This is a genomic window from Massilia sp. MS-15 (assembly GCF_020176695.1).
Classification (GTDB): domain Bacteria; phylum Pseudomonadota; class Gammaproteobacteria; order Burkholderiales; family Burkholderiaceae_D; genus Telluria; species Telluria hydrophila.
This window is the reverse complement of sequence record NZ_JAIWIA010000032.1, coordinates 1-40,447: the sequence shown is the minus strand read 5'-3', so window position 1 is coordinate 40,447 and position 40,447 is coordinate 1. Positions and strand designations below refer to the sequence as shown.

Annotated in this window: 38 protein-coding genes and 2 tRNA genes; 18 read left to right on the top strand and 22 right to left on the bottom strand. The window is 66.0% G+C overall.

Annotated features, from left to right (window positions below; all coding sequences use genetic code 11):
* Nucleotides 1–174: 174 nt before the first annotated feature.
* The 3 genes from LCI23_RS13575 to LCI23_RS13565 all read left to right on the top strand — a co-directional run bounded on the left by LCI23_RS13575 (nt 175) and on the right by LCI23_RS13565 (nt 1,530).
* Nucleotides 175–250: transfer RNA gene (locus LCI23_RS13575), tRNA-Phe, on the top strand.
* A 72-nt stretch (nt 251–322) separates the two neighbouring features.
* Nucleotides 323–667 carry a zinc ribbon domain-containing protein YjdM gene (locus tag LCI23_RS13570; RefSeq protein ID WP_224946979.1) on the top strand — a complete coding sequence of 115 codons (345 nt, stop codon included), beginning with the start codon at nt 323–325 and terminating at the stop codon, nt 665–667.
* Between the two features lie 104 nt (nt 668–771).
* Nucleotides 772–1,530 (top strand): YoaK family protein, encoded by a 759-nt coding sequence (locus tag LCI23_RS13565; protein ID WP_374041171.1) that lies wholly within the window; start codon nt 772–774, stop codon nt 1,528–1,530.
* Between the two features lie 39 nt (nt 1,531–1,569).
* Here LCI23_RS13565 and LCI23_RS13560 read toward each other — a convergent pair whose 3' ends face one another.
* From LCI23_RS13560 to LCI23_RS13550, 3 genes are read right to left on the bottom strand one after another with little or no spacing between them, the layout of a single operon-like run.
* Complete coding sequence (locus tag LCI23_RS13560) at nt 1,570–3,219, bottom strand: M28 family metallopeptidase (RefSeq protein ID WP_307727734.1); 1,650 nt, start codon at nt 3,217–3,219, stop codon at nt 1,570–1,572.
* Between the two features lie 37 nt (nt 3,220–3,256).
* Nucleotides 3,257–4,849: an AbgT family transporter gene (locus LCI23_RS13555; protein WP_224946978.1), complete on the bottom strand. Its 1,593-nt coding sequence runs from the start codon at nt 4,847–4,849 to the stop codon at nt 3,257–3,259.
* Nucleotides 4,850–4,894: 45 nt separating this feature from the next.
* Nucleotides 4,895–5,431 carry a hypothetical protein gene (locus LCI23_RS13550; protein WP_224946977.1) on the bottom strand — a complete coding sequence of 179 codons (537 nt, stop codon included), beginning with the start codon at nt 5,429–5,431 and terminating at the stop codon, nt 4,895–4,897.
* A gap of 233 nt (nt 5,432–5,664) precedes the next feature.
* On the opposite strand from LCI23_RS13550, the gene LCI23_RS13545 reads away from it, so the two are divergent.
* Nucleotides 5,665–6,120, top strand: coding sequence for a fasciclin domain-containing protein (locus LCI23_RS13545; protein WP_224946976.1), 456 nt, complete (start codon nt 5,665–5,667; stop codon nt 6,118–6,120).
* Between the two features lie 121 nt (nt 6,121–6,241).
* Nucleotides 6,242–7,528, top strand: coding sequence for a GGDEF domain-containing protein (locus tag LCI23_RS13540; RefSeq protein ID WP_224946975.1), 1,287 nt, complete (start codon nt 6,242–6,244; stop codon nt 7,526–7,528).
* Between the two features lie 33 nt (nt 7,529–7,561).
* Here the strand turns inward: LCI23_RS13540 and LCI23_RS13535 are convergent, their stop codons facing one another.
* The 3 genes from LCI23_RS13535 to LCI23_RS13525 all read right to left on the bottom strand — a co-directional run bounded on the left by LCI23_RS13535 (nt 7,562) and on the right by LCI23_RS13525 (nt 11,928).
* Nucleotides 7,562–9,670: a M13 family metallopeptidase gene (locus LCI23_RS13535; protein ID WP_224946974.1), complete on the bottom strand. Its 2,109-nt coding sequence runs from the start codon at nt 9,668–9,670 to the stop codon at nt 7,562–7,564.
* A gap of 129 nt (nt 9,671–9,799) precedes the next feature.
* The gene (locus tag LCI23_RS13530; protein WP_224946973.1) at nt 9,800–10,936 is read right to left on the bottom strand and encodes a branched-chain amino acid ABC transporter substrate-binding protein; all 1,137 of its coding nucleotides are present in this window, start codon (nt 10,934–10,936) and stop codon (nt 9,800–9,802) included.
* Between the two features lie 101 nt (nt 10,937–11,037).
* The gene (locus LCI23_RS13525) at nt 11,038–11,928 is read right to left on the bottom strand and encodes a class I SAM-dependent methyltransferase (RefSeq protein WP_224946972.1); all 891 of its coding nucleotides are present in this window, start codon (nt 11,926–11,928) and stop codon (nt 11,038–11,040) included.
* Nucleotides 11,929–12,250: 322 nt separating this feature from the next.
* Here LCI23_RS13525 and LCI23_RS13520 point away from each other — a divergent pair, with 322 nt between their 5' ends.
* On the top strand, nt 12,251–12,760 hold the full coding sequence (locus tag LCI23_RS13520) for a host attachment protein (protein ID WP_224946982.1): 510 nt from the start codon (nt 12,251–12,253) through the stop codon (nt 12,758–12,760).
* Nucleotides 12,761–12,951: 191 nt separating this feature from the next.
* Here LCI23_RS13520 and LCI23_RS13515 read toward each other — a convergent pair whose 3' ends face one another.
* Nucleotides 12,952–14,283, bottom strand: a complete 1,332-nt coding sequence (locus tag LCI23_RS13515) for a diguanylate cyclase (RefSeq protein ID WP_224946971.1) — start codon at nt 14,281–14,283, stop codon at nt 12,952–12,954.
* Between the two features lie 408 nt (nt 14,284–14,691).
* On the opposite strand from LCI23_RS13515, the gene LCI23_RS13510 reads away from it, so the two are divergent.
* Both LCI23_RS13510 and uvsE read left to right on the top strand, forming a co-directional pair.
* Nucleotides 14,692–15,573: a CAP domain-containing protein gene (locus tag LCI23_RS13510; RefSeq protein WP_224946970.1), complete on the top strand. Its 882-nt coding sequence runs from the start codon at nt 14,692–14,694 to the stop codon at nt 15,571–15,573.
* Between the two features lie 135 nt (nt 15,574–15,708).
* Nucleotides 15,709–16,599 (top strand): UV DNA damage repair endonuclease UvsE, encoded by an 891-nt coding sequence (gene uvsE / locus LCI23_RS13505; protein ID WP_224946969.1) that lies wholly within the window; start codon nt 15,709–15,711, stop codon nt 16,597–16,599.
* On the opposite strand, the gene LCI23_RS13500 is transcribed toward uvsE, so the two are convergent.
* A complete protein-coding gene (locus LCI23_RS13500) occupies nt 16,596–17,294 on the bottom strand; it encodes an alpha/beta fold hydrolase (RefSeq protein ID WP_224946968.1) in 699 nt (232 codons plus the stop codon). The genes uvsE and LCI23_RS13500 overlap by 4 nt on opposite strands.
* Before the next feature lie 30 nt (nt 17,295–17,324).
* Nucleotides 17,325–18,242 (bottom strand): serine O-acetyltransferase EpsC, encoded by a 918-nt coding sequence (gene epsC / locus LCI23_RS13495; protein ID WP_224946967.1) that lies wholly within the window; start codon nt 18,240–18,242, stop codon nt 17,325–17,327.
* 167 nt (nt 18,243–18,409) lie between these two features.
* Between epsC and LCI23_RS13490 the strand changes: the two genes are divergently transcribed.
* The 4 genes from LCI23_RS13490 (at nt 18,410) to LCI23_RS13475 (ending at nt 23,026) form a co-directional block, all read left to right on the top strand.
* Entirely contained in the window at nt 18,410–18,976 is a 567-nt protein-coding gene (locus LCI23_RS13490) for a lipocalin family protein (RefSeq protein ID WP_224946966.1), read from the top strand.
* 56 nt (nt 18,977–19,032) lie between these two features.
* Nucleotides 19,033–19,108 (top strand) — tRNA-Phe (locus LCI23_RS13485).
* A gap of 141 nt (nt 19,109–19,249) precedes the next feature.
* Complete coding sequence (locus LCI23_RS13480; protein WP_224946965.1) at nt 19,250–22,093, top strand: UvrD-helicase domain-containing protein; 2,844 nt, start codon at nt 19,250–19,252, stop codon at nt 22,091–22,093.
* A 285-nt stretch (nt 22,094–22,378) separates the two neighbouring features.
* Nucleotides 22,379–23,026 carry a heme-binding protein gene (locus tag LCI23_RS13475; protein ID WP_224946964.1) on the top strand — a complete coding sequence of 216 codons (648 nt, stop codon included), beginning with the start codon at nt 22,379–22,381 and terminating at the stop codon, nt 23,024–23,026.
* Nucleotides 23,027–23,077: 51 nt separating this feature from the next.
* On the opposite strand, the gene LCI23_RS13470 is transcribed toward LCI23_RS13475, so the two are convergent.
* From LCI23_RS13470 to LCI23_RS13450, 5 genes are all read right to left on the bottom strand, one after another.
* A complete protein-coding gene (locus LCI23_RS13470; RefSeq protein ID WP_224946963.1) occupies nt 23,078–24,223 on the bottom strand; it encodes an ABC transporter permease in 1,146 nt (381 codons plus the stop codon).
* On the bottom strand, nt 24,220–25,398 hold the full coding sequence (locus LCI23_RS13465) for an ABC transporter permease (RefSeq protein ID WP_224946962.1): 1,179 nt from the start codon (nt 25,396–25,398) through the stop codon (nt 24,220–24,222). Before LCI23_RS13465 ends, LCI23_RS13470 begins: the two co-directional genes overlap by 4 nt.
* A gap of 9 nt (nt 25,399–25,407) precedes the next feature.
* Nucleotides 25,408–26,382, bottom strand: coding sequence for an HlyD family secretion protein (locus tag LCI23_RS13460; protein ID WP_224946961.1), 975 nt, complete (start codon nt 26,380–26,382; stop codon nt 25,408–25,410).
* A gap of 5 nt (nt 26,383–26,387) precedes the next feature.
* Complete coding sequence (locus LCI23_RS13455; protein WP_224946960.1) at nt 26,388–27,800, bottom strand: TolC family protein; 1,413 nt, start codon at nt 27,798–27,800, stop codon at nt 26,388–26,390.
* 138 nt (nt 27,801–27,938) lie between these two features.
* Nucleotides 27,939–28,841, bottom strand: a complete 903-nt coding sequence (locus LCI23_RS13450; RefSeq protein ID WP_268824750.1) for a LysR family transcriptional regulator — start codon at nt 28,839–28,841, stop codon at nt 27,939–27,941.
* Nucleotides 28,842–28,932: 91 nt separating this feature from the next.
* Between LCI23_RS13450 and LCI23_RS13440 the strand changes: the two genes are divergently transcribed.
* The 6 genes from LCI23_RS13440 to LCI23_RS13415 all read left to right on the top strand — a co-directional run bounded on the left by LCI23_RS13440 (nt 28,933) and on the right by LCI23_RS13415 (nt 33,615).
* Nucleotides 28,933–29,436: a lactoylglutathione lyase family protein gene (locus LCI23_RS13440; RefSeq protein WP_224946959.1), complete on the top strand. Its 504-nt coding sequence runs from the start codon at nt 28,933–28,935 to the stop codon at nt 29,434–29,436.
* 59 nt (nt 29,437–29,495) lie between these two features.
* Nucleotides 29,496–30,101 (top strand): TetR/AcrR family transcriptional regulator, encoded by a 606-nt coding sequence (locus LCI23_RS13435; protein ID WP_224946958.1) that lies wholly within the window; start codon nt 29,496–29,498, stop codon nt 30,099–30,101.
* Nucleotides 30,102–30,178: 77 nt separating this feature from the next.
* Nucleotides 30,179–31,336, top strand: coding sequence for an iron-containing alcohol dehydrogenase (locus LCI23_RS13430; protein ID WP_224946957.1), 1,158 nt, complete (start codon nt 30,179–30,181; stop codon nt 31,334–31,336).
* 16 nt (nt 31,337–31,352) lie between these two features.
* Nucleotides 31,353–32,387, top strand: coding sequence for an NADP-dependent oxidoreductase (locus LCI23_RS13425; protein ID WP_224946956.1), 1,035 nt, complete (start codon nt 31,353–31,355; stop codon nt 32,385–32,387).
* 20 nt (nt 32,388–32,407) lie between these two features.
* Nucleotides 32,408–33,085 (top strand): type 1 glutamine amidotransferase domain-containing protein, encoded by a 678-nt coding sequence (locus LCI23_RS13420; protein ID WP_224946955.1) that lies wholly within the window; start codon nt 32,408–32,410, stop codon nt 33,083–33,085.
* Nucleotides 33,086–33,363: 278 nt separating this feature from the next.
* On the top strand, nt 33,364–33,615 hold the full coding sequence (locus LCI23_RS13415; RefSeq protein WP_224946954.1) for a DUF1059 domain-containing protein: 252 nt from the start codon (nt 33,364–33,366) through the stop codon (nt 33,613–33,615).
* Between the two features lie 32 nt (nt 33,616–33,647).
* Here LCI23_RS13415 and LCI23_RS13410 read toward each other — a convergent pair whose 3' ends face one another.
* The 8 genes from LCI23_RS13410 to LCI23_RS13375 all read right to left on the bottom strand — a co-directional run.
* On the bottom strand, nt 33,648–34,106 hold the full coding sequence (locus LCI23_RS13410; RefSeq protein WP_224946953.1) for a hypothetical protein: 459 nt from the start codon (nt 34,104–34,106) through the stop codon (nt 33,648–33,650).
* Between the two features lie 87 nt (nt 34,107–34,193).
* Nucleotides 34,194–34,544, bottom strand: a complete 351-nt coding sequence (locus LCI23_RS13405) for an EF-hand domain-containing protein (protein ID WP_224946952.1) — start codon at nt 34,542–34,544, stop codon at nt 34,194–34,196.
* The gene (locus LCI23_RS13400) at nt 34,541–36,148 is read right to left on the bottom strand and encodes a S10 family peptidase (RefSeq protein WP_224946951.1); all 1,608 of its coding nucleotides are present in this window, start codon (nt 36,146–36,148) and stop codon (nt 34,541–34,543) included. The genes LCI23_RS13405 and LCI23_RS13400 overlap by 4 nt, the downstream gene beginning before the upstream one ends.
* A gap of 123 nt (nt 36,149–36,271) precedes the next feature.
* Nucleotides 36,272–37,153: a hypothetical protein gene (locus LCI23_RS13395; protein WP_224946950.1), complete on the bottom strand. Its 882-nt coding sequence runs from the start codon at nt 37,151–37,153 to the stop codon at nt 36,272–36,274.
* 31 nt (nt 37,154–37,184) lie between these two features.
* Nucleotides 37,185–37,772: a TerD family protein gene (locus LCI23_RS13390; RefSeq protein ID WP_224946949.1), complete on the bottom strand. Its 588-nt coding sequence runs from the start codon at nt 37,770–37,772 to the stop codon at nt 37,185–37,187.
* Nucleotides 37,773–37,816: 44 nt separating this feature from the next.
* Nucleotides 37,817–38,923 (bottom strand): toxic anion resistance protein, encoded by a 1,107-nt coding sequence (locus tag LCI23_RS13385; protein ID WP_224946948.1) that lies wholly within the window; start codon nt 38,921–38,923, stop codon nt 37,817–37,819.
* Between the two features lie 220 nt (nt 38,924–39,143).
* Nucleotides 39,144–39,353: a DUF2945 domain-containing protein gene (locus tag LCI23_RS13380; RefSeq protein WP_224946947.1), complete on the bottom strand. Its 210-nt coding sequence runs from the start codon at nt 39,351–39,353 to the stop codon at nt 39,144–39,146.
* A gap of 117 nt (nt 39,354–39,470) precedes the next feature.
* Nucleotides 39,471–40,447 (bottom strand): MerR family transcriptional regulator (locus LCI23_RS13375; protein WP_307727733.1); only part of this gene is annotated, 977 nt, incomplete at its 5' end.

The window sequence follows — 40,447 nt, the reverse complement described above, 5'->3', positions numbered from 1 at the left end:
TGGCTACGCAGCACGTCCTTGGCCGTCATCTCGATCACTATCCCATCCTCCCCTGGAACGCATCCTAGGGGACATCTCTACTTAGCGGAGAGGGGACATTACTACTTAGCGCTAACAATCAGCGCGCGGGGGCTTGCGCAGATGAAAATCGCTGGCTATAATCATGCCTCTCTTGGCCTGGTAGCTCAGTTGGTAGAGCAGAGGATTGAAAATCCTTGTGTCGGTGGTTCGATTCCGCCCCGGGCCACCAAGATTCAAACAAAGACGCCAGCCCTCGGGTTGGCGTCTTTGTTTTTATTCTTCATCTTTACCGGAACCAGCCATGACTGCCCTGCCCCCTTGCCCCGCCTGCAACTCCACCCTGACCTATGAAGACGGCAGCGGCAACTACGTCTGCCCGGAATGCGCGCATGAGTGGCCGGTCCAGGGCGCAGCCCCGGAAGAAGACACGCAGCGCGTGTGGCGCGACGCCGCCGGCAACGTGCTGCAGGATGGCGACGCCGTCACCGTCATCAAGGACCTGAAGCTGAAAGGCGGAGGCGGCGTGGTCAAGCAGGGGACGAAGGTCAAGAACATTCGCCTGGTCGATGGCGACCACGATATCGATTGCAAGATCGAGGGTTTCGGTGCGATGAGCCTGAAATCGGAATTCGTCCGCAAGAGCTGAGCCGATCGCGGCCCGGGATGTTTTTGCAAACACGTTTTGCATCGCGGCAAATACAGTAAGATAGTGGCATCCGTCCTGTAGAACAGCCAAGGGGTAGGCGTTCCGTGCCAATCCATTTCGCCCGACGCCTCACCGGCCACCGGCGCAGCGCCGATGCCAACCGCCATCTGGGCTTTGCGCTGGCGTTCATCGCCGGCGCGATCAATGCCGGCGGCTTCCTTGCCGTGCAGCAGTACACTTCGCACATGACCGGCATCGTGTCCGGCATGGCCGATCACGTGGCCCTGGGCAGCTACGGCCCGGTTCTCGCCGGACTCGGCGCCATCCTCTCCTTCCTGATGGGTGCGGCCTGCACCGGGCTGATGGTGAGCTATGCGCGCCAGTACCGCCTGCACAGCGAATACGCCCTGCCCCTGCTGCTCGAAGCCCTGCTCCTGCTCGGCTTCGGCCTGCTCGGCCTGCGCCTTGCCGCGGTGAAGGGCCTGTTCGTGCCGGCCACCGTCATGCTGCTGTGTTTCATCATGGGACTGCAGAATGCGGTGATCACCAAGCTGTCCAAGGCGGAAATCCGCACCACCCACCTGACCGGGACCATCACCGACATCGGCATCGAGCTGGGAAAGCTGGTCTTTTGCAGCGTGACGCGCGCCGATACGGGCAGGGTGACGGTGAACCGGGCGCGCCTGCGGATCCATGCCACGCTGGTGGGGTGTTTCTTCCTGGGAGGGGTGAGCGGCGCGCTCGGCTTCAAGCACCTTGGCTATCTGTCGACGCTGCCGCTCGCGCTGCTGCTGAGCGCACTGGCGATCGTGCCGATGGTGGACGACCTGCTGCGCCTGCGCCGCCGCCTCGCACGCAAATGAGCCAGGGCCGGCGCCGGCCCTGGTGTATCCGCGCTTGCCTTACTTGCGCTGCGCCGCGCTCTGGTCGCGCGCCGTGCGGAACTCCGAATCCGACGCCCAGTTCGGCCAGGTAGTGGAATTGGCCAGGTCGCTGCCCAACGCATACAGCAGTCCCAGTTCGCGCGCCATGCCGGTGAAGCTCCAGTTCGGATTGAACTCGTCCGAAGGCTGGTGGTAGTTCTTCTCGGTATACGCTTCTTCCGATGCCTTGCCCGCCTTCACGCCGCCGTCGACCCAATCGTTACCCGAGCCGAAGGACAGGGCTGGCACGCCACGCTTGGCGAACGGGAAGTGGTCGGAGCGGAAGAAATAGCCGGCTTCCGGTTTCGGGTCGGGCGAATACGCCATGTTCCAGCCTTTCGCCTTGGCCACCAGCTGGTCCAGCAGGTCCAGCTTGGCGCTGCCCGAGATCGTGAAGTTGCGCGCCGGGCCATACGGGCTGAGGGCGTCCATGTTGATCACCGCCACCGTCGACGCCAGCGGATAGACCGGGTTCGACGCGTAGTATTCGGAGCCGAGCAGGCCTTTTTCTTCCGCCGTCACCGCCAGGAACACCACGCTGCGCTGCGGCGCTGGCTGCTTGCCGTAGGCGCGCGCCAGTTCCAGCATCGCCGCAATGCCGGTGGCATTGTCCACGGCGCCGTTATAAATCCTGTCGCCGCGCGCATCGGGCTGGCCGACGCCCAGGTGGTCCCAGTGACCGCTGTAGATCACGTACTGGTTCGGCTGCTGCCTGCCCTCGCGGATGGCAACCACGTTCTTCGACTTGATCACCTGCGCATCGACAGCGTAGTCGGCCGACAGCGTGATGTCCTTGAGTTCGACCGGCTTGAACTCGCGTGTCTGCGCCGCCTTCTTGGCCGCCTCGAAATCGACACCGGCCGACTTGAAGATACTGGCGGCCAGGTCGCGCTGGATCCAGGCTTCCATCGGTGCGTGCGACTTGAGCGGCTCCTTGCGCACCACGTCGTACATGACGTTGGTGTTGGAGTTTTTCACGGTCGGCCAGCCATACGAGGCCGGTGCGGTTTCGTGCACGATGATGGTGCCGAGTGCGCCGCGGCGCGCCATTTCCTCGTACTTGTAGGTCCAGCGGCCGTAATAGGTCATGGCCTTGCCGCCGAACTCACCCTGGCCGGTCTCGAAGTCCGGGTCGTTGATCAGGACCACGGCGAGCTTGCCCTTCAGGTCCATGCCCTTGAAGTCGTCCCACTTGCGCTCCGGCGCGGTAACACCATAGCCAACGAAGACCAGGGGCGCATTCTTGAAGCTCACCTGCTTCATGCCGCTCATCGAGGCGCGTACCGCCATGTCCTCGCCCTGGCTCAGGCTGCGGGTCTTGCCGCCCTCGTTCAGCGTGAGCTTGACCGGTCCCTTGATCTCGAAGCGGCCGAGCGGCACGTCCTGGGTCCAGGCGCGCTTGCCGTTGGCCAGGTCGCCGCCAGGGTGCATGCCGGCCGCCTTGAACTGCTGGACCAGGTAATCCACCGTCTTGGTTTCGCCCGCGGTGTTGGGGGCGCGGCCTTCGAACTCGTCCGAGGACAAGGTCTTGACATCATGGGCCAGGCGCTTCGGATCGAAGCGCGGACCGTCGGCGGCCTGCGCGGCACTCACCGCAAGGCCCATCAGAACTAGGGTAGCGTATTTCAAACCAGTCTCCATGTAGTCATGATTAGCAGTAGTACTTTCAGCCTGCCGCCGGGTAGGTGTAGGTTGAGCCGACGCCCAGCGGGATGTCCAGCGCCCAGAAGCCCAGCAGGAAGGAAGTCCAGCATACCAGCATCGCCACCGAGTACGGCAGCATCAGCGCGATCAGCGTGCCGATGCCGGTTGACTGCACGTATTTTCGGCAAAACACGATGATCAACGGGAAGTAAGGCAGCAGCGGCGTGATGATATTGGTCGAGGAGTCGCCCACGCGGTAGGCGGCCTGGGTGAAGTCAGGCGAAACGCCGAGCTCCATCAGCATCGGCACCATGACCGAGCCAATCAGCGCCCACTTGGCGGAAGCCGAACCGACGAACAGGTTGACGCTCGCCGTCAGCAGCACGATGCCGGCCAGGGTGACGCCCATCGGGAAGGCCATCTCCTTGAGCCACAAGGCCCCCTTGATCGCCAGCAGCGCGCCCAGGTTTGACTGTCCGAAGGCGAAGATGAACTGGGCGCAGAAGAAGGCCATGACCACGTAGTAGCCCATGCCGCTCATCGCATGGCTCATCCCCTTGACGATGTCGCGGTGGTTCTTGGCGGTGCCGGCGACGTAGCCGTACACCACGCCCGGGATCAGGAAGAAGACGAAGATCAGCGGGACGATCGACTGCATCAGGGGCGCCGAGGCGTGGGTGATCTGGCCCGTGTCGGGTGCGCGCCATGCCGAGCCTTCCGGTACGATCGACCACACCAGCAACGCCAGGCTGGCGACCATCGCGATACCGGCCCAGCGCAGGCCCTTGCGCTCCTGCGGCAGCAGCGCATCCATCTTCGGCAGGTCGGTCGGATCGGCGTCGATGACGGCGGTTTTTTTCAGGCGTGGCTCGATGACTTTGTCGGTCAGGAACCAGCCGATGAGGATGACCAGGAACAGCGAGGCCGTCGTGAAGTAGTAGTTGTTCAGGGGATTGATGACAATCGCGGCGGCGGCCGGATCGGACGAGAGCCGCGCGGCCACCTGGGTCAGGCCGGCCAGCAGCGGATCGAGGCTGGAAGGCAGGAAGAAGGTGGCCGAGAAGCCGCCGGAGACCCCGAAGAAGGCGGCCGAGATGCCGGCCAGCGGATGGCGTCCTGCCGCGTAGAAGATGACGGCTCCCAGCGGGATCACCAGCACGTAGCCAGCATCGACGGCGACGTGGCTCAGCACGCCCACGGCGACCAGCACCGGCGTGAGCAGGCGCAGCGGCGTGATGGACAGGATCTTGCGCAGGCCGGCATTGATAAAGCCGGTATATTCCGCCACGCCCAGGCCCAGCATCGCCACCAGCACCACGCCCAGCGGCGGGAAGGTGACGAAGGTATTGACCATGCGCGATGTGAAATCGGTCAGCGCGGTCGGCGCCAGCAGGTTCTTGACCTGGATCGCCTGGCCGGAGCGCGGATCGATGTCAGTAAACACCATGCTGGACATGGCCCAGGAGGTGAGCCACACCACGGCCAGCAGGAGGGCGAACAGGATCGCCGGATCGGGTAGCTTGTTGCCGACCTTCTCGATGAGGTTCAGGATACGGTTCAGTGCACCGGTTTTCGCGGCAGGTGCTTGCGCTTGCTCCGGTATTTGTTCAGCCATTGCTTCCCCTAGTGTTCAGGTGACGAAAGTCAAGTATGGAAAAAATCAGTCGGCGACGCGCTTGAGGACGAACTCCGCGCGAGGCTTGCCGTGCCGGTCCAGGCGATAGCGCAGCACGCTGCCATCCTGGCTGAGGCTGACGGTCCAGACATTGGTATCGGCGCCGGGCACGAGCCGGGCCGTATACGCATCGGCCAGGAAGGCCTGGGAGCGCGCGCTGCCGCCCTCCTTGGCCATGCCGCCGTACATGGTCACCGCATCCGGGGTACCGTCCTCGTGGCGGTGGTCATGGCGCAGTTCCAGGCCGGCCGCTGGACGGGTGAAGATCCAGGTACGCGACCGGTTCTCGCCAACCTGCACTGGCATGCGCACCGCCTGCGCCGCGCACTGCACCTGGGTCGAGATCTTCTTGCCGGCGAACTCGCTGTTGGGATCGATCGCGTAAGATAGCCCACCTTCGAAACGCTGGCCGCACATGCCCTGCAGCGTGGCCATGAACCCGTCGCGGCTGTCGGCTGGCGCCACCGAGGCGCAGGCCGACAGCAAGCCGCAGGCGAACAGGGGGAAAACAAAACGGATCATGCTGGCGCTCCCTTGGCAAAGATTCAGGTTAGCACAGTGTCATGGCAATCCCCACCTTCCCGCCTCAGCTGGAATAACGGTTCACCCTAGCCAGAATAGCGGTTCAATTATGCAGCCGCCTCGGATTTGAACCGACTAATGCGAAATAATTCGCACTATTTAATGGACATTACCGGAACGAACGCATAAATTTAATGCATTTAAGCGGTTCAACCCACCCCAAGGAGATCGAGATGAAGAAAATGGTATTCGGCCTTGCAATGGCATTGTCCCTGTCCGCGGCGCAGGCGGCAGATATCGTGGACACGGCAAAATCGGCAGGCAGCTTCAATACCCTGGTTGCCGCCGTGCAGGCGGCGGGCCTGGTCGACACGCTCAAGGGTCCCGGCCCGTTCACCGTGTTCGCGCCGACCGACGAAGCCTTCGCCAAGATCCCGAAGGCCAAGCTGGATGCGTTGCTGAAGGACAAGGCCGCGTTGACCAAGGTGCTGACCTACCACGTGGTGCCGGGCAAGGTGATGGCGGCGAGCGTCAAGCCGGGCCCCGTCAAGACCGTCGAAGGCAGCAACCTGACCGTCAGCGCCGCGGGCGGCACGGTGTCGGTGGACAAGGCCAGGGTCGTCAAGACCGACGTCGTGGCTGACAACGGCGTCATCCACGTCATCGATTCGGTGATCATGCCGAAGTAAGCGTTTTATCTGTCTTCTCAAGGCAATCCCGGCCGGCGCTCCCGGCCGGTTCGTGTACTGTACCAACATCGATTCACATTGCAACTTCCCCGCCCCGATTCCTGGCTCTACAATGAGAGATATGGAATCTTCTCTCGGCATTAGCGATACCAGGCTCACCGATCTGCTGCTCGATGCCGTTTGCGTCGTCGATGCCGATGGCAGGTTTCGCTTCGTCAGCGCGGCGGGCGAACGGATCTTCGGCTACCCGCCCCAGGAGATGATCGGCATGGCGGTGCTCGACCTGGTACTACCGGCCGACCGCGAGCGCACCCGCGCCGCCGCCCAGGCCGTGATGGATGGGCGCTCGCACCTCGCCTTCGAGAACCGTTATGTACGCAAGGACGGCAGCGTCGTCCACCTGATGTGGTCGGCGCGCTGGTATGCATCCGAGGGGATCCGGGTGGGTGTGGCGCGCGACGTTACCCAGTTCAAGCGCGCGCAGGCGATGCAGGCCGCCCTGTACGCCATGTCCGAAGCCGCGAATGCCAGCGTCGACTTGTCCGAACTGTTCCGGCGCAGCCACGACATCGCCGCCGGCCTGCTGCCAGTATCCGCACTTGCCATCGTCCTGCAGGAGCAGGGGCAAGCCGCGCCGCACCTGGCTTATCACGCGGGCGACCCGGGACAGGAAGCCTGCCTGCTCGCCCTGTGCGACCGGGTGTGGCGGGAGGGCGGAGTGGCGGTGCAGAGGGATTCCTGTGTCAGCCTGGTGGCTGTGCCGCTGAGCGCCGGCGAGTCCCGCCTGGGCGTGCTGGCGCTGGCGCGCGCTTGCGGCGGGGAGTACGACGCCGAAGAGCGCGAGCTGCTGGCCTACATTGCCGGCCAGCTGGGCGCGGCCGTGCAGCGCAGGGAGCTGCAGTCCAGGATGAAGTTCATGGCCATGCACGACGAACTCACCCGCCTTCCCAACCGCCGCCTGTTTCACGACAGGCTGCAGACCGCCCTCGCCCGCGCCCAGCGCCAGGACAGCCGCTTCGCCCTGCTGTTCATCGATCTGAACCGTTTCAAGCAGGTCAACGACACCCATGGACACCTGGCCGGCGACCGCCTGCTCGAACAGGTGGCGCGCCGGCTGGCTTCCTGCATCCGCGACGCCGACACGCTGGCGCGCCTGGGCGGAGACGAATTCGTGGTCCTGCTCGAGAATATCGCCTCGCGCGCCGATGCCGACATCGTCGCCGACAAGATCGGCCTGGCGCTGGCCGCGCCGTTCGAACTGGGCGACGGCCTGACGCTGGCCGCCACGGCCAGCATCGGCATCGCATGCCGTCCCGAACACGGCGACAGCATGCAGGCGCTGATGGCGCGCGCGGACAAGGACATGTACCGCGCCAAGCACGGCACGGCTCCGTGCGCCTCCCCTTGACCAGGCCGCACCGGAATACGGCCCTGGTCCTGCTTACCAGAAGATCACGCGGTCCTTCGGATCCAGGTACATCTTGTCGCCCGGCTTGACGCCGAAGGCGTCGTAGAAACCCGGGTGGTTGCGCAGGCTGCCGTTGACGCGGAATTCGGCCGGCGAGTGCGGGTCGGTCTTGACCTGCGAGATCAGCGCCGCATCGCGCGCCTTGCCCTTGCGCGCCTGCGCCAGGCCCATGAACAGGCGCTGCTCGGCGGTGAAGCCGTCGATCACCGGACCAGGCTTGCCTTTCAGGTAGATCTGGTAGGCGCGGCTGGCCATGATGGCGCCGGCGTTGTCGGCGATGTTCTCGCCCAGGGTCAGCTCGCCGTTCAGGTGATAGCCCGGCAGCGGGCTGTAGCCGGCGTACTGGTCGACCAGCACCTTGCCGCGCGCGGCGAATTTTTCCTCGTCTTCCTTGGTCCACCAGTTGCGCAGGTTGCCGTCGCCGTCGTACTGCGAGCCCTTGTCGTCGAACGCGTGGCTGATCTCGTGGCCGATCGAGATGCCGACCGAGCCGTAGTTCACCGCCGGTTCGGCGTCGGCGTCGTACAGCGGGTACTGCAGGCGCGCCGCCGGGAACACGACCTCGTTCAGGGTCGGGCTGTAGTAGGCGTTGACGGTCTGCGGCGACATGCTCCATACGGTGCGGTCGACCGGCTTGCCGAGGCGGGTGACCATGTAGTCGTGACCGAACTCGCGCGCGCGCATCATGTTGCCGACCAGGTCGCCGCGCACGATCTTCAGCTTGGCATAGTCGCGCCACTTGTCGGGGTAGCCGATCTTGACGTTGATCTTGGCGAGCTTGGCATGTGCCTGCTTCTTGGTCTCCGGCGACATCCACTCGAGCTGGTCGATGCCTTCGCCGAAGGCGGTGATGAAGTTCTTCGCCATGTCCAGCACTTGCTGCTTGCGCTCGGCCGGGAAATGGCGGGCGACATAGGCCTTGCCCACCACTTCGCTCAGGGTGCGGTTCACCTCGGCGATGGCGCGCTTGTCGAGCGGACGGTTTTCCTTCGATCCGGACAGCACGGTGCCGCGGAAGGCGAAACTCTCGTCCACGAACGCCTGCGACAGGTAGGGCGCGTAGCTGCTGAGCGTGCGGAACGCGAAGTAGGACTTCCAGTCCTCCACCGGGGTGGCGGCAATCAGCTTGTCCAGGCCTTCCAGGTAGGACGGCTGGCTGACGATCACCGTGCGCTCCTTGCCGGCGCCGGTGCCGTTCAGGTAGGCGTTCCAGTCGAAGCCCGGTGCCAGCGCGCGCAGCTCGGCCAGGGTCTTCCTGTTGTAGCGCTTGACCGGGTCGCGGTTCTCGACCTTGGTCCACTGGATGCGCGCGATCCCGGTTTCCAGCGCCAGGATGCTGGCGGCCTTGGCGGCCGCATCCGGCTGGCCGGCCAGGGCCAGCATCTTCTCGATGTGGGCCTGGTACTTGGCGCGGGTGTCCTTCAGGCGCGCATCGCTGTCGTTCAGGTAGTAGTCGCGGTCGGGCATGCCCAGGCCCGACTGCGAGACGCTGACGACGTAGCGGGTCGAATCCTTGTTGTCCTGGCCGACGTACATGCTGACCGGGCCGCCGACGCCGATGCGGTCGAGGCGCGCCATCAGGGTCGCCAGGCCGCGCCTGTCCTTCAGCGCCGCGATGCGCGCCAGTTCGCCCTTCAAGGGGGCCAGGCCGAGCTGGTCGCGGCGGGCCTGGTCCATGTAGCTGGTGTACAGGTCGCCGATCTTCTGGGCTTCCGAGCCCGCCCTGGCATTCTTCTGTGCGGCCGATTCGGCGACGATGGCGGCGATCTGCTGCTCGACCTTGTCCTGGGCGATGTTGAAGGCGCCCCAGCTGGAACGGTCGGACGGGATCTCGACGTCCTTCAGCCATTTGCCCTGGGTGAAGCGGAAGAAGTCGTCCTGCGCGCGCACGTCGCGGTCCATGGCCGTCAGCTCGATGCCGGACTGCATGCCGGCCACGGCGGCCGACGGCGCAACGGTATTGGCCGCCGCACCGGCAGGGTTGCCCGCAGGCGCGCTCTCATGGGCACCGGCGTGGGCGCCGGCCTGGGATGCGACTGCGAACAGGCCCGCGATCAGGGTGCTGCACAAGCTACGCTTCATCTCTCTCTCCGTCTTGTTGGTATGGGAACCGGACGATCCTAATCCAAGCGGCAGAGCAATGCCAAGCGCATTTTTGTATGCGGATTGTTTCAAGGGCGGCCGTGCCTGCGGGCGCCACGGCCGCCACGGTTACTTTCCGCGCACCACCAGCAGCTTCACCTTGCGGCCCTGGCGGTAGGTGTACAGGGTCATGGCGGCGTCGCGCAGGTCGCCCTTCGGATCGAAGGCGATGCTGCCGGTGACGCCTTCATAACGGATCGCCGCCAGCGCCGGCAGGAAGCGCGCCGGTTCAACCGAGCCGGCCTTGCGCATCGCCGCCGCGAACACCATCACCGCATCGTAGGCATATGGCGCGTAGGTCTCGACCGGGCTGCCGTAGCGCTGGCGGAAGCGTTCCGTGAACGCGGCAAACGCCGCTTCCTGGGCGCCGCTGACGCCGCCCGCCACCGCGCAGAACACCTTGTCGTCGCCCAGCGCGTCGCCAGCCAGCAGCGGCAGTTTTTCGGAACAGACGCCATCGCCGGACACGAAACGGGCCTGCAGGCCGAGCGTTTTCATCTGCTTGAGCATGGGTCCGGCCACCGCATCCATGCCGCCGTAGAAAACCACGTCCGGTTTCCGGGCCCGGATCTGGGTCAGGATGGCGCTGAAGTCGGTGGCCTTGTCGTGCGTGAACTGGCGGCTGACGATGGCGGCGCGGCCGCTGGCACGTACCTCGCGCGCGAACTGGTCGGCCAGGCCCTGGCCGAAGGCGGTACGGTCGTCGATCACGGCGATCCGCTTCGCCTTGAGCGGGCCGAGCGCGTGGCGCGCCAGCGTGCGTCCGATCAGGTTGTCGTTGGCGACCACCCGGAATGCGGTCCTGTAGCCCTGGTTCGTGTAGACCGGCGTGGTGGCGGCTGGCGAGATCTGCGGGATGCCGGCACCGGCATAGATTTTCGAGGCAGGCACGGTGGTCCCGGAATTCAGGTGGCCGACCACGGCCGCCACGCGGGCGTCGACCAGTTTCTGGGCCACCGCGGTGCCGGTCTTCGGATCGCTCGCATCGTCCTCCGCCTGCAGCACCCACTTGATCTTCTTGCCGCCGATCGCGATGCCCTGCGCGTTCAGGTCGTCGATCGCCATCCGGGCGCCGTTCTCGATATCCTTGCCCTGATGGGCGCCCGGGCCGGACAGGGGCGAGGCGGTACCGATCCGGACTTCGGTCTGGGCCGCGGCCGGCACGGCGGCGAGCAGCAGGGATGACAACACGAAGGCACAGCGCATGGCACCCTTTCTCGGTTGGATGCGTTCGATTGTACTGCCGTGCCGGCGCGGCACCAACCGCCAGGCGTGCGCATGGCGGCCGGCAGCTTGAAACGAAAGACCTAGTGAAGGACCTCGGGCGTGCGCTTGATGATGACGGCCTCCAGGTATTCGGCGGGCAGCACCAGCGCGCTGTCGCCCGCCGTGTTGTGGCGCTCGATCAGGGCCAGCATGTCCTGCTCCAGCGCCTGTTGGCCGTTCGGATCGAGTGCGGCAAAGGCCTTGAGTACGGGCCCGTAGAAGTCGCGGAATACCTGAAGCATGTGGGCCGGCGACAGGTAGCGGAAATTGAACATCCTGGGCTGGGCGCGGATACTGGCCGCCTCGGCACCGAACAGCTGGCGCAGGTAGTCTTCGGTGCCCCACAGCGCGGGCGAGGACACGCCGGCCGGTGGGGGCACGTAGCGGCCGACCGTCTTGAACAGCTGGCCGATGAAACCGGCCGGCGTCCAGCTGGCAATGGCAATGCGCCCGCCGCCGCGCACCACCCGCATCATTTCGCCTGCGCAGCGTGCATGGTCGGGCGCGAACATCACGCCGAAGGTGGACAGTGCGACGTCGAAGCTGCCGTCGTAGAACGGCAGCGTCTCGGCATCGGCTTCGCGAAATGCGATGTCCAGGCCTTCCGCAATGGCGCGCTGGCGCCCTTTGTCGAGCAGGGCCGGCACATAGTCGGTCGAGGTCACGCGCGCGAACCGCCGCGCCGCGGCCAGCGAGGCATTGCCGTTGCCGGCCGCGATGTCGATCACACGCTCGCCGGCGCGGATGTCGGCGGCCTCGGCCAGCGACTCGCCGACGATTTGCAGCGTGACCCCGATGATGGCGAAGTCGCCGCTGGCCCAGGTAGCCTGCTGGCGCTGCTTGATGGCGGCATAGTCGGGCGTGAGCGCGGGAACGCCGGCGCCCTCGGGTGGCTGGCGCGGTGAAGGTGGGGACGTACTGGCTTGGGTCATGACAAGTCTCCTCAGAAATATCCGGCAGCGGATGCACGCCTGGACAGCCCAGGAAAAACAAGCATGCGGCGACTCCCTGCCGGACATTCCAGCTTAGGCCGCGAGCGGCGGAAGTCCAGGCTTGCCACAGCTCATTTCTTGTGTGCGCACAGCAGGCCACGTCGGTGCGCCGGGGTTCTGGAAGCGGCGATATACTGGATTCATAGCCTGATCAACATGCACCCAAGCATGCTGATTGCCGCGCCTTATTCTGTCTCCAATGCGCTATTAAGCAAGTGCGCGTGTGGACGACACCAACAATTCACTACTGACAGGGGGTAGCATGCCAACAACCTGGATTCTTTCGGCCAATAACGGCCGCGCAAGGTTCTTCGCCGAGTCCACCTCGGCCGAGCCTTTGCAGGAAATCGAAGACATGATCAACTCCGCAGCCCAGCTGCGCACGGTCGATACCGAGACTGACCGCCTCGGACCGCGCGCCGCCGGCGACAGCCGGCACAGCGTCGGCGGCCACCAGCCCGCCGGCTTCCAGCATAATGCCCAGGCTGGCGCGCCGACCAGCATGTACCAGCCGGCGCAAACGCCGGACCAGCATGCAGCCGACCTGTTCGCACGGGACGTCGCAGACTATCTGCTGAAGGCGCAGAACGATGGCCGCTACCAGCAGCTGCTGATCTCTGCTTCGCCGGATTTTCTGGGCGTGCTGCGCACCAAGCTCGATCCTGCAGTCCAGAAGCTGGTCAAGGCCGAGTACAACAAGGACTATACCCATTCGAACCCGCAGCAGCTGCGTGAGCAGTTGAAAGCCCACCAGGCCAAGACCGCCGAGTAGGATCCAGGGTAGGCAGGGTCATTTCGGGACAATGCCAGGAATGACAAACGCCTATGCTGTGATCGTTGCCATCAATGGCCGTATGGGCTGCAGTACTGCGCCTTGACCGCGTGGGCGGGTGACCCGCCCACGCTACGGACGAGCGGTCGCTCTCAAGTGACCGGCATTCAGCTGAGGATGGCGTTTCTCGTTTAGCGGGCCAGTGCGCACTGTCGTCCCGTCTCTTCCGCACAAATCCGGTTGCGCCCGCTCTGTTTGGCCACATACAGCATGGCATCGGCACGCAGGAACAGTTCGTTCTCGCTGCGGTACGCGGGATAGCACGCCACCCCGCCGCTGAAGGAGAAATGGCGCAGGTCGCCAGGGGCAACCTCGAAGGGAATGGCGCAAAAGGCCTGGCGCAGCGCGTCGAGCCGGCGCCGGCCCTGTTCCAGATCGCAATCCCAGAACACCATGACGAATTCCTCGCCGCCGAAGCGGCTCAGCAGGTCCGACTCGCCCATCTGCGGCGCCAGCGTCAGCGACAGGCGCTTGATGACGATATCGCCAAAATAGTGTCCCCAGGAGTCATTGATGGTCTTGAACTTGTCGATGTCGATCACGCCCAGTGCCAGCGAGCACCCCTCGTGGGCGGCGCGGCGGATCAGGTCCTGCGCCTTCTTCTGCAAGCCGACCTTGTTGAGCAGGCCGGTGGCCCGGTCCTTGCCGATCAGGTCCTTGTTGATGCGGATCTTGTTGGCGCGGCTGAGCAGCTGGGCTTCCAGCAGCCCCGGCTCACCCGCCGCCAGCACGGCGTCGAAGCCGTCCGCCAGCGCGCGCCGCGACAAGGCCAGGTCGGGACGGCACTGCAACAGGGCGATCTCGCGCACCGGGTCAGCCTCGATGTTCTTCTGCAGCACCCGTACGATGGCATCGGTGCGGCGGTATTCGGTGTCGGTCACCAGCACCAGGTCGGGCTGCAGTTCTTTCACCCGCAGGTGCAGCGTGTAGGCGTCGGCATGCCGGAGCACCTCGACGCGGCGCTGCAGCAGCCAGTCCTCGTCCAGCCCGGCCTCGCCCAGCACCACCATGCGCACCAGGTCGCCGCGCTTCTTCTGCACGAACAGGTTGAACAGCTTGTCGACGAACACGTCGTTGGCGATCGGCTTTTCGGCATACGCCAGGCAATGACTGTCGACCAGGCGCTGCTGCAGCAGGAAACGGCTGCCCTGGCGCGCGCTCTGCAGGTAGACGTAGCTGTGGTCGGCCGGGAGTCGCTGCAGCAGTTCGCCCAGCATCAGGGTGCGGCGTCCGTCCGGCATGTCGGCCTGCATGTTGTGCAGGGCGTCGAGGTCGATCACGTACAGGTTGTCGCCGCTGTCGCCCGCCACCGCCTCGACGAAGCGCGACACGTCGTCGAAGAACAGGATATCGAAGTCGTACTTGTGGGCGTGCAGGAGCAGCTCGGCCCGGTTGTCCTTGATGAAGAAACTCTGGGATAAGAACAGGACATGGCTCCTGTACAGCTGTACGGCTTGCGTCATGGTTCCTCGACTTCCTCGCTGGATTGCCCCGGCCTGTCCTGCTGGCAGCCGGTTTCCTTCACTGCCGCCCTGTTGTTTATTGCAGGAATGTCATTGTGTTCCCACCAGCTACAAAAGGCAAGATAGCTTCTCCCTCTGTCTGCCCGACAACGCGACCGGCGAGCCTGTAGCGCCCTGTTACAGAGAAGCGCTTTGCAGCCGTAATCGCCGCTGCTATAGTAAATCTTCGCGGCAGGGGCCTTTTCCTTCTGCCGCCTTCCAGAACGCTGACCTGCGGTCGGCGTTTTCACTTTGTAGCTGGCTTATCCGACTGTCAATGCAGCACGCATATCGCGCCACGATTTGCAAGGCGGCGTTCGATGCGGCCGCTCCATCCTGTCACCTCGAATGTTCACTTCACGATTGCCCATGCGCGGCATGGGACGCGCCCTTCCCTTCCTGTGCGGCCTGGCCGCCGCCTGGCCAGGCCTGGCGCGCGCCCTGCCGGCGCCGGCCTCTGGCGCCGAGCAACTGACGGCCCTGGTGAACGCCTACCGTACCGCGCCAGGCAACTGCGCGGGCCGCAGCGCCGCACCGGCGGCCGCGCTCACGGCCCATCCGGCCCTGGCCCAGTTACGCATCGGCCCGGCGACCTTCATCGAGTCCGCGCTCGAGCGCGTGGGTTATGTCGCCGACCTGGCTGAGTCGGTCAGCGTCAGCGGACCCGAGACTGCGCCGGAAGCCATGAAAGTCCTGCAAGACAAATATTGCGGCACCCTGCTCGATACGCGCTTCTCGGCCGTCGGCAGCTACCGCAGCGGCAAGGAATGGACGGTGGTGCTGGCGCGTCCGGCTCCGGCCCTGCCCTCCGACACCTTCCCCGACTGGCAGGAAGCCGGCAAGGCCATCCTGGCCGGCGTGAACGCGGCGCGCGCCAGCGCCCGCAGCTGCGGGGGCGAGCGCTTCGCGCCGGCGCCGCCCGTGAGCTGGAATCCGCGGCTGGGCCAGGCGGCGCTGGCCCACAGCCGCGACATGGCGGCGCGGCGCTATTTCAACCACCGGGCCAAGGACGGCAGCCAGGCGGCCGAACGCGCGGCGCGCGCCGGCTACGCCTGGCAGCGGGTTGGCGAGAACATCGCCTTCGGCCAAAGCACGCCGGACGAAGCGGTGGCAGGCTGGCTCGATAGTCCCGGCCATTGCGCCAACATCATGAACCCCGGCTTCACGGAAATGGGCGCGGCCTACGGCGTCGCGGCGGAACGGCGCAGCGGCTTCGTCTACTGGACCCAGGTCTTCGGCCGGCCGCGCTGAGGCGGGCAAGACGTGCACGAACGTGGCATGCCCCAGCCTTGTCCCGGTCAAGCGGGTGCGTCCGGCGCTCCATTGCGCTAGACTCCTCCCACCGGCGCCGCGACCTGACGCGTACGATTATCAGCCAGGAAACCCATGTCACCGAAGCTTGGCCTCGTCTGCATTACCAGTTCGAAAGATGTTCGCTACCGCACCGTGACGCGCAAGCGCCTGCTCGAGCACAGTCCGGATGCCCAGCGCAAGCTGCTCGAAGACCTGTACCGCGACAACATCCAGACCTTCGACAATGCGCTGCGCTTCTGCGAAAGCGAAGGCATTCGTCTGTACCGCATCCCTTCCTCGATCTTTCCCTTCGCGGACGAAGACATCGGCCGTGAGGTGCTGGCGCCCTTCGGCCCCACCCTGGCCCGTTCGGGCCGGCGCGCGCTGGAGCGTGGCATCCGCCTGGTGATGCATCCGGACCAGTTTGTGGTATTGAGTTCCGACTCGGAAGGGGTGGTCGCGAACAGCGTCAAGATCCTGCAGATGCACGCCGACATCATGGACCTGCTTGAGCAGCCGCGCTCGTCCTGGGCCCTGCTCGAGATCCACGGCGGCAAGGGCCAGCGCGCCGATGCCCTGGTCCAGCGCATCGCCGCCCTGCCCGAGGCGATCCGCTCCCGCCTCGGGCTGGAAAACGACGAATACGCCTATGGAGCCCAGGAAATCTACGAGATCTGCGTGCGCGCCGGCGTGCCGATGGTGTTCGACGCCCACCACCATGTGGTGCACGCGAAACTGGCGAGCTACGAGGATCCGAGCGTGGCCGAGATGCTGCACAAGGCGCGCGCCACCTGGGCCGATCCCACGCACCAGCTGGTGCACATCTCGAACGGCCGCGAAGGCTTCAACGACCGCCAGCATGCCGACCTGATCGCGGTGATGCCCTCGTCCTACCGGATGGCACCCTACATCGAGATCGAGGCCAAGCTCAAGGAAGAAGCGATCCGCGGGCTGCGCACCTGGTCCACGGCCGCCGCCGGCTAGGACTGCGCGGCGACCCGTTCCAGCCAGGGCAGCAGCAGGTCCAGCAAGGCGTCCGGCGCCTCGATCGGGATCATGTGGCCGCAATCCTCGATCACGGCCAGTTCCGCACCCGGAATGCCGGCCTGGATTTCCCGCGATTCCTCCCGGCTGCGCAGCCGGTCCTGCGCGGCCGCGATGACCAGGGTCGGGCAGCGGATCTCATGCAGGCGATGGCGGTCGTCGCTGCGCACGATCATCGACTGGCGCCGGAACACCTCGCCGCCCAGGCGCACGCCCATGGCCCGCACCCGTTCCACCAGCGCCCCGTTGCCAGCCTGGGCGGGATGCAGGGACTGCGCGATCGCGGTCTTGCTCAGTCCCGAGAACGAGACCGAAGCGGCGGCCTTGCCGACCGTGCCGCGGCTTTGCCGCAGCGCCGGCGTGTCGGGCCGGGTGGAAGTGGCGATCAGGACCAGGGCCTGGACCCGTTCAGGCGCCAGGCGGGCGATCTCGCGCGCCACGTAGCCACCCATCGAGAAGCCGACCAGGATGAAGCGCTCGGGCGCAGCGGCCAGGGCGCGCGCGGCCATGGCCTCGATGCTGGTGTCGTGGCGCAGGTCTGCGTGCAGCAGCGGACCGAAGCCGCCGAGCGGCGCGGCCACGTCGTCCCAGAGCGTGGCGTCGGCCATGTAGCCGGGTACGAACAGGATTGTCATCGCGCCATGATAGCAAACGGCGCCGCTCCCTCAGGTATTGCGCGATTGCGCCTGCGACACGTTGCTGCCCGGCGGGACGCTGTGCGTGAGCCACACGTTGCCGCCGATGCTGGAGCCGGCGCCGACCGTGATCCGGCCCAGCACCGTGGCGCCCGCGTAGATCACCACGTCGTCCTCGACGATCGGATGGCGCGGCGCGCCCTTGACCAGGCTGCCGTCGTCGCCCACCGGGAAGCGGCGCGCGCCCAGCGTCACCGCCTGGTACAGGCGCACCCGCTCGCCGATCACCGCCGTCTCGCCGATCACCACGCCGGTACCGTGGTCGATGAAGAAGCTGGCGCCGATCCTGGCCGCCGGGTGGATGTCGATGCCGGTCAGCGAATGCGCGATGTCGGCGGCCAGGCGCGCCAGGAAAGGCACGCCCAGGCGGTGCAGGCAATGCGCCAGGCGGTGGTACAGGATGGCGATGGTGCCCGGATAGCACAGCATGATTTCCGCCACCGACCGGGCCGCCGGATCGCCCGCCAGCGCGGCCTGCACGTCGGACACCAGCAGCGCGCGGATGCCCGGCAGGCTGGCCGCGAAGGCGCGCGTGATCGCCTGGGCCCGCTCGGCCAGCTGGGCGTCGCCGGCATCTTCGTATTCCGGAGAAAAACGCAGTGCGCGCCTTACCTGGCCAACCAGGCGGTCGAGGGTCACATTGAGCGTGTCGCCGACGAAATAGTCGATGCTCTCGTCATTCAGGTCGGGCCTGCCATAGTGGGTGGGAAACAGCGCCGCCGAGACGCCGTTGACCACCGCGGTCAGGATGTCGCGCGAAGGCAGTTCGCGCACCCGTCCCTGGTGGCGGATGTTGTGGGTCGATTCGCGCGAGGTGCGCAGCGCGTCGATGACGGGGCCCAGGTGCCATTGCACGGAGCCGGACGCGGTGGGAAAGTCGCTGTTCATGGGCCGAGCCTACCCGATCCGGTACGAATGGCAAACGATTCAGATCACACTGCGATACAAGCAAATCATCGTTGGGCGCTGTGGCCGCCGCTGGCGCCCCGGCTGGTGTGCGTCGGTCGATCGCCGGGCGGGCTACCATCTGTGCTCAACCATTTCCAGGAGCACGCATGAAGACGACCCTGCCTGCATTGCTGCTGCCCCTGCTGCTCGCATCCGCCCCTCTTGCCCAGGCCGCGGACGGGGCGGCAGGCGCCGCCGGCCCACTCTCCACGATTCCTTCGCTCGACGTCAAGCGCTACATGGGAACCTGGTACGAGGTCGCCAAGTTCCCCAACGATTTCCAGAAGAAGTGCGTGGGCTTCACCACCGCCACCTACAGCCTGCGCGAGGATGGCCGCGTGGACGTCCTCAACCGCTGCCGGCGCGCCGACGGCAGTACCGACGCCGCGGACGCCATCGCGCGCCAGGTCGGCGGCGCCACCTCGCCACGCCTGGAAGTGCGCTTCGCGCCGGCCATCCTGTCCTGGCTGCCCATGGTGTGGGGCGATTACTGGGTGATCGACCTCGATCCGGAATACCAGCTGGCCGCCGTCAGCGAACCGAAGCGCGAATACCTGTGGATCCTGTCGCGCACGCCGAAAGTCGATCCAGCCGTCTACGACGCCCTGCTGGGACGCCTGCGCGCCAAGGGGCTGGACATGAACAGGCTGGTGCCGACCAGGCAGGCGGAATGACGCGCGCAGATGCGCACTACCGCTGAGCTGAGTCTTGTGCTAGAATGCGAGCCCTTGGCCTGGTAGCTCAGTTGGTAGAGCAGAGGATTGAAAATCCTTGTGTCGGTGGTTCGATTCCGCCCCGGGCCACCAAGAACTTCAAAGCGAAAACGCCAACCCATGCAGGTTGGCGTTTTTGTTTCGGCATTCGTATCCGGTCCATGTCCGGTAAGCTATGCAAGTCAGAAGCGCCAGACTTTCCACCATATCGCTTTCCGCGCCTAGCTGCCTACCATGAAAATCCTCGAGTACGTTGATTTCTCCCCTCCACGCAACAAAGCCCAGTACGCGAGGATCCGCGACGCGATCGAGCGCGACGATTTTCGTGCGGCCGATGTCAAGAAATTGTCGAACCTGACTCAGGGGAAGTTTTACCGTGCGAAACTCGACTATGCCGATCGCTTGCTGTTCTCGATTATCCGCTTCAATGGGGAAGCGTACGCGCTGTTGCTGGAAGTGATCGAGCAGCACGCCTACGACAAGTCCCGCTTCCTGCGCGGAGCCATCATCGACGATGCCAAGATTGCAGCGGCTGATTCGATCGAAGCGATCCGCGAAGCCGAGCCGGTAGGCTTCCTGAACCCGAACCGGTCCCAGGTACACTGGCTCGACAAGGTGATCTCATTCGACGAGGCCCAGCAAGCGGTCTATCATCAAGCCGCGCCCCTGATCATTGTCGGTAGCGCGGGCAGTGGCAAGACCGCGTTGACGCTCGAGAAAATGAAGCAGGCACAAGGCGACGTCCTGTATGTCACCCTTTCGGCTTACCTGGCCCAGTCAGCCCGCGACCTGTATTACGCGCATGGGTTCGAACGAGAAGGACAGGCTACGGATTTCCTGTCCTTCCGGGAATTTCTTGAGTCGATCCGCGTCCCGCACGGCCGCGAGGCCAGCTGGCGTGATTTTGCCGCCTGGTTTGCGCGCATGCGCCAGCAATTCAAGGGTATCGACGCCCATCAGGCATTCGAGGAAATCCGCGGCGTGATCGCTGCCGACGCCGGCGGCGTGCTTACACGAGAGCACTACTTGGCACTCGGCCCACGGCAGTCGATTTTTGCGCCGACGGAACGCGCTGCGCTTTACGACCTGTTCGACAAATATCGGACTTGGCTGCGGGAAGCCGGACTGTTCGACCTCAACCTAGTGTCGCACGACTGGCAGCCGCAGGTGCAGTCGCGCTACGATTTCGTGGTGATCGACGAGGTGCAGGACCTGACGCCTGTCCAGCTGGCACTGGTGTTGCGCACGCTGAAAAAGCCGGGACAATTCCTGCTGTGCGGAGACTCGAATCAGATCGTCCATCCGAACTTCTTTTCGTGGAGCAAGGTCAAGAGTCTATTCTGGCATGATCCTGAACTGGCCGAACGCCAGCAGCTCCACGTCCTGCAAGCTAATTTCAGGAACGGCAAGCAAGTCACACGGATCGCCAACACGCTCCTGAAGATCAAGCACAGGCGCTTCGGCTCGATTGACCGTGAGAGCAATTTCCTGGTCGAGGCCGTGAACCAGGACGCCGGCGCCGTCAACCTGCTGGAGGACAGCGACGGGGTGCGGCGCGACCTCAATGCGCAGACGCGCCGTTCGACCCGCTCTGCCGTGCTGGTACTGCGCGACGACGACAAGGCCGAGGCAAGAAAACACTTCGACACGCCACTCATCTTCTCGGTGCACGAAGCCAAGGGTCTCGAGTACGACAGCATCGTGCTGTACCGTTTCGTGTCGGACAACCGCGCTCAGTTCGCCGCCATCGCGGAAGGGGTCAGCGTGGCTGACCTCGCTGGAGACGCGCTGCAGTATGGCCGCGCCAAGGACAAGAGCGACAAGTCGCTCGAAATCTACAAGTTCTACGTCAACGCACTGTACGTGGCATTGACGCGGGCCATCCGCAGCGTGTACCTGGTCGAGTCGGACAGCGGGCACCCACTGCTGCGCCTGCTCGATATCGCACAACTGAATGCTCCCAGCAATATTGCCAACCAGGCGTCAAGCCTGGAAGAGTGGCAGAAGGAAGCGCGCAAGCTGGCATTGCAGGGCAAGCAGGAGCAAGCCGACGCGATTGAACGCATGATCCTCAAGACCGAGCCCGTCCCATGGCCGGTGCTCGATGAAGCCAGGCTACGCGAAACGCTGTCGAAGGTTTTCCGCGACCGGGCGCCGGGCAGCAAGGCCAAGAGCCAACTGTACGATTACGCGACCTGTTTCGACGAGCCGATCCTTGCCTATTTCCTGGCGCAGGACGCCGGCTTCGGCCAGGCGCGCGCCTTCCCCGTACATGGAGCCGTGTTCGGCCGACGCCACTACCAGCCTTATTTTGCGCGCCAGTTCAAGGACATCCTGAAGCTGTGCGACAAGCACGGGGTCGAACATCGCACGCCGATGAACCAGACACCGCTGATGGCGGCCGCGGCGGCAGGCAACGTCCCCCTCGCGCAGGCCTTGCTCGAACGCGGCGCCGACACTAGCGCCATCGATCATCTGGGCCGTAACGCGCTGCACTGGGCGATCGGGACTGCGTTACGCGACGATGCCTACGCGAAAGGACCGTTCAGCGCGATCTATCAGCTGGTGGCGCCTCCCAGCATAGACTTGATGACAGGAGAGCGTCTCGTGCGTATCGACGCGCGCCAGTCCGAATACCTGATGTTGCAAACGATGTGGGTCCTGTTCAAATCGACCTTCGGCAATGCAGATGCCAGCGACCGGGGCGGTTTTGACGCCGGAATGCTGCTTGGCGCTTACGAAAGGATGCCAGCCGCACTACTGCTCCCGGAACGCAGGAAACGGACCTTCATTTCGAGCGTGATGGCACGCAACGAAGTCGACCGTGACTATGCGTACAACCGGCGCCTGTTCAAACGCGTTGCGAATGGCGTCTACCAGTTGAATCCGGAAATGTCGCTGCGCCGTCGCGGTGCTGACGGCAACGACGAATGGGTACCGGTGTATTCAGCCCTTAATCTTCCTCTCGTCAAGGAGTTGGCCGATCCTCGCTATGACAGGCGCATCGATGATCTGCTCGCGCTTGCCGGATTGCCGGCCACGGTGGAGCCGATCATCCGCCGTGCCGGCCGACGTTAAGACCGCCTGATCGGCCGAGACGCGGCAGGATCCTTGAAAATCCTTGTATCGGTGGTTCGATTCCGGCCCGGGCCACCAGAAATATCATTCACGCAAGGCCCACGGATGCAGCAGGCGTTGTCGTTTCTGAGACCTGCAGAATTCGGCTGCAGTGCATGCCCGGCGCATCGACCGGGCTTCCGGCATCGGCCCGGCCGTCCGCACCGCCACGGATACGCGGACTTCATGAAGACCAAGCCAGTGGGTGTATGCTTGCCGGATCAACCACCCAAAAAGGACATCTCCATGCACGCTTCGATTCAGGGCGTCCGCCGAGGCGCGCGGCCTTGGCTGGCATGCCTGGCAGCCGTGTCATCGCTAACGGTGCCTGTGACCAGCCATGCAGTCGAAGAACCCGCCTACACTCGCCTGCGCACGTTCCCCGAGTTTGAAATTCGCCAGTACGCCGCCTATACCGTCGCCGAGGTCCTGGTACCGGGTTACGCCGGCGATGCGGCGAATCGCGCCTTTCCTATCCTGGCCGGTTACATCTTCAGAAAAAACAAGGGCGAACGCAAGCTCGCCATGACCGCGCCCGTGACGCAGGCCGCCACCCCCATGAAACTGGACATGACGGCGCCGGTGACGCAGAGCACCGCGGCAGGCGGCATGGTGGTGCAGTTTGTCCTTCCCAAGGACATCAACATGGAGAATGCGCCGGAACCGCTCGATGCACGCGTGACGCTGCGCGAAGTCGGCGCCAGGCAGGTGGCGGTAATCCGGTACGCGGGCTTCTGGTCGCAAGCGAATTACGAGAAGCATCTCGGCAAGCTCCAGGACGGACTGCGCGCAGCCAATATTGCCTGGAGGGGTGAACCGGTGCTTGCCCGCTACAACGGCCCCTGGACCCCCTGGTTCATGCGCCGCAACGAAATCTGGCTGAACCTCGACTGACCGCAGGCGCGGCTGGCAGCGGGCTGGCGCCACGCGCCGGATATCTCCGGTTTACCGGGAGGGCGGAACGAAGCGCCGCCACTTGCGCAGGCCAAGCACGACGAACACGGTCGCCAGACCAAGCAGCCCCGCGAGCTCCATGCCTACCTCGCTCAGTGTCGCGCCCATCTGGTTGGTAGCCACGAAGCCCTGGATGGCTGCGGTCGACGGCAACAGCCAGCCCAGGACCTGCAACGGGGCCGGGATGGCGCTCGCGGGCCAGGTCAGACCCGACAGGAACATGATCGGCAGCGAGGTGGCAACCAGCAGCTGCATGCTGCGCTCCCGGGTGCGGAAGAACATGCCGATCAACATGCCGAACGCGGCCACGCTGTAGGCGAACAGCAGCGTCAACAGGGCGCTGGCCGCCAGATTGCCGCCCCTCGGATAGTCCTGCCACCAGAAGACGAAGCCGAAGAAGTACATCGCGTTGAGTGCGACGACGAGCGCGAACGCCGTCAGTGCACCGCAGTAGGACGCCGCATCCTGCGTGTAGGGAAAGGATTTCTCGCTCGACCAGCTACCGAACAGCAGTCCGATGCCGAGCAGGAAAGTCTGCTGCATGATCAACACTACCACCCCTGGCACGACATACGACCCGTAGCCCTCGCGCACGTTAAACAGTGCTACTGCCTCAACGCTGAGCGGCTGGCGCGAAGCCTCGGCCTGCATGGCGGACGGCGTTGCGGCCCCCAGGCGCTTCAGTTCGATTCCGGCTGAAACGGTGCCGGCGACCTCGGCCAGGCCATTGAGCACGACCTTGTTCAGCAGCGGGTAGGAACCATTGCCGCTGAGCTCGATTTCCGGTTGCAATCCTGCCAGCACTTTGCGGCTGAAATCGGCGGGAATGAACATTGCACCGGCAGCCCGGCCCTGCCAGACCAGCGCCTGCGCCGCTTCCGGCCGGGTGCTGACGTCGACGACCAGGATCGAGGGATGCGCCCCCGCGTAGCGAATCAGCTGGCGCGACAGGGCCGAATGGTCCTGGTCGACAATCACAACCGGCACCCGGCGCACCGTTTCCGGACTGTAGGGAAGCGGATAGAAAAAGGAATACACGACGCCGGAAATGAAGAACAGCAGCAGCGCGGCCTTGTCGCGCACGACCGATTGCCAGGTCAGCAGGAAAGCGCGCGACGCTGCGCGTAGGGCGTTCATGCCTTGCCCCAGCTGGCGGGCTGCGTGACGCGCCGGGCCAGGCGCATGCGCGCTGCCGCTCCCAGCACGACCACGAAGGCCAGCAGCACCGCAATCGTCCCGAGCCCGGCATGCAGCGGCGCGCCGGCCATCCAGGTATTGTTCAACAACTTCAGGTAATGCGTCAGCGGCAGGGCTTCGGCCCAGATGCGCGCGCCGATGGGCATGGCAAGCAGCGGAAACCCCTGGCCGGCGAACGCGAATGCGGGCGCTGTCACAAAGGCGCAGGCCGACAATGCCGAGCGCAGCGACGATGTCAACGCGACGATGGCGGCGCCGATCGCGAGGTAGGCCGCGATAAACAAGGCGGTAGCCGCCAGGATCGCCGTCGCACTCCCGCGCACCGGCCAGCCCAGCACCGCGCCGAACAGTACCAACAGCAGCAGTGCATGCACCGCGAACACGGCGAAGGGGATCAGCAGCTTGCCCAGCAGGGCCGGCCCCAGCCTGCCGCCGGCGGCGGCGAGCCAGTCGGCCACCGTAGCGGCGCGCAGTTCGCGGCCCAGAGCCGTCACCGCCGCGAGCGTCACGAAAATATGCAGCAGGGTGAACGCCACCGGCATCGCCAGCGATGGGATATAACTGCCGTTTTCATTGAACAGCGTCGTCGCCCGGAGGCGCACCGGCTCGACCTGTTCCATGGCCTGCCCTGGCCCGGCGCCACGGCTGGCGCGGCCCTGCAGTTCGATGCCGGCCGACAGCGTCGACACCACCGTTCGCACATCGCGCGTCATGGCGCCCGCGTGCGCGGCGAACTGGGCGTTGTAGGCCCATTGCACTTTGGCGCCCTGCCCGCTGCGGAGCGCTTCCTGCAAATCGGCGGGAATCGATACGATCCCGAACGCCGCGCGCGCGCGGATCATCGTGAACGCTTCGGCTTCGCTGTTGACTGCCCGCACGACCTTCAAGCCCGGCGCGGCGTCGAGCATGCGGATCAGGCTGCGCGATATCGCCGACTGGTCGCGGTCGTGCACCACCAGCGGCAGGTCGCGCGCCACGCCAGCGGAAAATATCCACCACGTTAGTAGGTAAAGTGCCAGCGGGATCGCCGTCAGCATCGCGGCATCCCATGGATCGGCGCGCAGGCGGCGCCATTCGCGCCGCAAGGATGACTGGATGGCGCCGGACAAGGTCATCGCGAACGCTCAGCGATCGAACACGACCGTCATGCCCGGCCGCAGCCCGGGCACGGCGGTCGTCGGGCGCAGCCTGACTTCGAAGGTGCGCAGATCGGTGCCGCCCGGGCGCGCCGCGCGCCAGGTGGCGAACGCCGGCAGCGCCGACACCGCGCTGACCTTGAACTGCGCCTTGCGCCCCAGCGCAGGGATGGTGGCCTGATGCAGGGAATCCTTCGCGTACGGCGCGAATTCGTCCTCGCGCACCGCCACCACGGCCCAGATGTCGGACAGGTCGACCAGGGTCACGACCGGAAAACCCTGCGGCGCCAGCTCGCCGGCCTGGATCGCCAGCTTCGCCACTTCCCCCGCTGCCGGCGCCGTGATGCGCGTCTCGTCGAGCGCGGCCCCGCTCTCGGCCAGGACGCCGGCCACCTGGCGCAACTGCGCTTCGGCAGCCAGCTTGTCTTCCGGCCGGGCACCCCGGCGCGCCATGTCGTACTGGGCCCTGGCCGCGGTGGCCAGCTCGGCGGCCGAGCGCGCCTGCGCTTCGGCATCATCGCGCTTCTGGCGCGCGACGACGCCTTCGGCGTACATTGCCGCGATCCGCTGGTGGGTCAGCCTGGCCAGCCTGGCGCCCGCCTCGGCGCGTTCCCAGTTGGCGCGCGCGGCGACGATTTCCTCGGGCCGCGCGCCGGCCTGCACTTTCTGGCTGGCCGCGCGGGCCGCATCGCGCGCGGCCTCGGCCTGCGCCACCTTGGCCCGCACCTCCGGGCTGTCCAGTTCGAACAGCAGGTCGCCGTGCTTGACGGTCTGCCCGAGCTGCACATGGACCCGTCCCACCCGCCCCGGCACCTTCGACGACACATTGATTTCCTGCGCTTCGACCTGGCCCTGGACCGGATCGCGGGGCGGCTGGAAAGCCTGGTACACGCCCCACCCCAACAGGGCCAGGACAACGACGGCGGCAACGGCGGCCAGGCGCCTGGTGCGAGCTTGTGCCATGATGATCAATCTTTCGTGAAGTCGACGGTGTGCGTCGCCGTCCTGGCGAGCGCGGCCAGCCGGTCCGGATCGCCGGCGGTGCCGAGCAGCCTGGCCAGCGCCATGACGTACTCGTAGGCCGCCTGGGTGCGCTCGAGCGAAGACCTGGTGACATTGAGCGAGGCATCGGCTACCTCGCTCGAGGTGGCCTGGCCATTGCGAAACGCCACTTGCGCCAGGCGCAGCGTCTCCTCCGCCAGTGCGATGGCGGACCCCATCGCCAGGTAACGCAGCCGCGCATCCTCCATGCTGCGCCACTGGCTTTCCGCCAGGGTCGGGATATCGCGTCCCGCCTGTTCGGCGGCGACCTCGACACGCTGCTGCTCGAGGCGGGCGGCGGAGATCATCTTCGCGCGGTCGATGCGTTCGACCAGCGGGACGCTGACCGACACCCCAACCAGCCAGTTGGCGCGGCTGGAACTGCCGCGATTGAGATTGTAGTTGGCGATGCCGATCACGGTGGGGCTGAAAGCGCGGCCCTGCAGCTGCAGCGCCGCGTCGGCCTGCTTGCGCTTGCTGGCGATCTGTTTCCATGCCGCGTTCGAGGCCATGGCCGCGTCGATGAACGAGGCCAGCGAACCGGGCGGCTGCGCATGCACGAACAGCGGCGTGGTCGGCAGGACGGCGTCGGATGCGTCGAGCAGGCGGCGCAGCGCGAGCTGCGCGATCTCGAGGTCGCTGCCCGCCTTCGCCGCTTCCCTGAGCGCATTGTCGAGGGCGACATCGGCTTTCAGGCGCTCGACCTTGGCGATGAGTCCGCTACGCTCCATCTTGAGCGCCATGCGCTGGTGTTCCCTGGCCACGTCCACCGCGGCGCTGCGCAATTGCCAGGCCTTCCTGGCCAGCTGCACCGTGAAATAACGCTGGGCCAGCTGTGTCGCGGCCTCGTCCTGCGCCGACTGGACGCTTGCGCCGGCCTCGTCGGCGCGGCCGGCGGCGATCTGCTTGACAGCATCGAGGCGCCCGCCAGTGTAGAGCGGCCAGACCGTGCTCAGGCCGAGCGAACGCACGTCGAACACGCGGTCGACATTCAGGACCGGCGGAATGTCCGGCAGGTTCAGCCCCGGCAGCGGCGGCAGGGAGTCGAGCACCGGATTGGCCAGCTGCGCGATGGCGCCGGTGTCGACGCTGAGGGTGGTCGAGACCCGCCCCGCAAAGCCGGACAGGCGCACGTCCGGCCCGTCGATGCGGCGCAGCGCCTCGGCCTGCAACTGCTTCGCCTGGAAATCGAACCGGGCGCCGTTGACCGATCCGGCACTGGCCAGCACCCGGCGCAGCGCCTCGGCGTAGTCGATGCCGGCCTCGGCGTGCGCCGCCTGGGCCAGCGCCAGCAGCGCTGCGGCCGCGACCACTCTTGGCAGGATCACCTTCGCACTCATGCATCCCTCCGGTAGTTGATCGTTGCCAGCCATCGCCAGCACGCACCAGCGCGTCACTCATGCATCACGCATGAGTCGTATTGTAGCCTGAATGATAACACTTCGCGCGTCATGGCAGCTGCCGTTCACGTGCGCCGCTCAGGGCGAGGGCGCATCGGCGCCTGACAGCCAGTCCTGTTCGCGCAACCGTTCCACTGCCCAGGCGGCGCTGGCGGACAAGGGCCACTCGGCGCGGCACACCAGCCACAGGCTGTCGACCACCGGCGGCGCCGTCTCGACCACCCGGATCGCCTGCTGCCGGGGATAGGCCTGGACGGCAAAGCGCGGCAGCACCGTGAAGCCGAGGCCGCGCGCCACCGGGTCGAGGATGGTGCCGATCTGGTTGGTGAAACCGCGCACCGGCAGCTGGTCGATGCGCCGTCCCGGGTGCACCCGCGCCAGCAGCCTGCGGCCCATGTCCATGCCATCCGGGTGGTCGATGTAGCCGAGCCGCATCAGCGCGGTCCAGCCGGCATCGTGCTCCTGCGCCGGCACCACCAGACACAGGCTCTCGCGGGCGAACAGCTCGGACTTCAGCCGCTCGTCATCGGGCTGGTGCGTGACGATTCCCAGTTCGGCACGGCTGGCCAGTACGGCGGTGATGATCTCGGTGGTTGGCGCCGCCCGGTAGCTGACCGACAAGCCGGGATGCGCCACCTGCAAGGCCAGCAGCCGCGGGTAGAGCAACAGGCCGATGCTGCCGGGGCAGGCGATCGAAATCTGTCCGGTGTAGGGATCATGGTCGGCCAGCGCCAGCCTGAGCCGAGCCTGCGCCTGCGCCATGTCGCGCGCGTGAGCAAGCACCTTCACCCCGGCCGGCGTCAGGCTGGCCTGGCGCGTACGCCGGATCAGCAAAGGTCCGCATTCGGCTTCCAGGCGCTGCACCTGCTGGCTCACCGCGGCCTGCGTCAGGTCGAGCATGGCTGCAGCGCGGGTAAAGCTGCCGGTGTCGCACACTGCCGCGAAGGCCCGCAGCCAGGCCGGGTTCAAGTCGCTATTCATAAATATTTTTTATGAAAAGTATTAGTTCGCATACGTTTCTATTATAGATTGCGCTGTCTATACTGGGCTTTTCCCCGTACAGGAGCAAGCCATGACGTACCCCCGCAATTTTTCCCATATCGGGATCACGGTTACCGATCTCGACGCCGCCGTGCGCTTCTATTCCGACGTACTGGGCTGGTACGTGATCATGCCGCCTACATTGATCACAAACGACGATTCGGCGATCGGCGTGATGTGCACCGACGTCTTCGGACCCGGCTGGACCTCGTTCCGGATCGCCCATTTGTCGACCGGCGATCGCATCGGCGTCGAACTCTTCGCGTTCCCCAACAGCGAGCCGCGCGAGAACAACTTTGAATTCTGGAAAACCGGCGTGTTCCACTTCTGCGTCCAGGACCCCGACCTCGAAGGACTGGCCGCGCGCATCGTCGCCGCCGGCGGCAAGCAGCGCATGCCGGTACGTTACTACTATCCAGGAGAAAAGCCCTATCGCATGGTGTACATGGAAGACCCGTTCGGCAACATCCTGGAGATCTACAGCCACAGCTACGAGTTGACTTACGGCGCCGGCGCCTATCAGCAAGCCGGCTGAACCGGCAAGATCCGGCAAGTCTCAAGACGACTGGTCTAATTCAGGTTATACTCGTCTCCATGAGTACTGACCAGCACAGCGTCCGGCAGCATATCCTCGCCACCGCCCAGGCGATCATTACCGGCAAGGGCTTTTCCGCTGTCGGCCTGAACGAGATCCTGTCGGCGGCCGGCGTGCCGAAGGGTTCGTTCTACCACTACTTCAAGTCGAAGGAACAGTTCGGCGAAGCCCTGCTCGCCGATTACGTCGGCGTTTACCTGGCCGAACTCGACGCGCTGCTGGCGCCCGACGGCAGCCCGGCCGCCGCGCGGCTGATGTGCTACTGGACCGGCTGGCTGGCGCTGTCGGACAATGGCTGTGCCGGCAGCAGGTGCCTGGTGGTCAAGCTCAGCGGCGAAGTGGCCGACATGTCCGAAGCGATGCGCGCCGTCCTGTTGCGCGGCACGAACGACATCGTGAGGCGGCTTGCAGCCTGCATCGAGGAGGGATATGCGGACGGCTCGATTCCGGCCGGCTCCGATCCGCAGCAATGCGCGCTCGCCCTTTACGAAATGTGGCTGGGCGCTGCGCTGCTGACCAAACTGCGGCGCGAACCGAGCGCGCTGGATGGCGCGCTGCGCGCCACCCGTTCGCTGCTTCGACTGCCGCAAACCACCCAGGCCTGAGCTCCGGCTTCCGTCGCGCAGCAACGCCGCCCTTTTTACCGATTTCTAGACGACCAGTCTAATAGAAGGAGCAATACATGTTGAATTTCGAGTTCCACAATCCAACCCGCATCGTCTTCGGGGCCGCTACCGTCCCATCGCTGGCGCAGCTGGTGCCGCCAACGGCGCGCGTGCTGGTCCTGTTCGGCGGCGCCAGCGCCGAAAAGACCGGTACCCTGGCCGAAGTGCGCCGGGCCCTTGGAACGCGTGTCGTGCAGGAGTTCGGCGGCATCGAGCCGAACCCGAGTTATGAAACCCTGATGCGTGCGGTGGAACAGGTACGTCGCGAACAGCTCGACTTCCTGCTCGCCGTCGGCGGCGGCTCGGTGATCGACGGCACCAAGTTCGTCGCCGTGGCGGCCCAGTATGAAGGCGATCCGTGGACCATCCTGGAAACCGGCGGCGCCACCGTCAGCGGCGCGCTGCCCTTTGGCACGGTGCTGACCCTGCCCGCGACAGGCTCCGAGATGAACAACGGCTCGGTCGTGACGCGCAAGGCCACGCAGACCAAATTGCCGTTTCGCAGTGCCCATGTGTTCCCGCAGTTCTCGGTGCTTGATCCGACCAAGACGTACACGCTGCCTGAAAAACAGATCGCCAATGGCGTGGTCGACGCTTTCGTCCATATTACCGAGCAGTACCTGACCTATCCAGTGCAGGCGCTGGTCCAGGACCGTTTTGCTGAAGGCCTGTTGCAGACACTGGTCGAGATCGCGCCGCAGGCGATCGCCGCCCCCGAGGACTACGCCACCCGCAGCAACCTGATGTGGACAGCAACGCTGGCCTTGAACGGCCTGATCGGCGCCGGCGTGCCGCAGGACTGGGCCACCCACATGATTGGCCACGAACTGACAGCCCTGTACGACATCGACCATGCGCGCACGCTGGCGATCGTGCTGCCGGCCCTGCTCGACGTACAGCGCGACAAGAAACGCGCCAAGTTGCTTCAATACGGGCAGCGCGTGTGGGGTATTTCGAATGGAAGCGAAGAACAGCGCATCGACGCCGCCATCGAGGCCACCCGCGGCTTTTTCGAGGGCCTCGGCATCCCGACCCGTCTTTCCGCCTATGGGCTGGGGATGGCGGCAGTCGACAACGTCGTCGGCCAGCTCGGCGCGCACGGCATGACCCGCCTGGGCGAGCATGGCGATGTCGACCTTGCACTCAGCCGCACCATTCTTGAAACCGCGCTCTAAGGAAAGGATGCGAACCATGCCGCAAACCCCGACCATCAACCGCAGCATCGTGTTGCAGCAGCGGCCGCATGGCGGGCCGGACGCCAACACCTTCCGCCTGGCCGAAACGCCGGTGCCGGTGCCGCAGGACGGCCAGGTGCTGCTGCGCACGCTGATGCTGTCGCTCGATCCCTACATGCGCGGGCGGATCAGCGACGCCAAATCGTACGCCGAGCCGGTCGCCATCGGCGCCGTGATGGTCGGTGGCACGGTCGCGCGCGTGGAAGCGTCGCGCCACCCCGATTTCGAGCCTGGCCAGCTGGTGCTCGGCTACAGCGGCTGGCAGGACTATGCCTTGTCCGACGGCACCGGCCTGAACAAGCTCGGGGACGACGTCGGGCTGGCCTCGCGCGCGCTCGGCGTGCTCGGCATGCCTGGCTTCACCGCCTATATGGGCTTGCTCGACATCGGCCAGCCGCAAGCCGGCGACACCGTCGTCGTCGCGGCCGCCAGCGGCGCGGTCGGCTCGCTGGTTGGCCAGATCGCAAAACTCAAGGGTGCGCGCGCGGTCGGCATCGCCGGCGGCGCCGACAAATGCCGCTACGTGGTCGAGGAGCTCGGCTTCGACGCCTGCATCGACCACCGCGCGCCGGATTTCGCGGAGCAGCTGGCCGCGGCCTGCCCGGCCGGCATCGACGTGTATTTCGAGAATGTCGGCGGCGCCGTCTTCGACGCCGTGCTGCCCTTGCTGAACCCGAAAGCGCGCATCCCCGTCTGCGGCCTGATCGCCGACTACAACGCCACCGGACTGCCGCCCGGCCCTGACCGGCTCGGCCTGCTAGCGCGCACCATTCTCACCAAGCGCATCAAGATGCAGGGCTTCATTATCTTTGACGATTACGGGCCGCGCTATGGCGAGTTCTTCGCCCAGATGAGCGAATGGCTCAAGGAAGGCAAAATCAAGTTCCGCGAAGACATTGTCGACGGTCTCGAGAATGCGCCGCAAGCCTTCAACGGCCTGCTCGAAGGGAAGAATTTCGGCAAGCTCGTCGTGCGCGTGGCCGCCAACTAATTACCCAACAGGAGAAACGCATGAAAGTATTGATGGTAGTGACCTCGCACGACCAACTCGGCGATACGGGCAAGAAAACCGGCTTCTGGCTGGAAGAGTTTGCCGCGCCGTATTACGCCCTGAAGGATGCCGGCGCGGACGTCACCGTGGTGTCGCCGCTGGGCGGGCAGCCTCCGCTCGACCCGAAGAGCGACGAGCCGGACGCGCAGACCGACGCCACCCGCCGTTTCAAGGCCGACCCCGCCGCGCAGGCCGTGCTTGCCAGCACCGGCAAGCTGGCCGTGGTGAAGGCGGACGACTTCGATGCCGTATTCTATCCGGGCGGCCACGGTCCGCTGTGGGACCTGGCCGAAGACAAGGCATCGATCGCCCTGATCGAAGCGATGGCCGCTGCCGGCAAGCCGGTCGCCGCTGTGTGCCATGCCCCCGGCGTGCTGCGCCATGTGAAAGCTGCCGACGGCAGTCCCCTGGTCAAGGGCAAGCGAGTAACCGGTTTCACCAACACCGAAGAAGAAGCGGTCGGCCTGACCGCAGTGGTGCCCTTCCTGGTCGAGGACATGCTCAAGGAAAACGGCGGCGAGTATTCGAAGGGCGCCGACTGGCAGTCATATGTGCTCACCGATGGCAAGCTGATCACCGGACAGAATCCGGCCTCATCGGAAGAAGGCGCAAAAGCGTTGCTCAAGCTGCTAGCCTGATCGAAGGCGGCGCCATCGGCGCCTTGCCCCGGACACGAAACTTGGAAATCCTTGTGTCGGTGGTTCGATTCCGCCCCGGGCCTCCAGGAACAGTGTCATATAAACGCCAACCCATGCAGTTTGGCGTTTTTGGGCCTGCGCGGCACTGCGCCTCGAAGGCGGGATGTGGCCGCATCCGGCCTCTCGCGTGCCCACCGTTTTTCCGCCTGCGCGAACGCCAGCTTTGACTATACTGGAAGTGGCGGGCGCGATGCCCGCACTTCCAGAAGGAGTGGATCATGACGCGTAAGTTCATCGATTGCCGCGAATTCCCAAGCGACATGCACTGCACGGTCGCCATCTCGGCCGACAACGAGGATGAGTTATTGCAGGCCGCGGTCGACCATGCGGTGTCAGTGCACCGCCATCGCGATTCTCCGGAGCTGCGCCAGCAGCTACGCCAGATGTTCAAGGACGGCATGCCCCCCGAGCAGGCGCCCACGGGTGGCCAGGCGGGAAAAGCCGGTACCACTAGCTCAGCATTACATTAAGGTTCGACGCATGAACGCTGCGCGCGCAGGCCTCAATCCTTCTTTTCCCTGAACTCCCCGTCGATCACCATGCCATCGTCGCCGCCGCGGCCGGAAGCAGGCCGGCCGGTGAATGCGCGCACCGACGACAGCATGCGATCGAACATCGCGCGCCGCAGCCAGGGAAAGGCAAGCAGGAAGGCGGTGGCGAAGCCGGTAAACCCGGCCGCCACGTAATCGCCCCACCACAGGAAGTGCAGCAGGCACAGCACGAGGAGGCCGGCAATGAAGGGCCGGCGCGCCGGCGGGGGCAGCACCCCGACGATGCGCAGCTTGCCCTGGCGTATCCAGGGAAAACGCGCGAGGAGCGCGGCAAGCAGCAGCCCTGCCGTGACCCGGCCCACCTCGAGATAGGTGGCGACGACCCCGACCACGAGGAAACCGGTATAGCTCAGGGTACTGGCCAATGCCGCCAGGACCAGCAATGCGACAGCGATCGTCCGCCTCGGCATGCGGATCGCTGTCCTGATGAGAAAGCCTAGGATTTGTGTACTCCAGTAATGTGCATGCAAGACTGCCGCACATTCTAGCACCGCCGGTCAGGGCGACGGGCGTGCGGCCTGGGCGCGCTCGAGGTGAGCCCGCAGTTCGGCAAAGCTCACGGTGCCGCGCTGGCGGGTGTCGATCGCATCGAAATGGCGTTCCACGTAGCCGAAGCCCTTGGCTTCTTCGCGCGTCAGGCGCCCGTTCCCATCGGCGTCGGCGGCGCGGAACTGCGCCTCCAGCTTGGCCAGCGCCTGCGCGCGCAGCGCCGCGCCCGCCGCCGGCGCCGGCGCGGCCGGGCGGTTGCGCAGGGAAGGCGGCAGCTGGGCATCGGCGCCCGGCTGGGCCTGCGCCTGCGCGGCCACGCCCAATGCCAATGGCAGGATCAGGAGATGCATGGTCTTCATGGTGCCACCGATACACTGTTGTAGAAGGCACGCAGGTCGGCCTTCTGGAGGCGGCGCACACGGTCGTCGAGGTAGCTCATGTGCCCGCTGTCATAGTTGCGGATCTGGATGCCGGTGCCCGGGCCCAGCCGCGCCAGGTCGAGCTCGGTCTGGTAGAAGGGCGTCGCCAGATCATGATAGCCGCTCATGGCGATCACTTTCAAGGAGGGATTGAGGGTCAGGGCCGCGGCCAGGTCCGGTATCGTGTCCGGCAATGCCTTGCCGTCGTGGCTGAAATTCCACAGATTCAGGACGCTGTTGTAGCCCAGGTAGGGCGTGCTGGCCGTGTACCGCAGCTCGTTTTCCAGGTAATTGCGGATGCTGCCGGTGAAGGCGCCGCCCACCACCGTCAGCGAAGGATCGCCATCGACCGTGAGCGCGCTGCCGCTGGGCGCGCGCACGCGGGCGTCGTAGCGCCCGATCATCTGGCCCGGCAGCAGGCGCGCACGGTAGGCGCCCGGCACCATCGAGAAATCCTGGCGCCAGGTTTGCGCCGCCAGTCCGGTGTACGCGGCCAGCTGCGCCACGGTGGCCTCGGCCGGCGCGGCGCCGCTGGCGAGGAAGGCGCCGACCTCGTTGCGGTAGGCGCCGGCGGCGAAATCGCGGGCACGCTGCAGCACCGAGCTGAAGTCGTCCGGCAGGCTGCCCGCCTGGTGATAGGCCGAGACCGCCGCATAGCTCGGGATATAGCCCTCGCAGCTGGCCTGGCCGGGATTGAACATGCCGCAGTTGCTGAAGTAATTCATGGCGGCAGATTGCAGCATGACGCCGGCCACGCGCACCCCGGCGCTTTCCAGCAGGTTGGCCAGCACCGCCGTGCGCGGCGCGCCATAGGATTCGCCGAACAGGTAGAGCGGCGAGGCCTGCCGGTTGTTCACGGCCAGGTAGCGGCGCACGAAATCACGGAAAGCGGCGGCGTCCTGGTCCACGCCCCAGAACTGGGCATTGGTGCGCGGCGCCACCGCCTGCGAATAACCGGTGCCGATGGCGTCGACGAAGACCAGGTCGGAGTGGTCGAGCAGGGTTTCCTGGTTGTCGACCAGCTGCCCGGCGACCGCCGGCGGCGTCGTGGCCGGGAAGCTGGTGGCCAGCCGCCTCGGCCCGAACGAACCCAGGTGCAGCCAGAGCGAAGCCGAGCCGGGACCGCCGTTGTAGAAAAAGGTCACGGGACGCTGCGCGGCCGGCTGGGTGCCGGCGGTATAGGCGACGTAGAAGAAGGAGGCGGCCGGCTGCCCGGTCTGCAGGTCCATGGCCGTCAGGTGACCGGTGGTGGCGGTGTAGTCGAGCGGGCGGCCGTCGAGGGTGATGCGCGCCTGGACCGTCGCGGCGCGCTCGTCGGCGCCCGCCAGCGCGGCCGTGGGGGCGCCCGAGTAGATGACCGGGTCGGAATAGCTGCCCGGCAGCGCCACGATCGGCGGCTGCACCACAGGGGCCGGGGGCGGCGCGCCGCCGCCCCCGCCGCAGGCGCTCACGAGCGCGGCAAGGAGTGTGGAGAGGAGCGTGCATGCCCACGGCGGGTGGGTACCGGCATGGCGCGGCTGGCGCGCGGAACCTGGAGTGGCCATGGTCGTCCTGTCGAAATCTGCGGGGCTGGGGCCGATTATGCGCCACCCCATCAAAAACTCAACAGTCATCGGAGCGGGCGCGGCGCCGCCAGTCCGCTGGCGGCCAAGGCGCCTGCCGGACCGCTATTTGCCGCCTGGCCTGGCGTCCTGCGTACGCGCCAGTTCGAGCGCGGGCAAGGTCACCGTCAGGAAGGACGACACCTGCGCGGCCAGGTCGGCCGATTGCTGGCGCAGCTGCGCCATCTGCAGGATCGACAGCTCGGCCTGGCGGATGGCGTGCTGGATCAGGGTGCGCCGCTGCAAGAGCGCGTCCTGCAGGCCGGCGTCGGCGCCGGCGGCCAGCCGGGCGACGACAGCCAGCACGGCGCCATGCAGGCCCAGGCTGTGCGCCGACGCCTCCAGCTTGCCGGTCGCCGCCTCGCTGTCCACCATGAAGCGCAGTAGCTGCGAACGGGCGGTGTCCAGCGCCGGCTTGTAGTCGGCCGGGCCGGGCGGGCGGCGAAACAGCCTGCCGAACACGCCCGCCGGTTCCCTGGTGCTCGCCAGCGCGGCGTCCAGCAAGGCAGGCACCGCCATCTGCGCGAACTGCAGCACCAGCGCAGCCACCTGCTGGAGCAGCACCGCCTGCTCGGCCAGGGCATCCTCGCCCCACTCCGTCACCAGGGACAGCCGGACCGGCAGGATGCGCCGGAACAAGGCCGCCAGGCGCTGCTCCGCCTGTGCGGCCAGGGCGGGATAGTCGGCCCAGGCCAGCGCCAGCGCGTCGCGCACCGCCGGATGGTCCTCGCTGTCGAACAGCGGCCTGGCCGCGGGGCTGCGCGCTGTGCCGGCCGGCCCCGGCGCGGCAGGCCCGTCGAAGTTCAGCGCCGTGGGCGGGCCGGCAGGTGCCGGGGTGGGCCCGGCATGCTGCGTCTCGTCGAACTCGAATGCCCTGGGCGCGGCAGGCGCAAGGGGAGCCGGCGGCGCTGGCTCCTCGCCGAAATCGAAGGCCTTGGGTGAGCTCATCGGCCAGCTGGGTGCACGGCGCCCGCGCGGTTCAGACGGTGCCGCCGAGCTTGCGGATGAAGGCCGCCAGGTTCAGCCGGAAGCCGGCGCCGACCGCCTGGAAACGCCATTCGCCATCCTTGCGGTACAGCGAGCCGAACTGCAGTGCGGTCTTGTCCGAGTAATCCTCGTCCAGGTCGTATTCAGCCAGCACCTCGCCGGTCTCGTCGTTGTACACCTTCACATAGGCATCGGTGACACTGCCGAAGCTCTGCTTGCGCACATCGGCTTCGTGGATGGTCACCACGATCGGCATCTCCACCACTTCCGCGTCCACCCTGGCCAGGTCGACGGTGATGACTTCATCGTCGCCATCCTTGTCGCCGGTGCGGTTGTCGCCCGAGTGCACCACCGCGCCATCCGGGGACGTGGTGTGGTTGTAGTAGACGAAATGGGCATTGCTGAGCATGACCGGGTGCTCGTTCGCGTCCTTGCGGCACAGGAACACCGACGAGTCGAGGTCGAAGGCATGGCCCGCGGCCGCGTTGACCTTCCAGCCGAGACCGATACGCACGCGCTTGAGCCCCGGTGCGGTTTTCTCGAGATTGATGCGGTGGCCGGTGTGGAGCGTCGTCGACATGGACTTCCCTTCTATGATGAAAAAATGTTCGGACTGGTGCCGCCTCAGGCCGCGGCGGTGGTGGAAAAGCGCGCGATCAGCTCGCGCTCCAGCTCCTGCAGCTTGGGCAGCTCGTCCTTGCGGCGCTGCTGGCCCTCCTGCGAGATCTGCTCGAGCTTGTCGAACGCGCTGACCAGCTGGGCCTGCACATGCTGGGCGGTCTCCAGGCTGACCAGGGAACGTTGCCTGGTACGGGCCACGGTCTCGGTATTTTCCAGCAGCATGTCGGCCTGGGCGCGGAAGGCCGCATCGGTGGCGTCGTAGGCCGCATTCGCGACCGCCGCGCTCTGCTTGGCTTCCAGCTGCAACAGGTAGAGCGAGAACACATTGCGCCAGGCCGGGATCGACACGTTGACGATGTCGGTGAAGGTGTCGGTCAGGGCGCGCGCATTGTCCTGCGACAGGCGGATCTGCGGCACCATTTGCGTGGCCATCAGCATGGCCCGCTTGAGGTCGTCGATGCGTTTTTCGAGGCGCTCGAGACGGCGCTTGAGCTCGGTTGCCTGCTGGGCCTCGAAGGCGTTCACGGGCGCGGCCTGCTGGGCGATCGCCTGCCGGATCTGCCCGGCCCAGGCTTCGCCCTTCTTCACGTCGGCATCCAGGCCCTGGTAATAGCTTTCCAGGCCCTTGTACATCTCATCGAAGTCGTGGATGCGTCCCCGGTGGACGCCGGCATGGCGCGTCATCTCGGCCACCAGGGTATCCATGCGCGATTCGACCACCTGGTATTGCGACAGCATTTTTTCCTTGACCGAGCCGAACATGTTCGTCAGGCGCGATACCAGGCCACCCGAGCGCAGCTTGGCCGGATCCAGCCCCTTGGCGGTGGTGATCAGTTCGTTCAGCTGCGCGCCGAACACATCCGCATCGGAGGCGCGTACGGTGCCGAGCAGCTTGGCCGATACCTTGGCCACACTGGCGCCGGTGGCGCTGCCCAGGGCCTCGATCGCCTTGTCGTCGATGCCCGAGACATCGACCCGCACCTGCGGGCTCGCGCTCGCCTCCAGCCGCGCTGCGGGCAGCAGGTCCGACGGGCTGGCGGGGATCAGGGGCGCCACAGGCAGCGCGGAGGCTGCGTTCGCTTCTTCGTCGGAGGAGAACAGCGGTTTCATGGTATTCCTTCAGGGGTGAAGTGGAAACATGAATAGCTTACCATTGGACAATCCGGCTGGGTGAGGATCGCCGGCCGCCGCATGGCGAGGCGTCGAAGCCGATGAGAAGCACCTGAGCTGGCGCAACATAGCGCAACTAACGGCAGCCTCCGCGGCACGCACAGGCGAACATGGTGCGCCTTTGACCGAGATTTATCAATTGCGTGCGCGTGCCGCAAGCTCAGGACTTGCTGAGTGCCTCCGCCTTGTGCGCGGCCTCGGCGCCGGTCTTGTCGCTGGCCACCAGGTATTCGGGATGCTCGGGCGAGGCGGCGACGTGGTGTCCCCTGATGTCGGTCGGGGCGCTCAGTTTCTTCTTGACGGTGCCGTGCACCGTTCCCTGCGCCGACTGCCATTGCACCTTGTCGCCGGGTTTGAACGGGTCTGCCATGCGGTGTCCTTTCCTGTGCGGGGAGGCCCGGCGACCCGGCCATGCACTGCGCCGGGAACGCGATGAACCGGAACCGGCATTGGACCACAAGCCGTCCCTGCCCTCCGCACGGATGCTTCAGCCAAGCCGCCCCGGCATCGGCAGGCCTTCCGCCAGCGCCAGCCTTTCCATGGCCGCCTCCAGCACCATGCGCGCGCGGCCCGAGGCCAGTTCCAGCTCGCGGTGCAGGCGCGCATCTTCCTGGTTGCGCGAAGCGCACTGGGCGCTGTAGCGCTCGAAGCTGCCGACCATCATGAGGATCTCGGAAAGGTGGCGCGGACACTCGCAGGACAGGCGATTGCCGGCCGCGATGATGGCCGACAGCGCCTGGTCGTCGAAGCGGCGCGGCGCTACCTCTTCGGCGGGCGCCTCGGCGGCGGGCAGGCCCTGCCCGGCCAGCGACGAGCGGCACAGCAGCACCAGTTCGCCGATCTCGGCGGGCACGCGCGCCACCAGGCAGCCTTCCGCGCGCAGCGCGCGGATCGTGGCGCTGCCGCAGAAGCGGTACAGCACCACCGTGGCCGCCGGCTGCAGCAGCGTGCGCGCCGCCACGACCTGGGCCACGGAGGACTCGTCGAGCTCGGACGATTCGATCAGCAGCACATCCAGCGCCACGCCATCGCCGAGGGACTCGACCTGGCCGAGCCGTGCGCAATGGCCCCTGACCTGCAGGGCTCGGCCGTCGCGCCCGCTGGCGGAGATGCGGCGCGCCAGGCTGTCGCCAACCACGAAGGCCCGCATCGGACCGCTGACCTCGGCCGCGCGCGCCACGTTCGGCGCGATCATCTCTTCCAGCCGCTCCACCGGCAGGCCGGTCAGGACGCCAATCGGATGTCCCATGTCGACCAGCTGCTTGAGCAGTCCCAGACGCCGTACCTGCTCGGCCGTGTAGAGCCGCTGGCCATGCGCCGAACGCTGCGTGTCCGACAGGGCATAGCGCCGCTCCCAGACGCGCAGGGTTTCCACCGGCAGACCGGCCAGGCGCGCGGCGACACCGCTGCGGTAAGTCACCTCGCGTTGCGCGTCCCGTTGTTCACTCATGTTTTCACGGATAT

Excerpts from the sequence above, each read along its gene's own strand:
- LCI23_RS13570 (WP_224946979.1), top strand. The coding sequence starts at position 323 with ATGACTGCCCTGCCCCCTTGCCCCGCCTGCAACTCCACCCTGACCTAT.
- LCI23_RS13555 (WP_224946978.1), bottom strand. The coding sequence starts at position 4,849 with ATGGCTGAACAAATACCGGAGCAAGCGCAAGCACCTGCCGCGAAAACC.
- LCI23_RS13550 (WP_224946977.1), bottom strand. The coding sequence starts at position 5,431 with ATGATCCGTTTTGTTTTCCCCCTGTTCGCCTGCGGCTTGCTGTCGGCC.
- LCI23_RS13545 (WP_224946976.1), top strand. The coding sequence starts at position 5,665 with ATGAAGAAAATGGTATTCGGCCTTGCAATGGCATTGTCCCTGTCCGCG.
- LCI23_RS13540 (WP_224946975.1), top strand. The coding sequence starts at position 6,242 with ATGGAATCTTCTCTCGGCATTAGCGATACCAGGCTCACCGATCTGCTG.
- LCI23_RS13535 (WP_224946974.1), bottom strand. The coding sequence starts at position 9,670 with ATGAAGCGTAGCTTGTGCAGCACCCTGATCGCGGGCCTGTTCGCAGTC.
- LCI23_RS13530 (WP_224946973.1), bottom strand. The coding sequence starts at position 10,936 with ATGCGCTGTGCCTTCGTGTTGTCATCCCTGCTGCTCGCCGCCGTGCCG.
- LCI23_RS13525 (WP_224946972.1), bottom strand. The coding sequence starts at position 11,928 with ATGACCCAAGCCAGTACGTCCCCACCTTCACCGCGCCAGCCACCCGAG.
- LCI23_RS13520 (WP_224946982.1), top strand. The coding sequence starts at position 12,251 with ATGCCAACAACCTGGATTCTTTCGGCCAATAACGGCCGCGCAAGGTTC.
- LCI23_RS13515 (WP_224946971.1), bottom strand. The coding sequence starts at position 14,283 with ATGACGCAAGCCGTACAGCTGTACAGGAGCCATGTCCTGTTCTTATCC.
- LCI23_RS13510 (WP_224946970.1), top strand. The coding sequence starts at position 14,692 with ATGCGCGGCATGGGACGCGCCCTTCCCTTCCTGTGCGGCCTGGCCGCC.
- uvsE (WP_224946969.1), top strand. The coding sequence starts at position 15,709 with ATGTCACCGAAGCTTGGCCTCGTCTGCATTACCAGTTCGAAAGATGTT.
- LCI23_RS13500 (WP_224946968.1), bottom strand. The coding sequence starts at position 17,294 with ATGACAATCCTGTTCGTACCCGGCTACATGGCCGACGCCACGCTCTGG.
- epsC (WP_224946967.1), bottom strand. The coding sequence starts at position 18,242 with ATGAACAGCGACTTTCCCACCGCGTCCGGCTCCGTGCAATGGCACCTG.
- LCI23_RS13490 (WP_224946966.1), top strand. The coding sequence starts at position 18,410 with ATGAAGACGACCCTGCCTGCATTGCTGCTGCCCCTGCTGCTCGCATCC.
- LCI23_RS13480 (WP_224946965.1), top strand. The coding sequence starts at position 19,250 with ATGAAAATCCTCGAGTACGTTGATTTCTCCCCTCCACGCAACAAAGCC.
- LCI23_RS13475 (WP_224946964.1), top strand. The coding sequence starts at position 22,379 with ATGCACGCTTCGATTCAGGGCGTCCGCCGAGGCGCGCGGCCTTGGCTG.
- LCI23_RS13470 (WP_224946963.1), bottom strand. The coding sequence starts at position 24,223 with ATGAACGCCCTACGCGCAGCGTCGCGCGCTTTCCTGCTGACCTGGCAA.
- LCI23_RS13465 (WP_224946962.1), bottom strand. The coding sequence starts at position 25,398 with ATGACCTTGTCCGGCGCCATCCAGTCATCCTTGCGGCGCGAATGGCGC.
- LCI23_RS13460 (WP_224946961.1), bottom strand. The coding sequence starts at position 26,382 with ATGGCACAAGCTCGCACCAGGCGCCTGGCCGCCGTTGCCGCCGTCGTT.
- LCI23_RS13455 (WP_224946960.1), bottom strand. The coding sequence starts at position 27,800 with ATGAGTGCGAAGGTGATCCTGCCAAGAGTGGTCGCGGCCGCAGCGCTG.
- LCI23_RS13450 (WP_268824750.1), bottom strand. The coding sequence starts at position 28,841 with ATGAATAGCGACTTGAACCCGGCCTGGCTGCGGGCCTTCGCGGCAGTG.
- LCI23_RS13440 (WP_224946959.1), top strand. The coding sequence starts at position 28,933 with ATGACGTACCCCCGCAATTTTTCCCATATCGGGATCACGGTTACCGAT.
- LCI23_RS13435 (WP_224946958.1), top strand. The coding sequence starts at position 29,496 with ATGAGTACTGACCAGCACAGCGTCCGGCAGCATATCCTCGCCACCGCC.
- LCI23_RS13430 (WP_224946957.1), top strand. The coding sequence starts at position 30,179 with ATGTTGAATTTCGAGTTCCACAATCCAACCCGCATCGTCTTCGGGGCC.
- LCI23_RS13425 (WP_224946956.1), top strand. The coding sequence starts at position 31,353 with ATGCCGCAAACCCCGACCATCAACCGCAGCATCGTGTTGCAGCAGCGG.
- LCI23_RS13420 (WP_224946955.1), top strand. The coding sequence starts at position 32,408 with ATGAAAGTATTGATGGTAGTGACCTCGCACGACCAACTCGGCGATACG.
- LCI23_RS13415 (WP_224946954.1), top strand. The coding sequence starts at position 33,364 with ATGACGCGTAAGTTCATCGATTGCCGCGAATTCCCAAGCGACATGCAC.
- LCI23_RS13410 (WP_224946953.1), bottom strand. The coding sequence starts at position 34,106 with ATGCCGAGGCGGACGATCGCTGTCGCATTGCTGGTCCTGGCGGCATTG.
- LCI23_RS13405 (WP_224946952.1), bottom strand. The coding sequence starts at position 34,544 with ATGAAGACCATGCATCTCCTGATCCTGCCATTGGCATTGGGCGTGGCC.
- LCI23_RS13400 (WP_224946951.1), bottom strand. The coding sequence starts at position 36,148 with ATGGCCACTCCAGGTTCCGCGCGCCAGCCGCGCCATGCCGGTACCCAC.
- LCI23_RS13395 (WP_224946950.1), bottom strand. The coding sequence starts at position 37,153 with ATGAGCTCACCCAAGGCCTTCGATTTCGGCGAGGAGCCAGCGCCGCCG.
- LCI23_RS13390 (WP_224946949.1), bottom strand. The coding sequence starts at position 37,772 with ATGTCGACGACGCTCCACACCGGCCACCGCATCAATCTCGAGAAAACC.
- LCI23_RS13385 (WP_224946948.1), bottom strand. The coding sequence starts at position 38,923 with ATGAAACCGCTGTTCTCCTCCGACGAAGAAGCGAACGCAGCCTCCGCG.
- LCI23_RS13380 (WP_224946947.1), bottom strand. The coding sequence starts at position 39,353 with ATGGCAGACCCGTTCAAACCCGGCGACAAGGTGCAATGGCAGTCGGCG.